Here is a 47,778-nt window from a genome sequence, read left to right as displayed (position 1 = left end):
GAAGACGATGTGTGCCGGCTGCGCCGGGACCGCAAACTCGGCCCGGCCCGCATCGCCTCGATCCTGGGCATGGCGCCCTCCACCGTGCACCGCGTCCTGACCCCTCACGGGCTGGCGCGGCTGGCCTGGCTCGACCGCCCCACCGGCCAGACCATCCGCCGCTACGAACGCGACCGGCCCGGCGAACTGCTGCACGTGGACGTCAAGAAACTCGGCCGCATCCCCGACGGCGGCGGCCACAAGGCCCTGGGCCGCCAAGCCGGACGAGCCACCCGCGCCAACATGGGGTTCGACTACATCCACTCGGCCGTCGACGACCACACCCGCATCGCCTACAGCGAGATCCACCCCGACGAGAAGGCCGCCACCTGCGCGGCCTTCCTGCGCCGCGCAGCGGCCTTCTTCACCGAGCTGGGCATCACCCGCATCGAACGGGTACTGACCGACAACGCCTGGGCCTACCGCAAATCCACCCCCTGGCACCAAGCACTGGACGAACTGGGCGCCGCCGGCCGCCACACCCGCCCCTACCGGCCGCAGACCAACGGCAAGGTCGAACGCTTCAACCGCACCCTGCTGGAGGAATGGGCCTACATCCGCCCCTACACCAGCAACACCCAACGCACCGCAGCCCTGACCGACTTCCTACACACCTACAACCACCACCGCGACCACACACCGCACTGAACGCCCAACCACCCATCACCCGCGTCAACAACCCCACGGGATACAACAACTAGGGCGTGTCTCAAAGGCAGGTCAGCCAATCGTTGATGACGGCGATGTGGAGGACGGCCTCGTAGCGGACGGCGACCTTGTCATACCGCGTGGCCACGGCACGGTGGCGTTTTAGCCGGTTGATGGCGCATTCGACGGCGTGCCGCTGCCGGTAGTCCAGCTTGCAGAACACCGGTGGGCGTCCACCACGGCTGCCTCGCTTGGTGCGGTTTTGGGCCTGGTCGGCCTTGACCGGGATGGTGCACTTGATGCCGCGTCTGCGCAGGTAGGCGCGGTTGGCCCGGGAACTGTAGGCCTTATCGGCACGGACCCGGTCGGGCCGGCTGCGAGGACGTCCCGGCCCGAGGCGGGGCACACCGATGTGCTCCAGGACAGCCCGGAACTGCGGGGAGTCACCACGCTGACCGGCGGTGACCAGCAGCGACAGCACCTTCTGGCCCTGCTCACACGACAGGTGGACCTTGGTGGTCAGGCCGCCACGCGAACGCCCCAGCGCGTGGTCGGCGGGCTCACCACCGCCGAGGGCGGGAGGTTCGGCCTGCTCATCGGGACGGGTACGGGCACCGGCCGCATGCTGGTGGGCCCTGGCGATGGTGGAGTCCACACTCACCTGCCAGCAGATCAGCCCGGCCGCGTCCGCCCGCCCTTGCAGGCCGGCGACGATCCGCGCCCACACTCCCGCCCGCTGCCACCGGCGGAACAACGCATACACCGCCTGCCAAGAGCCATAACATTCCGGGACGTCCCGCCAAGGTGCTCCGACCCGCACCCGCCAGCGGATCCCGTCGATGAGCTGCCTTTTCGTCCATTGCGACGGCCGACCCGGACCCTTGGGGACCGGCAGCAGCGGCTCCAGCACCGCCCACTGCCCGTCGGTCAGGTTGAACCGCCGCGTCACCGCTAGGGTGGCCACGAGGTCTCCGGTATTACAGGTTCTTCTTCGTCGATGAACCCATCTACCGGAGACCTCACTACTTACAGATCACGACACACCGTCACACACCCGACTTCGAGACACGGCCTAGAGGGGCGGGGTGGCCCGGTGGTCAGCTGTCGGGTGTTCGGACGGCGATCATGGCGATGTCGTCGGTGCCGGTGGTGGGCAGGTCGTCCAGCAGGCCGTCGCATAGGTCCTCCACGGGCTGGTGGGCGAGTGCGGAGGCGTGGTGACGCAGCCGGTTCAGGCCGGTGTCCAGGTGCTCGCCGGGGTGCTCGATCAAGCCGTCGGTGTACAGCAGCAGGGTGGAGCCGGGCGGGAGCGGTTCGGTCGAGCTGCGGTAGGTCTGGTGGAAGGGGAAGCCCAGCAGGGGATTGGCGGCTTCTTGCAGGAACCGGCCGTCGCCTGCGGGGGTGACCAGGAGCGGCGGCGGGTGCCCGGCCACGGCGTAGTTGAACTGCCACTGGCCGGGGGCTGGTTGCTCGACGCGAGCCAGGACGCAGGTCGCCGTCGCCTCGGGCGCCACCGTTTCCATCGCGTTGTTCAGGCGGCGCAGGATCTCGCCGGGCGGGGCGAGCCGATCGGCCGTGAGGACCCGCAGCATGTTGCGGAGCTGGCTCATTTCGACGGCGGCGGCCAGATCGTGGCCGGCGACGTCGCCGATGGCCACCACGGTCGCGCCGTCGGGAAGCACGAAGGAGTCGTGCCAGTCGCCTCCCACCTCGGCGGCCGTGGGGCTGGCCATGTATCGGGCGACGATCTGCAGTTCGGTGTGCTCGGGGGGTTCGGCGAGCAGGCCGTGCTGCAGGGCCAGCGCGACCTGCTGTGTGCGGTGAAGCCGCACAGCGCCGCTGAGCGCGTCGTGGGTGTGCTCGAAGACCTGCCGCAACAGGGCGATGTCGTCGCGGCTCATCGGTCCGCGGCCACGGCGCCGGGCGGCGGTGACCGCGGCGGCCACGGCGCCATCGACGACGACCGGCATCAGCACGACGCTGGTCGCGCCGGTCTGGGTCAGCCATTCGGTGGTGCTGCTGGGCAGCAGGTCGGCCGGTGGCCGGCCCGGTGGAAAGGTGCGCTGCAGCGGGCGGCGGCGCTCCAGCGCACGCGCGAACCCGCTGCCCGCGGCGAACCGCTCTTCGCCGCCGGGCGGTCGCCGCGGCATACCGCTGCTCGCGGCGGTGGCGACACGCTGGACGACGATCGGGGCGCCGGCGGGCCGGTCGCCGAGGTCGGGGAGCAGGTGCACGCCGCAGCCGTCGGCGAGCGCGGGAACCAGCACCTCGGCGAGCGCGGCGAACATCTCGGTCAGCGCGGGCCGCTCCGCGGCGGCCGCGGCAGCGCGGTCGAGCAGTTCGCGGCGCTGCCGCGCCTGCCACTCCAGCTCGATGTCGAAGCAGGTGCCGATCCATTCGACCACGGTGCCGTCCTCGACCACCGGCGCGGCCCGGACGTCGAAGTGCCGGTACTCGCCGTCGCGGGTGCGGACTCGGTAGACATGGCGCCACGGGCGGACCGCCCGGCGCGTCCGGTCCCATGACCGCAGCGTCGGCTCGCGGTCGTCGGGGTGCAGCGCCTGCGTCCAGCCGTCGCCGAGGAACTCCTGTCGGCTCTGCCCGGTGATCCGCTCCCAGCCCCCGCTCGATTCGATCACCTTCCCGGCGGTATCGGTCACCCACACGACCTGCGCGTTGATCCAGACCATGCTCTCGAACCGGCGGCGCGAGCGCCTGTGCTCCTCGGTCGCCCGATCCGCCCGCCGGACCGCCGCGACCTGCTCGGTCACGTCGGCGGCCACAACCAGGACACCGGGCCGCTCGTGAGTGAACCGCGAGAGAGTGAAGGAGAAGTACCGCTCGGCATCGCCGGCGTCCGCATCGGCGGGCTTCACCGGCGCCTCGACCAGGCTGACCGGTTCACCGGTGGCCAGCACACGATCGAAGAGCTCGCCGTAGTCCTGCTTGGCCGCGGCACCGAACGCCCGTCCGATCGGCTCGCCGAGCCGACGGTCCCCGACGAACGCCCGAAACGCCAGGTTGGTGTACACCAGACGGTGGTCCGGCCCGATCGTCAACGCGACCGCGACCGGCGCCGGATCGAAGGCCTCCAGCGCCAGCCACCCCATACCGCGCTCGCCCGCACCACCCATTCCCAGGCCCCCAGCCGCCCAACGATCCCGCCGCCCCCACCCCCGGGGAGTCCGCCGACCCGCCGAACACCATTTCACGCCCGCGCCGCATACTCCCTGTTCAGCCGCCGATCATCACCCGAAGTTGGCGCACCGTTTGAGGGGCCATCAGCCACCCCGAGGCCGAGCCTGACCGACGAGATGCTGGACGCGCTCACCACGCGGGCCCCGGACGCCTGGCACGTCACCGACACCGCGATGTCGACGACATCGTCCTGATGGTCGACGTGACCGCCACGAAGCCCGCGGCCCGCACGGCACCGTCTACCGGAATGCGCCGGTCACCGCCGACGCCGCAACGGCCCCCGCGAGGGAGCCCGCTCCTCCACCGCGCCGCTGACCGTCCCGCCCGCCGCGGAGGGCGAACCGGGCGGGACCGCGGCGGACGCCGGGGAGGGAGAGGGGCGGCGCAGGACGTGCCGGGCCAGCACCAGCGCGGCCAGCGCCGCCACCAGGCCGCACACCCCCGCCCATCCGAACCGCTCGTAGGCGCGCACCCCCAGCCACGACCCCGCGCTGCCGCCCAGGAACGAGCACGTCATGTAGGCGGTGTTGAGGCGCGCGCGGGCCTCCGGCCGCAGCGCGAAGATCCGCGACTGGTTGGCGACCTGCCCCGACTGCACCGCCGCGTCCAGCAGCAGCATCCCCGCCACCAGCGCGGCCATCCCCGCGGCGCCGCCCGCCGATCCGCCCGCCAGCACCGCCGCTGCGGCGAGCGCCGCCAGCGCGCACACCGGGGTGACCGCGTCGGGCCCCGCCCGATCCACCCGGCGCCCCACCACCGGTGTGCAGACCATGCTCGCCGCGCCCACCAGCGCCACCAGCCCCACCGCCTGCGCGCCCAGCCCATAGCGGGGGCCGCTGATCAGCAGCGCCACCGCCGTCCACGCCGCGCTGAACCCGCCGAACATCGCCGCCTGGTACAGGCAGGACCGCCGCAGATCAGGCTCCTCACGCAGCAGCCGCACCGCCTCGCCGAGCAGCCGTGGATACCGCTCCCGCGATGCCGGCGCCGTCACCGGCAGAACGACCGCCAGCACCGGCGCCAGCAGCAGCGCCACGACCGCCGCGATCAGGTAGGGGGCGCGCCACCCCAGCTGCGCGCCGGCCACCCCGCCGAACGCGCGCGCCAGCAGGATCCCGCCGATCAGCCCGCTCAGCAGCGTGCCGGTCACCGCGCCGCGCCGCCGCTCACCGGCCAACCCCGCCGCCATCGGCAGGATGATCTGCGGGACCGACGTCGTCGCGCCGACCAGCGCGCCCGCCGCGATCAGGACCGGCGCGTCCGGTGCCAGTCCCGCCGCCAGCAGCCCCGCACCGGTCAGCGCCGTCAGCGTCGCGATCAGCCGCCGGTGCGGCATCCGGTCCCCGAGCGGCACCAGCAGGAACATCCCTGCCGCGTACCCCAACTGCGCGGACGTCGCCGCCAGCGCCGCCGTGCTCTCGGACACGCGCAGGCTCGCGGCGATCAGCGGGATCAGCGCCTGGGGGAAGTAGATGTTGGCGACCGTCACCCCGCACGTCAGCGCGAGGAACCAGGTCAGCCGCGGCCCGAGGACCGCCTCATCGGACGCGGCGGAGGGACCGGACGGCGGGTCGGGGGAGAGGCCGCCGGGGGGAGTCGGGGGCACGGATGCACCTCACTGGAGAACCGGTTATAACGGTTCAGGACCGTACCAGTTAAACCGGTTCGCGGCTATCCTCGACGCCATGACCGCCTCCGCCCCGCCCGCCCCGTTCCGCCAGGGCGCCGGACGGCTCTGCCTGGACTTCATCCGCACCCTGCGCCACCGCGGCACGCCCGGCGCGGTCGAGGAACTCGACGACCCCGCCGCCCTGGACGCCTGGATCCGCCAGTTCGGTCCCTACGACACGCCCTCCGACGGGACGGCTCGCGGCGCCGGCCGGGACGGCGGGCGCGCCGACGCGGCCGACCTGCTCGCCGCCCGCGCCCTGCGCGAGGCGATCCACCGGCTCGTCACCGCCGCCCTCGACGGCGGCCCCGCCGCCTGCGACCCCGCGTCCCGCGACCTGGTCAACGCCGCCGCCGCCCGGCCCGTCCCCGTCCCCGCGCTCGACCCCGCCGGACGGCTGCGCCACCACGCCGCCGACCCCGCCGCCGCGATGCTCGCCGTCCTGGCCCGCGACGCCCTCGACCTGGTCACCTCAGCCGCCCTCGACCGCGTCCGCGCCTGTGCCGGCGAACGCTGCGGCGCCCTGTTCCTGGACACCTCCCGCCCCGGGACGCGCCGCTGGTGCTCCATGAACACATGCGGCAACCGCGCCAAGAAGGACGCCCTGCACGCCCGCGGCCACGCCCCCGCCTGACCCACCGCCCGGCCAGCCGCCTCGGTCAGGCATGGAGGGAGCGGTCCACCACCCAGACGTCCTCCTCGTCACCGGACGGTGCCCGAGGCGGCCGATCCAGATACCACTCGACGTGCCTCAGCGGACGCGGCGGTCACCGCGGCCCGTGCGAGCGCGGGTCGGGCAGCTCGCCCTCCCCAGCGCGTCATCGCAGTCGTCCGCCCGCGCTTGGGCAGGGCGCGCCAGGGTTTCGTGCCAGCGCTGGCCGAACCCGACGGCACCCACCTCCGCCAGCGACCCCGAGACCTGCGCCCCCACCCACCCGCCGACCGCTACCTGGTGTTGTGGGACGTGCTGGTACACGAGGAACCGCACGCCCCCCACACCCGCTGGACTCCCTCCCCTGGCAGGCCGACCGGCGCGCCCGCCACCACGATCGACGCGGCCTCGCGCTGGAGGAGTCGCGGATCAAGGCGGCAGAGATCTGCCGCCGCCCCGCCGAGCGGTCCTGGCTGCACGCCGCCGCGAGCGGCCTCGTCCTCGCCGACTTCTTCACCCCCACCTGCACCTCAACACTCGCTCTCCGCGCAGCGCCGCTCCAACCCATGCATCGGGTACGCCTGCCACCAGCGGCGGCCCACCAGCCGGTCATAGTCCGGTCGGGACTGATGCCGGTGCGGCTGTGGTGTCGAGGCCAGGCATGGCGACTCGGGCGGCGCTGGAGCGGAGTCATCGACACCCGCCCCGATCAACCCGCACGGACCCCGCCACCTGGCACACGTGACGTCTCCGGCGCGACGGGTGTTCGCGCCCAGCACCACCCCCCTGCGCGGACCCACCGCCATCACCGGCAACCGCCCCCAGCAACCGGCCGAGCAGGCTGTCGCCCGCCGTCTAGCCCGACAACTACGCACCGCCGCGCCATCGCGACCGCATCACCACGGTGACCACTTCGGTCACCGCACCCGGCGCCTCAGCATGCAGGCGCCCTGGCCGCCGACGTCCAACGCGCGCCGGGAGGACCACCCTCACCGCCCAACACCGCCCTGAACAAGGCGGGCCCTGTTCAGGTCTGTCCAGGCAGGTACACGCGCGGCTGAAAGCCGCACTTGCTGCGCACCGCGCCGATCAGAAGCCAAAGCCGCCCGCAACAGCGGTCGGGAGCGAAGCTGGGGGGTGTGGTGTCACCAGTCGCGGGTGGCGATCAGTTCCTCGATGTCGGCCTTGTCGAAGCCGTAGGCGGTGGCCACGAACCAGAAATCTTCGCCGATCGCGTCGCGTGCGACCGTCTCGATCTCGCTGCCGGCCGCCTCGAACTCCGTCTGCAGGGCGTTGAACTCCTCGGTCGCGGCGTGCGTCAGTGTGTAGAGCGCGGCCAGGTCGGCGGGCTGGTCGGCCTCGATCCGCTCGCACAGACTCAGCAAGATCGCTTTGCCCTTGTCGACGAGGTGATCGGGGTAGTACCCGTCGTCGTACATCTCGGTGAGGAGTTCGTGTTCGAGCACCTTCTGGTTCGTCACAGCCACCGCGATCGCTCCTTTGTCCACCATGCCGGTCCCGGCACATACTTCACCGCGCCTCTGACAACGCCGGTCCAACTGGCCGACGGATCGAAGCCGGGTCGGTAACCGCGATGACAGGTGAGCGCGGGCTTACGGTCAGCGGCTCCTGCGGACTCAAGACCACAGCGGCGAACATGTACGACGAGGCTGGTCTCGAGATCGTCGGGTCCGCCGCCGCTGGTCGGTGCAGCGGGTATGGGTGCTTCAGCGAGTTCGGATGTTCCGGCGCTGGCCGGGTCACCGTTCGCGTCACCAATCCTTCGGGTCCACAACGGACGGGTTATGGCTGACGATCGCCTCGTAGATCTTGTCGCGGGGCATGCCCGGCCCATCAAGCCGACACAGCACCTTCCCTTCCTGAGGTTCCCCGGCGCCGCCTCCGCTCCACACCGTGAGGAAAAAGCCGGTTCGATCGGGCGGATTCTTGGCAGTGAGCCGCTGGATCGAATCCCAGGGATAGATCTCGACCGTGTCCTCCCGCCCTCTCCTATGCAGCACCGTCTCAATGCCGTCCGAGGTGATGACGAGTTCCATTCGGGCGGCCCAGATCAGTACAACGAAGGCGAGAAGGCAGAAAAAGCCGGTGAGTAGAAAGGTGAAGAAGCCGGCCGGGGGACCCCATAAGTACCAGGTGATCAGCGGCGGGACGATAGTCGCCGCCGCGCCGATGGTGACTTCTTTGGGGTAGTTCGTGGGCGGTGGCTGGAAGGAGACGGCCGGCGGCATTCGAGCCGTCGGCGACCCGGAAGTCTTCCGAGTCGAAGCGACCTCGCTCTGCGCGCGCGAGCGGAGAGGGGCGGTGTCTTTCGATGGGGCGGCTCGGCCCGGCCCGTTTGATCGGGTCGTGGTGTCCAGGAGGTCGAGCAGTGCGCCGAGGGTCGGGCGTTCGGCGGGGTCCTTGGCCAGACACTGCTGGATGAGTGCCAGGAGGGGGGTGGGGACGTGCGCCAAGTCGGGGTCTTCGTGGATGATGCGGTAAAGGATCGCGGCGTGCGGCCCGGTTCCGAAAGGCGGGTGACCGGTCGCGGCGAAGGCGAGAACCGATCCGAGAGAGAAGATGTCGCTGGGTGCCTCGACGACGTGGCCCATTGCCTGTTCGGGTGACATGAAGGCGGGGGTGCCGATGATCGCGCCCTTTTCCGTCAGCGTCGTGCCCTCCAGCGCCCGGGCGATGCCGAAGTCGATGATGCGCGGCCCGTCATCGGCGAGCAGGATGTTGGCCGGTTTGAGGTCGCGGTGCACCAGGTTCTCCCGATGCACCGCGGCCAGTCCTTCGGCGAGCCCGGCTCCGAGGGTGAGGACCGCCTCGACGGGCAATGGCCCCTTCTCCTCGACCGCCGCTCCCAGCGACGGCCCCGCGATGTAGGCGGTGACGACCCAGGGCGGGTCCGCGTCCGGGTCGGCGTCCACCACATGGGCGGTGAAGAATCCGCCGACGCGGCGAGTGGCTTCGACCTCCGCTGCGAACCGTCGCCGGAAGCCCGGATCGGCGGCCAGATCGGAGCGGATGAGTTTCACGGCGACCGGCCGTCCTCCCCGCGAGTGGGCGTAATAGACCTGGCCCATGCCGCCGGCGCCGAGACGAGCCTTGAGCTGATAGGTGCCGATGCTGCGCGGATCGTCGGGCTTCAGCGGCTCCATGCACCGACCTTTCCTGGGAGGCTTCCAGTAGGTTCTACCGCGTGACCGAGCAGAGCGGGAGACGCTGCGCAAGGCGCACAGGTTCATGCAGGTCCTCGTGGCAGATCGTGACCGCGATGGCAGAGCGGCCTGAGGCGTCGCGACGCCGAGTACGAGTGGGAAGTGGCCGCACTGCTGCGCCACAACCTGTCGGGGATCGCCCTACCGTGTCCCCTTGTCCAGCAGGTGCCGTCCGGACGGCCATGAGCGGGCCCTGGCACACCACAGGTTCTGACGGGCACGCATGGACGCTGTGGCATATCGAGCAGGACGGGGGAAGCAGGACGCCTCCACCGCCCTTCCCAGGGCTCAGAGGCGGTCAATGAATAGGAGACGGTAAGTGCTCGGGGAGCGCCAGGCGGCTACCGGATCTGGGACACCAAGGCCCGTCGATGGTTGGGAGAACTCTACGAGCTGCGCCCGATGGCCTGTTGACCGAACTGAACGGCCCGCAGACTACGAGTAGACCACGCGGCGGGTTTTTAACTTCTCGTCTTCTGTCACTTCCCCGGGCATCATCGAAGCATGGGATTGGCACGCACACTGGCACTCCAGGCCCATCGGCCACTGGGGCGACTGGCCCTGCCATTCCTGCGCCCGGCGTCCGCCGCACCACCGCCCTGGGACACCGGGGCCGACCCGGGCGCGCTGCTCGCCGTGGCGTTCTCCGCACGCGACCCCGGAGCCAGGCGGAGAGCGGCGGCGCGGATCGAGGCGCTCTGGGACGGCGAGCCCGAGCGCCGGAAGGTCATCTGGTGGCTGCTCCGGGAGCGAATCACCGCCCCATTCGGGCCTCACGGCACCGACCGCCACCTCTCTGAATGGACGAAGGTGGCAGACGGCTCCGCGGGCGTATCGCGAGTCTCGGGAACCGGCGTCAGGCGGTCAGATTCCCGAGCCGGGGACCGGATACACCTTCCCGAGACAGCCGAGCGTTTCCTCTTCGGCCCCGACCCCGACTGCCCCCGCGTCCCGCGGATCCGGCTGGTCACCGGCCTGGGCCTCGGCACGGCAGCAGAGGCCGAACTGCTGCTCGACCTGGCCCTCCGCGCGGACGACCCCGCCCTTCGCGACCGGTGCGCCGCCATCGTGGCCGAGACCGACGAACCACACGTCCTGGACGCGCTGGAGAACGTCTTCTCCCGGGCGTTCGACTTCTGGGTGAACTCCAGGACCTTCCGCGGCGAACTGATCCTCGGGCAGCGACCAGAATTGTGGAGCGACGACGGCACACCGACGCCGCTGCTGTCCCTGCTGCTCAGCAATCCACATGTCCCTCGGCCACCCGGCGCCGAGTCGGGCGGCGGGACCTCCTACTCAGCGGTGCTCGCGGCGTTGCACGGCCGCTTCGACCTCCTCGCCTACTTCCCGCCGGGCTGGCTGATCCACCAGATGCTGACGGTGACGGAGGAACGGCCCGGCACACCCGCCGACGCGGCCTGCCGCCGGGCCCTGCGAGCCCTCGACGAGGGCCCGGCACGGGAGATCCTTTGTGAGGCCGCGATGGAGGACGCCGACAACGACGCCGTCGCGGCCGTGACCGACGCCGGCTATCTCCCCGCCGACCCGGACCTGGTGCCGCTGTTCCTGATGCTCACCCGGCAATGGGAGCGACTCGCGGCCGCCGATCCGGACGGACACCGCCTGCGGGACTACATCGCCCGGGGGGACAGTGACCCGGGCTTCGACGGGCTTGTCCGGATGCTGGAGCAGGACGCACATCCGCACCCCGCCACCGCACACGACCCCATCCCCCACGACGCCCGCGAGCACGCTCTCGCCGCCCTCCGCGCGATCGGCCCCGGCGCCGCCGGCAACCGACTCTGCGCGATGGCTGTGGACGGCGTAGACGTCGCCGTTCGGGTCGTCGCCGAGAGCGGCCTGGTGCCTGTGCCCAACGATCACCGCGACCTGGCACTCTTCCTGTACCGAACCGGCCAGTGGGATCGGTACGACGCCGCCGACCCCGACGGACGGCACCTCCGCGGCCACGTCGCGGGGCTCAGCCCGTACGACGACGAGCGCACGAGGCTTCGGGACGCCGCCAAGCGTGGCGGGCGGCCGATGCCGTGCAGCCCGCCGTCCGAGCCGGCGCGTCCCGACCCGTACTGGCCGGGCGGAACCGGCGTGGCCGGAACAGGCGGCTTCATTGGCGGCTTCACCACTCACTAGCGTGCTGTGGAGACCCGCAGCACGCTCTCCGCTGAGTTCCCTCGGCTCGGCGGATGAGAAACATCGAGCACTGAGAGTCCCTGGGACCGCCGCGGCTTCCTCCTGGCCTCGGCCGCCGCCGGGATCGCCGCGGCCGTCCCGCTCACGGCCGTCCGCGCCGCGACCGGCCCGGCATCCGCGAGCAGCCCCTTCCGGACGGCTCTGTCGGTCAGCTCCTTCACCGAGAAGGTGCTCGGCAGCGTCTCCCTCACCGACGGCGTACGGACCGCGAGCACCGTCACCGACGTCCAGCGCCTCTTCGAAGCACACGGCGCCACCGAGGTCTACGCCCGCATCGCGACCCGCCGGCAGGCGCAGTCGGGCGACGCGCAGCATGGCTTCGACCAGGACATCCCTGACCATCGACCAGATGGTTCCGGTCCTCCGGCGCTACGGAGCCCTGGTCGCCGCGCAGATCCTGCCGACCGGAGCCCAGGTCAACACGTGGGACCTCGGGAACGAGGTCGAGTTCGGGGTGGCCGGCGTCGCGATCCGGAGCCTGGTCACCCAGTCCGGCGGCTGGACCTACAGCCCGCCGGACGCGGTCGACCCGGCCATCGGCGAGATGGACTTCTACAGCCTCATCTCCATGGCGGAGGACGACCGCATCGCCTGGCTACGGACCCACCTGTGGCCCCACGTCGGCCTCCTGCTCGCCGCCACCACCTCGCTGCGGAGCAGCTTCGGCAAGAAGGTGTTCGTGGCCGAGCTCTCGGCTACCCGTCCGCCAATATGTCCGATCCCCATGCCTGGAACAGCGCGCTGCTCGGCTACCCGATCTCGCCGCAGGGCGCGCACGGCTTCGTCCGCAACCTCGTGGCGTGGGGCGGCGGCGCCGGCGGCCCCCTGTCCGGCGTGCGTCCCTGGGCCCCCGACTACTGCACGGCGGGCTGGCAGCCGATGAGCCACTTCGCCGTGACCGGGACGACCGCGACGGCCGAACCCGTCCTCGACGCGATCGCCCAAGGTCTCCAGCAGGCTGCTGGAAGCTGACCGCACGGACTCATAGGTGCGAACGCGGTTCCGTACCGGCGCGCATCCTGATGCTGGGGCTCGCGCATGTGCAGTGACGCGGCGCCACGGGCCTCCAAGGATGCCGTCTCGTTGTGGCCCGGCTGCCAATCACCGCGCGCGTCTTCGTCTTCGACTTCATGTCGGGCGCGGCATCGGGCCTGGCAAGGTGCACCAGCTTCTTGTCCACCCCCTGCCTCGGGAGGCGCCGATGCGATACCGCTCCATGCTCACCGCCGCGTCACTGGGAGCCGCACTGGCGGCCCCCGTGATCGCGAGCCAGCCGGCCTCGGCCGCACCGTTCGCCTGTCTCTCCTCTGACAACGACATCTACGCCGCGGACGGCAACGTCCAAGGCGATCCGGGGGACCTGCTCGGCTGCCGCCAGGTCCAGCTCCCGGGCGTCTCCAACCCGCCCGGCTACAAGGCCTGGAAGATCCGCTACGTCTCGACCGACGCCAAGGGCGCCAAGGTGGCGGTGACCGGGACGGTGGCGGTGCCCACCGACGCGTGGTCCCAGGGCGGCTCGCGGCCCACCGTCGCGTTCAACCCCGGGACGCTCGGGTCGGGGCCGCAGTGCGCCTTCTCCAAGCAGCTCACCGGCCAGTACCAGGACATGTACGAGGGCGACAACATCGCCACGTTCCTCAAGGCGGGCGACGCCGTCGCCGCCACCGACGGTCTCGGCTACATCGCGGGGAAGGTCCACCCCTACGTCAACGGCGCCGACGCGGGCCACGCCCTCCTCGACGTCGTGCGCGCGTCCCGCCAGATCCCCGGCGGCAGCCTGAAGGACGACGGCAAGGTCGGCATCTCCGGTTACTCCGAGGGCGGCGCCGCCTCTCTCTGGGGCGCGCAGCTGGCCAAGTCCTACGCTCCCGAGTTGAACGTCGTCGGGGCGGCGGCGGGCGGCGTCCCCGGCGACCTGAGAGTCACGGCCAAGGCGCTGAACGGGAGCCTGTTCGCCGGCTTCCTGGCCGACGCCCTAGTCGGGCTGAACGCCCAGTATCCCGAGATGCCCTTCGACGAGCTGATGAACGACCAGGGCCGCCAGGCCGTCAAGACGGCCGAGAGCAACTGCCTGATGGGCACGCTGGCCTCGTTCCTGGGCGCCAAGGTCGAGAACTTCACCACCGGCAAGCTCTCCCTCGAACAACTCTACGCGCTGAAGGGGCCGGACGGCACGACCTGGGGCGACATCGTCGACCGGCAGAAGCTCGGCGTCGGCATCGGCCCGGCGGGGTCGGGCGCCAAGTACGAGATCGGCTTCCCCGTCTTCCAGTACCGCGGAGCGCTCGAGGAGATCATCCCGCAGGAGACCGAGAACGACACGCGCGCGGCCTACTGCAAGGCCGGCATCAACACCACCTGGAACGCCGGCTACGCCGCCGAGCACCTGTCCACCGACTGGAACGCCGCCCAGGACGTGACCAAGTTCCTTAACGACCGCTTCACCGGCAAGGCAGTGCAGGGCAACTGCTGACCCGCAGGTGATCCGGTACGGCGAATGGCAGGGCCCGGACGCCAAGCCCGTCCGGGCCCTGCCATCTACCTGCCAGCCCTCATTCCGCATGGTCGTGTCGGACGGCCGCCCGGCGCAGGCCTACGTTCGAAATCTACAATGTAAAGGGAGTGGCCTGTTGCCCAGCCCACAAGAGTGCTCGTGGCCACCACCAGATTGGCGGCGATCACCTCGATTCGAGAGCCCGGACCCATCTCGGGTGCAGGCCGTAGGTGACCTGACGCGGCGGTCGGGCCGGCATGCCTGATCGCTGTTTCGGGACTGGTTCCAGGCCGGGGAGGTCAGAATGGCGGTGTCTGGAGTCGTGGAGACGGGCGGGGTGCGGTGCTGGTCGGCGACGAGGCTGCGGGGCGGTATCGGCTGGTCGGCGTGCTGGGGCGCGGCGGGTTCGGAGAGGTTTGGCGGGCCACCGACCTGCTGAGAGACCAGGACGTGGCGATCAAGTTCCTGGGGCGGGACGTGGCCGAGGCCGGGTCGGTGTGGCTCACCAAGTTCAAGCAGGAGGCCAGGATCGCCGTGCGGCTGACGCATCCGGGGATCACCAGGGTCGATGATTTCGGGGAGTACGGCGGGCAGTGGTACCTGGTGATGGAGTTGCTGCACGGGGAGAGCGTGGCGGCGGAGTTGGCCCGATCCGCCGGGGGATTGCCTGTGGAGCGGGTTCGGTCGGTGACCGCGCAGGTGGTCGAGGCGCTGGCGGCGGCGCACGGAGCCGGGGTGGTGCACCGCGACCTCAAGCCTGCCAACCTGATGGCGCTGGCCGGGGGCCGGGTGAAGATCTGTGACTTCGGAATCGCGCGATGGCACGACGCTCCGACGTCGCAGACGCTGCATGGACGGCTGGTCGGCACCCCGCTGTACATGTCGCCGGAGCAGTGGCGGAGCGGCGACATCGACCAGCGCGCCGACCTCTACAGTTTGGGCTGTGTGCTGTACGCGCTGCTCACAGGGTGCCCGCCTTTCATCGGTGAGTCGCCTGCGGTGCTGATGGCGCGGCATCTGAACGCCGACCCGCCTCCGCTTCGTCAGCTACGCCCGGATGTCCCGGCCGACCTGGAGCAGATCGCACAGGAGTTGCTGGCCAAGGACCCGGCCGCCCGCCCCGCCAGCGCGGAGGCCGTCGCGGCCCGCCTGATCCCGCGGGCCGTCGGCCAGCGCGTGGTGCCCCGATCCATTACCAGAGGCGAGCACGACCGTGACGGCAACGGGGGCGAGGGGACCACACGGTCGAGCAGAGGGGAGCGGGCGGCGCGGCGGCTGTTGAGCGGGGCCGAGGACAGAGCGCGGTATCTGGATGCGAGTGAGCACGCACCGCCGGAACTGCCCCGTCTGGCCGCCGTCTGGTGGCGAATCGATCCCGGGCGCGCCGACCGGCTGCTCATGGAGGCCGAAAAGCGCGCCGCGAAGGCCAGGGTGGCGGGACGGCGGGCGTGCGCGCTGGCCGAGATCGCGCGGGCGTACACGACGAGGGACCGCCGCGATGCAGAACGCCTGCTGAACGAGGCCGTGGCAGTCGTCCGCCACCACCGCAGCCTGTTCGAGGAGGACCTCGGTCCCTCACCCTTCGATGGACCCGACGGGCAGCGTGCGGCGTTGGCGACCATCGCCGGGGTGATGGCGGTACTCGATCCCGAACACGCCGAGCGGCTCGCGCACGACATCGACCTGCCTCGGGCGCAGGCTGAGGCGCTGCTGAACGTGGCCGGGGCGTGCCCGGACCGGGCCGAGCGGCTGCTGGAGCAGGCCGAGACCGTGACGTCCGGCCAGGTCGACGGCAAGCATCAGGGGCCGCTGCTGGTGCGGATCGCCGTGCTGTGGGCCGCGATCGCCCCCGAGCGTGCCGAGCGGCTGGCTCGTGGCGTCGTCCGCGCTCCAGGCCACCGGATCGCCCTGGCCAGAGTCGCCGCCGGGTGCGCCGAGTCGGACCGCGGGCGCGCAGTGCGGCTGCTGGAAGAGACCGAGGGGCTGGCGCGGGCGCTGGGACGCTGGCAGCGGCGTTGGCCACTGGCGGAGGTCGCGGCCGGGTGGGCGCTCATCGACCCTGAACGGGCCGAACGGGTCGCCGACTCGATCTCCGGCAAGGGGCACCGCCGCATGGCACTGGCAGAGATCGCGGCAGCCTACGCCCGCACCGAACCCGAGCACGCCGAACGCCTCATGGGCGCGATCCCCGGCCACTGGAGCGCCGAGCAGACGGCCAAGGTCGCGACCGCGTTCCTGACCGGGCATCGGCCCTGACCTCCCTGAGATGATGCGGCCCTCCAACAGGCCAGCGGTCGGCATCAGCGGGAGCGAGAGCTCAGCGACCCTCACGGACCCGGTCGGGATCGTCCCGGCATGATGTGCGGCTGCACCAGCACCTGACCCTCGCTCTTTACGCTGCTACGGAAACGCCTGGAACGCCCCGCCGCCCACTCTCGGGCCCGAGGACCGATGCCGAGTGCACCGTTTCTCGACTCGGCTCCGTGCCGGCCCGGGCGGATCGAGATGGACGAGCGCTGCCGGAGGCACGGCCGATAGTGGCCTGGCGGCGGTGGGTGGGGGTCGTTACGGTACGGGCGTGGATCGACGCGTGTTCGGCATCTGGACCGCGGTCGTGTCGCTGCTCGCGCTGGTGGACGCGCTGGGGTGGTGGAAGGACTACGCGGACGGGGCGCACAGCGTCGGGCTGGGTCTCGCGCAGACCATGGCGTCCTCGCTGACGTGGCTCCCGGTGAACATCAGCGTGTACCTGCTCACCATGTGGTTCCCGGTCAGGCGTCCCCACATGGTGCGCGCGGTCCTGGTCCATCTGGCTGGCTACCTGGTCGCGCTCTGCTGGCTCAGTGGACGGATGTTCCTGTTCGATCCGGTGCTGCACTGGCTGCCTCCCGCGCAGGGCTTCGGCGATGAGTACCTTCGCAATCTCGGGGCTTATCTGGCGATGTACTTCGAGTGGGTCGGAGTGGCCCACGGGGTCTACTACTTCGTCCAGCACCGGCGGCGGCGCGAGCAGCTGGCGCGGGCACGCGAGCAGTTGACCCGGTCCGAGCTGCAGGCGCTGCGGGCGCAGGTGCGGCCGCACTTCCTGTTCAACGCGATGAACACCATCGCCTCGTTCGTCCATGACGACCCGCAGCGCGCGGAGGAGATGGTCGTGCGTCTGAGTGCCCTGCTGCGGCGTTCGCTGGAGCACGACGGTTCGCTGGAGGTGACGTTGCGCGAGGATCTGGAGGTCCTGTCCGCCTACGTGGACATCGAGCAGGCCCGGTTCGAGGACCGGCTCGCGGTGGACTGGCGGCTCCACCCCGGAGCGCTGGACGCGCTGGTCCCGCCGCTGCTGCTCCAGCCGCTGGTGGAGAACGCCGTCCGGCACGGGATCTCCCCGCGCGACGCGCCGGGCACGGTGACCATCACGGCCCGGCCGGAGGGATCCTGGCTGCGGCTGGTCGTCGCGGACGACGGTGTCGGGCTGCCGCCCGGCCGGCCGCGCACAGGGATCGGGCTGGCCAACGCCCGCGCCCGGCTCGTCCAGATGTACGGCGCGGAGCACAGGTTCAGCGTCGAGCCGCAGCCGGGCGGTGGTGTCGCCGCGACCGTCCGGCTGCCGCTGCGGACGGCGCGGACATGATCAAAACTCTGATCGTCGACGACGAGCCCCCGGCTCGGCGGCGGCTCCAGCGCATGCTGGCAGCCCACGAGGACGTCCACCTGCTCGCCGGGTGCGGCTCGCCCGCCACGGCGATCGCCGCCCTCCAGCGGCACCGGCCCGACCTCGTCTTCCTCGACATCCAGCTCCCCGAGGGCGACGGGTTCGGCATCCTCGACGCCATCTGGGGCCGGCACGACCCGGCCGTCGTGTTCGTGACGGCCTTCAGCCACCACGCCGTCCGCGCCTTCGAGGTCGACGCGGTCGACTACCTGCTCAAGCCGTACGGCCGAGACCGGCTCGACCTGGCGCTCGACCGCGTCCGCGACCGGCTGGCCCGGCGGACCGCCGCCCCGGCGCTGAACCGGCTGCCCGTCGAGATGGGCGGGCGGATCCGGCTGCTGGACCTGGACTCGATCGACTACGTACGGGCCGAGGACGGGTACCTGCGCATCCACGCCGGCACTCGCTCGCACCTGGTCCGCAGCACCCTGGCCAAGCTGCACGAGCGGCTCGGCCCCGCGGAGTTCCTCCGGATCCACCGCTCGGTCATCGTCCGGATCGACCGGATACGCGAGCTGGAGATCCTCGGCCATGGGGAGATCCGGCTGACCCTGTGCTCCGGCAACACCCTCATCTCCGGCCGCGCCTACCGGGACCAGGTGCGGGCCGCGCTCGGCCTGCCGACCTGACCGCCGCTCCCGTTCACCCCGCCCCCGCTCCCGTTCGCCGCGCGGACCCGGCCGCCGTCCCGCGACCGCTCCTAGGGTGGGCGCGTTCCGTCACCCGGCAGAGCAGTGGCCGGCATCCTTCCTCGGGGGCATGGGTGCCGGTCCTTCCCCTCGCGTGGGAGTTCGCGATGAGAAATGTCCGCCGTACCCTCGCCGCCCTTGCCTGCGGCCTCGCCGTCGCGGCAGTGGCGCCCGGCGCGCACGCCGCCGTCCGAGGGCTCCACGCCTCGTCCGCCGCCGTCCGAGGGCTTCACGCCCCGCACCCGTGCCGCGACGACGACGGCGCCGTGCAACCCGGCTTCACCTGCTGGACGCTGACCGTCCCGCTCGACCATTCCGGCCGCACGCCCGGCACCCTCGATCTCCAGGTCGGCGCCGCCGACGGCCCGGCCAAGCCCAAGGGCACGCTGCTGTTCCTCACCGGTGGCCCCGGCCAGGAGGGCGTCGCCCTCCTCCGGCGCATCGCCGGGCGGATGCCCGAGGTGTTCGCGCAGTACCGCCTCGTCATGCTCGACCAGCGCGGCACCGGCCCGCTCGGCGCCATCGACTGCCCGAAGATGCAGGCCCAGGTCAGCGGCTCCGACAGCGCCCCGGCCACCCCCGACGCGGTGGACGAGTGCAGCCGCCTGCTCGGCGACCGGGCGCGCTTCTACGGCACCGACCAGAGCGTCGGCGACTTCGAGGACGTCCGGCGTGCGCTCGGCGTGGACACCATGGCCGTGGACGGCGTGTCGTACGGCTCCTTCACCGCCGCCCGGTACGCCATCGCCCATCCCCGGCACGTGTCCCGGCTGGTCATGGACTCGGTCGTCCCGCACCACTGGACGGTCGCCGGAGACCTGAACCTGGTCGGGCTCACCGCCCAGCCCCGGGTGCTCCGGGACGCCTGCAAGGCCGCGCCCGCCTGCGGTTTCGACCCGGCGCAGGACCTCGCCACGCTCGTCCGGCGGCGCACCCCTGCCGGCGGGCTGGCCCTGTTCGGCGACGTCGTGGGCTACGAGTTCCTCGACCCGACCTACCGCGACCCGGACCCGATCCCCGGCAGCGGCCTGCCGGGCGACATCATCGGCGCGATGCACCAGGCCGTCGCCGGCGACACCCGCCGGCTGGACGCCATCGAGGCCGTGCTCACCCCGGCCGACGGCACGCCCGCGAGCCAGCTGAGCGCGGGCCTGCACGCGGCCACGCTCTGCCAGGACCTGCGCTTCCCGTGGGGCACCTCGGCCACCCCGCCTCGGCTGCGCCGCCCGTTCCTCGACCGCACCGCGCGCACCCTGCCCGCATCGGCGACCTGGCCGTACACCCCGGCGGTCGCGCTCGCGCAGAGCAGCGTCCAGACCTGCCTGCGCTGGCCGGCCGAGCCCCCGACCTCCGACCCCGCCGGCCGGCTGCCCGACCTGCCCACGCTGATCCTCACCGGCGACCACGACCTCAGCACCCCGCTGGAATGGGCCGAACAGGAACGCGCCGTCAGCCCCGCAGGCACCCGCTTCGTGAGCGTCAAGGGCGCCGCCCACTCCATCCAGAACCGCGAACCCGGCCACACCGGCCGCGACGCCCTGACCACGTTCCTGCTTAGCTGACCGGGCGACCCCACAGCACCGCTAACGGATCCCGCGAACCGCCGGTGTGCCCGAACGGGCACACCGGCGATCACGCTCAGCGCGCCTGCTCGCACATCCGCACGAATCCCGGCACAAGCCGACATCGATCCAAGAAGGGACCGCCGCCACCACCCCACCCGGCATGGACGTTCCCCGGTCGGCGGGTAAGGTGCCGTCGCCACTGTGGAGGCGGCGATGGGCCTGCGGTGTTCGAGTTCTTGGCGGAAGACGATCTCATAGCGGGCGTTCATCTCGCCTGGCGGCACTCGCAGCTTCGTGAACGTTCTGTCCGTCCGGTCCCTCCAGCGGCTGGGTCGGGATGCCGTGCCCCGGCGCCTCCCCGCGCGGCGTGTGGCCGACGTCGGTCTGCCCCTGGCTAACACGTATGCGGGAGTCTCGCTCTGTTTGTCGGTTAAAGGTAGGTATTTCCCTGGATATCCCGATTCACGGTGATGGTCGATGGTGGGGCGATCACACTCGTCGTGGAGGACATCCCATGGGAACCGTGGAACTGACCGCTGCACCGCAGGACCTGCCCGGGGCGACCAGCTATCGGGGGCAGCACATGATCGACCTGCCGGTCGACGACGCCGCCTGGCTGCGCTACAAGGGGATCAGCTACTGGCTGTCCCCGACCGTCGACCACAATGCCGAGGTGGTCTGCTGGGTCTACCTCCTGTCCGACCCGGATCTGGAGCTGACCTGCGACATCTACGACGAGACCGGGCAGCGGCTGCAGCTCGGGCGCGCCAACGACGGGGACCTGCAGCCGTGGGTCATCAGTCTGAAGCAGGAGGTCTCCAGCAACGGCGCCGTGTCGTGGCAGGACACGGTGCCGGGCACGTCGCTGACGTTCCGGCTGAACTACCGCGGCAGCGTCGCGGTCAAGGACGTGGTGGTACCGGTCGACTTCGGGCAGCCGGTGGCCCAGGCGCTCGGCGGGCGCAAGCTCTACTTCAGGCTGAGCGATCAGCCGCTGGCGTTCACGTGGCTGACGGAGCAGGACCGGCAGCGGCCGGAGAACAAGACCCCGCTGATCTACCTGCACGGATACGAGGACCCCGACACCGGCCTGGAGACGATCGGCACCCGGCTGCCGCCGATCGCGCTGACGCGGCAGCGGATCTCCGAGGCGTGGCGGACGGCGAAGGCCACCGGGTACTTCGATCCCGCGGTGTTCCCGAACGTCCCGGCCGCGTCCGATGAGGCGACCCGGGCCGGGATGGCGCTCGCGGTGGCGGGACTGGACGAGACGACCGTCGTCCAGGAGCTCACCGCTGGCGGCCGGCTGGTGGTGCTGCGCGACATGGCCGGCGCCTTCACCTACCGGTTCGTCCCCGCCCCGGCGCACTGCCGGCCGGGCCTGGTGCTGGTGGAGCACTACCGGCTGACCTCGCTGCCCGCCCGCTACGGGGGCGGACGCACGATCAAGACGTTCTCGCTGCTGCCGGGGGAGCGGACGAGCATCCGTATCAGCACGTACAAGCGCTCCACCGAGAGCCTGCAGAAGACCTCCTCCATCCTGGACTCGGTCACCGACGAGACCGAGAGCGAGTTCGGCCGGACGGTCAGCTCCGAGCAGTCCAACCAGGCCAACGCCGGCAAGACCTTCGAGTACCGGGCCGAGGCGGAGGCGCAGGGCCAGGCCAACTGGGGCTGGGGCAGCGCCAGCGCCAAGGTGTCGGGCGGGGTGTCGGGCAGTTCCAACAGCGCCCGCGAGGAGCTGACCAAGAACATCAGCAACGCGGTGAGCCAGAACACCGCCCGCGCCTCGGCCAAACGGGACGTGCAGATCGACACCAGCCTGGACGTCAAGCTGGAGCAGGGCGAGGAGCAGGCGGTCGATCGGACGCTGGAGAACGTCAACACGAGCCGCACCCTCAACTTCGTGTTCCGGCAGATGAACCAGGAGTACGTCACGCTGCTGCACCTGGTGGACGTGCGGGTGGCGTTCTTCAACGGGCACGCCGAGTCCCGCGACGAGGTGGCGCTGACCGATCTGGACCGGCTGCTGGCGGACTGCGTCGAGCCCGGGTCCGTTCCCGCCGTCCGCAAGCAGGTCCTGGACGCGCTGCGCGGCATCACCGACCACGAGGGCAGGGCGCGGCCCGAGATCGTCCGGCCGGCGGGCGCGGACGAGAACGGCCCGTTCCAGATCGACACCACGCTGACCTCCGCCTACACGACGCCGGACGGCCGCGAGCACACCGTTTCCGGCATCATCGTCGGCGTCGGCCAGCAAGTGCTGCGCACTGACGGTGTCGTGGTCGACTCGTTCCTGGGCGAGGGCGACGCGCTGGACGCCTACTCCATGGGGCTGCAGGAGCAGGCGGTGCGCGCCCGCCAGCTGGACAACGACCGGCAGGAGGCCGAGAACGAGAGGCTGCGGCTGGCCCTGCAGCTCGTCCAGAAGGGGGACGCCGCCGCCGTCGGCCTCTACCAGCGGCTCTTCCCGATCCCCCAGGTCGTCAACCAGATCGACCACGCCGCCGTCAGCACCACGCCGCTTCCCCTGCCCTCGGACGAACCGACGCCCGGCGGCACGTCCAACGGAGCCGCCGCCGCACCGGCCCTCTGACCGCCCCCGGCAGCGAGGGAGGTCTCCATGGCCGTGCCGAACATAGATCCGCTCTGGCAGGCGTTCCACTTCATCGTCACCACGGAGTTGTCCGAAGACAAGGTCGCGAAGCTGGTCCTGCGGGGCGAGAGCACGCGCGCCTCGAAACTCACGTCGCGATGGACGGGTCTGAAGGACAAGCTCAAGGCCGTCGTCTCCGGCTGTGTCGAGCAGCTGAAACTCCAGGTCACGGCCGTGTGCGACGAGGCGCTCGCCGAGACGGAGGGCATCGAGATCGGCCTCGGAACGGACGACTACCGAGAGCTGCTGAACAGCGCCCCGGCCCGAGAGGGCTTCGCCGGAACCGGACCCGGGCAGACGTACGCTTATCTGCTCGACCAATTCATATCGCAGTCGGGGACCTGGCAGGAGTTCGGCCAGGCCTACCAGAAGACGGCAGCCCAATGCGTCCTGTTGCTCCAGAACTGCGAGGAGGTGGATGCCTATATCGGCCAGCTGCGCGGGCAGCAGGAAAAGGAGTACCTGAAGTGCGCTGATCTGATCATTCTGGTCCAGAAGCGGATCGCCGAGCTGCCATCGGAACCCGAAGTCGGAGGCATACTGCAGCCGCTCGTCCACGGTTGCGGAAAGCTGCTCGGCGACACCCGGAGCGTGATCGATCTGTGCACAGGCGACATGCTCGAAGTGCGCTGCAGACGGCTGCCGTTCGGCTTCACCGACTTCGCTGCGGACAAGGACCTCATCACCTCGGAGATGTGGCCGCTCATCGCGTTCTGCCAGGAGGGCTACATCACGGTCAAAGAACTCTGGGACAGCCTGCAGCCGCCGGTGTTCGCGGAGTTGCGCTCCAAGGTGACGGTCAAATACCTCGCCATGCTGCTGAATGACCTCGGTTGGCCCGGCTTTCGCGCACTGCTCGCTCTCAACGCCGCCGACCAGGTCAAACTGGTGGCCCGGTGGCCCGATCTGCGAACCCACTTTCTCAGCAAGTGCCCGTCCGGAAGCCCGGCCGAGGAGGTGCTCCAATGGGACCGTCTCGCCGTCATGGGTGAGGTGGTCGACGGCTGGGCAGCGATCGCCAAGGGGACCAGCCTGGAGATCAAACTTCCGCACCAGTGCACCGCGTACGGCTGGGTGACGATCAACGGCACGAGGATGCCTCGTGCGTTCTCGACGCCGTCGTTCGCGACCGACCTGGCGTGCATGAAGCACTGCAAGCAGGAACTGGGCGCCAAACCGACTCCGCAGAAGATGGAGGCGTATTTCGCCGAGCTCTTCGGGGCGTGCGCACAGGCCGTCGTGGCCTGGAACAACAATGACAGGCCGGACATGTACCCGGTGATCGTCCAAGGTGCCGTCGCCCGGTGGAGAATCGTGGTGGGATCCAACGGCAGCAGGACCGTCCACCACATCGACAGCGGTTACGACAAATCGCCGTGGATCGGGCACTGAACGCCGAAGCAACGCCGGAGCGGCGGCGGCCGACCGCCGCCGCGCCGGCCCACGGCGCCGTGCAACTAACGGCCCTGTCCTTCGGGTGAAGAAGATGATGCTCGGAGCCGGGGTGTCAGGGGGTGGTGATTCGGGGGCGGAGGTGCTGGGTGAGGAAGAGGGCGGCGCGATCCAGGGCCTCGTCGGCCTCGTCCAGGGCACCGGTGTACGCCTGGAACACGTGGGGCACGTCGGCGGTGACGTCGAGGATGACGTCGACCCCGGCGGCCCTGGCGCGGGCGGCGAGGCGGGTGGAGTCGTCCAGCAGCACTTCGTTGGTGCCGACCTGCAGGAGCATCGGGGGGAAGCCGGTCAGGTCGGCGAGGGTGGCGGGGCTGAGGAGCGGGTGGTTCGGGTCGCGTCCCGCCAGGTACATGGAGCCGGTGTGCTCCAGTGACTCGCGGGTGAAGAACGGGTCGGCGGACTCCTTGGCGGCCACGCTCTCGCCGGTCCGGGTCATGTCGAGACCGGGGGAGAACGCGACGATCGCGGCGGGCACGGGCAGGCCCGCGTCGCGGGCGGCGAGGCAGGCGGTGACGGTGAGGCCGCCGCCCGCGGAGTCCCCGGCGAACGCGATGGCGGCGGGGTCGGCGCCGCCGTCGAGCAGGGCGCGGTAGGCGGTCACCGCGTCGTCGATCGCCGCGGGGAACGGGTGCTCGGGGGCGAGCCGGTAGTCCAGGGAGAAGGCCCGGAACCCGGTGCGGACGACGAGGTTCGCGGTCAGCGGCATCGCGGTTTCGGGCGAGCCGAACACGAACCCGCCGCCGTGGAAGTACAGGATCGTGGCCCCCGGCTCCGCGCCCCCGGCGGGCTCGACGAGCACTGCGGGACGGTCTCCGAGCGGCGCCGGCCGGGTGCGGATCCCGTCCGGGACGATCAGCTGCGCCATCATCGCGCGGAATCCGGCGCGGATCGCCTCCACTGTCCGCGGGCCCTCCGGGCGGGGCCGCCGCAGCACCGCGTCGAGTTCCGCCCGCTGTTGCCTGCTCATGTCGCCTCCCATGACGAGTAGATGCCGCTACAGTATATGCCGTGGCATCTAAGTCAAAGGGCGCCGCCGACCTGCCGGGGTTCTTCTCCGACCTCGTCCGGTGCGAGACGCGCCTCTACAACGCCCTGAACGACCGGCTCCGCGACCGGCACGGCATCGTCACCTCGCAGTACGAGGCCCTGCGCTTCCTGCGCGACCGCCCGGCGGCCCGGGTGGCGGACGTCGCGGCGGAGTTCGCCATCGGCATCGGGGCGAGCAGCAAGATCATCGACCGCCTGGAGAGGCGGGGATGGGTCGCCCGGCGGCCGAACCCCGCGGACCGCCGGTCGTCGCTGGTGGAGCTGACCGGCGACGGCGCGCGGCTCGCCGACGCGGCGGAGGCGACCTTCACCGAAGGGCTGGCCGAACTGCTCGCGGGGGCGCTCGATGGTGAGGCGGGGGCGACGGTCGCGCGGGTCATGGCCGACCTGCGCGCCGCGCTCGAACGCGACCAGGTGGGCCTTCCCACGGGTTGAGCGGCGTCCGGCTCAGGTGGGGAGAAGGTCGGCGAAGCGGGCGGCGTTGCGTTGGGAATGGTCGGCGCAGCAGTTGTTGAAGACGACGTAGGTCGTTTCGACGTCGTCGGCCAGGTCGCGAATCCGGGGGACCCATGAGCGCATCTCGGCTTCGCTGTAGAGCTAGCCGAAACGTTCGCGCACGTCGGAGGAGTCCCAGCGTTCGCTGTGGCCGTGGAAACGGACGACGGCCGCGTCTCCGGTCGCCGCGAGGATCGGCGGCATCGAGGACCGGTGGCCCTGCGGCATGTCCACGCCCACATAGGGGATGCGGTGCTCGGACATGAAGGCGAGCGTCGCGTCGCGGTGCTCGTCGTCCATCCAGGCGGCGTTGCGGAACTCGACGCAGATCGGCATGGGCGCGCAGCGGTCCCGGGCGCGGAGGATGTGCTTGCGGTTGCGTTCGCCCGGCGGGAACCAGACCGGGAACTGGAAGAGGAGCAGGCCGAGTTTGCCCGTCTCGTGGAGCGGTTCGAGGGCGCTGAGGAAACGGTCCCAGACCTCGTTCTCCACCTCTTCCGGAACGTCCTTCAGATAGACGTTGCGTTTGTTCGGGACTTTGTCGCGGAGGTTCTTGTAGAGGGAGCCGGGACGGGTCGGATGACCGGTGAGAAGCGAGAACGCCTTGACGTTGAAGACGAAACCGGGCGGCGTGCGCTCGGCCCAGAGGCGGACGGTCCGCTCCGCCGGGGGCGCGTAGTAGGTGGCGTCCACTTCGACCAGCGGGAATTGGGAGGCGTAGTAGCGCAGCCGGTCCTCGGCGGTCTTGGCCTCCGGCGGGTACCAGCCGGAGGAGAGCAGCGTCTTGTCCGTCCACGAGGCGGTGCCGACCAGGATTCTCCCCATGCCGGGAGGCTACGGGTGATCGAGTTGGTTCGTCCGGGCTTCTGGGGGGATGACCGGCGGCGTCGGAGGGGACGCTCGGCCACGCAGGCCGGCATCCTGGGGTCTGGTGTGGATTTCGCGATCCGCACCGGACCCCGGAGGCCCTCCCTCATTCCGAGATCATCTGACTGTGCCCGGTATGTTCAGCGCGTCCGTGCCACAGGGCGTCTATGCCTTGCCCTTCCGGCAGACCCACTTGCCGTTGCTCCAGCCGCAGGTCTTCTCTTAGCCCGAGCGGAAGGAGCCCAGCCAGCTGATGGTCTGGCTCGCCGACGGACGGCGCTGCGCCGTGTAGCTCGGCGCCTGATCGACCGGTCCCCCCGTGGTGTCGACCGAGTCCGTTGAACTTGTCCGGCCCCTCGCCGCCGCTGCAGTGGGCCACGCCCGGCAGCATGAACAGCCGGGCGAACCCCTGGGTGCGGGCCGCCCCGCCCATGCGCTCGGTGACCGCCTGGTAGTACGCGATGGTGCCGACCCGGCGGCACCGCCGGGTCGGCCTCACCATGCCAGATGATCAGCTTGCCGCCGTGCTGCCGGAACGCGCTCAGGTCCGGGTCGGTCGAGTCGTAGATTCCCGAAACGCGGCCCATGATCTCCCGGAAGTTCGCCTCGGTGAACTGGACGTCCTTCAGCGTCATCGACGGCCTTGCATCGGGATAGGCGAGCCAGCGCAACGTGTTGACGGCGAAGCCCTCCTGGTTCGACGGCACGCCCTGAGCGAAGGGAACGAGCCGGCCCGCCCAGTTGCCCTCCGAACCGCGGGGCTGGGCACCCGGGTACATCAGCCGGTTCTTGCCGTCCCGCGCCCCACCGTAGATCTTGCGTACCGACTCGAGCTGAGCGGGGTTGAGGCAGAAGCCGGACGAGCCGCTGCCGCCCGCCGGGCAGGCGATGCTCTTCGGATCGAACGAGCAGTCCAGCGAGTCGCTGATCAGCCCGTCTCGGGTGCCGTCCTGGGCGTCACAAGCGCTGACCACGGCCGCATGCAGCGACTTGAGGTCGTTCTGGGTGAGGGTCGAGTCGCCGTTGGCGTCCAGCATGGCCTTGGCGTTCCGGCCCTGGTCCCAGACGGCGAGCGCGGTCATGTTCGACGCGGGGGCGCCGGCGACGATGCCGTCGAAGTCCTCGGGGTAGCGCTGTGCCTCGGTCATGGCCTGGTCACCGCCCTCCGAACAGCCCGTGAAGTACGAGTGCGACGCGGGCCGGCCGTAGAACCGTCTGACGATCTCCTTGGCCACGATGGACGTCAGGTGCTGGGATCGGTAGCCGAAGTCGACCCGCAGTTGCGGGTCGGCACCGAAGAGCCCGTCGGTCATGCTGGTTCCATAGTGGCCCTCGTTGTCCCAGGCCACCGCGAACGTTCCGTTGGTGAGCGGGGTGCAGCCGTAAGTCGCCTGGGCATCCAAGCGGGAGTTGCCGCAGAAGCCGCCGCAGCCGGTCTGCAGGTAGCGCCCTGCCCACGTCTGGGTGGGCAGCAGCAGATCGAACTGGATCTGCGGCGCGATGACCCCCTTGACCTCGCAGGCCTCCCACTTGCCGAGGGGGTTGTCGGCGGCGGCGACGATGGTCGCCGAGGCGATGTTCGCCGGTGCGCCCTGAACACCGGTCAGATCCAGCCGCGCGGCTTGCGCGCATGACATCGCCGGGAGCGTGGCAGCCGCCTTGGAGGGGACGTTCAGGGGGCGCGGCGAAGCCTGCGCCGTGGAGGCGGCGACAACGACCACCGCGAGCATGAGCACGTTGACGGCGGCGGCGAGGGTTCGCCGCCTGCGGGTCCGCTCACCGAACCGGTTGTCGCACGGCCCCCGGCGGTGGAACCCGATCAGCAGGGCGTTCCGCCGGGGAAGACCGCGTAACCGGCCAGGGAAGCGCGACTTCAGGGGACCAGCGGCCCGGCCAGCACACGCGCCCCGGCCTCACGGTCCCCGTCCCAGGTCACCGATCCGGTATCCCGAGGCTTGCGCCCCCACAGCATCAGCAGCAGGTCCTCGGCGGTTCCCGAGACCTCCGCGACCGGCTCGCCCTTCCCGTAGGTCCAGCAGCGGCCGGAGTCGGTGGCGGTGATCCGTACGGCCTGCTCGGGATGGGTGGCGGCCCCCCTGGAGATCATGCGGGGCGCCATCGTGTCGAAGACCTCGGCGACCCCGTCGGCGGCGAGCAGCGCGTCCATCGGCTTCGTCGAACCGAGCGCGTGCTCGGCGTCCCACCGGTGCATCAGCGTCTCCTGGCTGCGGCGCCGGCGCCAGAACCCCACCGTGTGCGGCGGAAAGAACGTCCACGCCTCGGTCGATGGATCGACCGACAGCGCCTGCACGAGAGCGTCCGCCGTCGCGGCGTACCAAGCCTTGAGACCAGCCCGGTCACGGGGCGCGGCGCCTTCGTCATAGCCGTCGCCGTGCCCGTCCCGCACGGCCGCGACGACCCAGAGGTTCCCTGCTCCCATGTGCACGGCCAGATCCGCCAACCTCCAACCGCCGCAGTGCTCGACCGGAGCCGACAGATCACCATCCAGCGCCGCACCGAAGGCATCCAGCTCACGCCGGAGTTCAACCAGGTAATCCACGGCGCCAAGATACTGCCCGCCGGCCATGCGAGATCCGCCGCACGGCACGGGGAGCCGCAGTGCATGGGTGTGCGCATCGCCGCGCTGCCGGAGCGCACGCGGACCAGCCGGGTCAGCATCAGGGCGATCAACACCCCTCGATCCGTTCGGGACCCGTGACGGCGCCGGCTCGTACGACCACCGGCCTTCGCCGATTCCGGCTCACTCCGGCGGCGGAGCGGCGGCCAGGTCGAGGGGCGGTTGTGGGACCGGCCATGCGACTTCGCGGCGGAGCCTGAGAACCGCGTGCCAGGCCAGGTGCGGATGGTTCGCGAGAAGCCCTCTGATCTCGGCGAGCCGATCGAGCGGATGCTGGTCCCGCGGGTGCTCGGCGAGGTCGCGCAGCCACTCCGCCGTCTCCTTCGGGTGCTCGACGAACAGCCGGACGAGGATCGCGGTGATCGCCAGGTACGTCCTCGTCTGCACGGCGAAGGTCCGCGCGGCGAAGCTCAGCTCGCCCGCCGGCATCGCGGCGATGCCCGTCTCGATGCCGTCCGCGGTGATGGGGAGGTCGGCACAGGCGGCCAGCCATTCCAGCAGGGCGACCGTTCCCTCGGCGTCAGCGGCCGCCCCGCGCAGCTGCGCCTCCATGACCGCCGCGACGTCCTCGGCGATCATCCGGCGGGCCAGGTGCTCCAGTTCCTGCCGGGACTCGCCCGTACGCCCGTCCGGTGACGGCTCCTCGCGCCACTCGGCCGACACGGCGGCGAGCCCGCGCACCGACCGGACGAGGTCGCGGGCCAGCCCCGCGGTCATGACATGGCAGAGCCACACGTACGGCACCGGGAGCGGGACGCCGCGCCGGCTCAGCAGGTCCAGAGCCTCCCGTCCCCGCAGCGGCGGGATCTCCACGACCGTGTCGAAGGCGCTGTCGAAGGTGTCGCGGACCGACAGGCTGCGCCGTCCGAACGCGGCCAAGGCGTCCTCCGAGACGGTCACCAGGAAGTAGCAGCCGGGCACCCCGAAGATCACCTTGAGGTCGTTGAGGAACTGCTCCGCCTCGCCCGCCGTGGCGATCTTGTCGAGCTCGTCCACCCCGATGACGACCTTGTTGCGGCCGGCGCGGCGCTCGGTGCCGACCATCGTGAGCAGCTCCTGGAACCCGGCGACCAGGCCGGGCAGGCTCTGGGCCTGCTCGGTCTGCTGCACCGCGAGCTGCCCGCCGATCTTCCCGCCTCCCGGGATCGCCGCCTCGCCGACCGCCGTCCGCGTCACGGCCTGCTGGTAGCGCAGCCGCCGCAGGTGGGCGTGCGCGACGACCTGCGCCCGCGTCATGCTCCGCAACCGCGGCCGGCGGTTCACGAGCAGCGCGACCGCCAGGCCCGCCAGGATCAGCAGGCCGCCGCCTGCGAGCACATAGGCCCGCGCACCGTCCGGCAGACGGTCCGCCAGCGCGCGGATCCGTCCTCGGTAGAGCGTCCCGACGATCAGCACGAGTCCCGCGCCGGCGCAGACCCAGGGGAGCACACGCATCGCGAGCATCCGGAGCCGCCGGACAGGTGCGGGCCGAGGACCCTGGCTCCCGACGACCCGCTCGCATACGCGGATGAACAGGTGCGTCAGGAACTCGCGGGAGTCGTAGGCGGTCGGAGCGTGGACGAGGAGCCGCAGGTCGTTGTCCGGATGCCGCTCCGGGTCGCACAGGTGCCGCAGGACCGTGCTCTTGCCCGCGCCGCGAGCGCCGCTCAGGCCGATGCTGGCGCTGCTCAGCTCCTCGATGAGCAGGGAGACGCGGCGGCTGGCGTCGGTTTCGACGAAATGGTCGTCGCGGTCGTCGGTTCCGCTGAGCGGTTCGAGTTCCAGGCCGTGCAGCTCGGTCGTGTACGCCGGCGGCTCCTCGCCGAGCCGGTCGGTCAGCATCGGCAGCAGGCCGTCCCGGGCCATGGCCCGGATCCAGTCCCTGTAGGTGCGGTCCAGCACGAGCCTCAGGTGCGGCAGCTCGTCCAACTGGAGCCATTCGGCCGGATCGCGCGACCGCAGCGCCCGGCGCTGCGCCGCGTTCCTGCGGAACGACAGCCATAGGAACACGGAGAGAAGCAGCGCCACGGACGCGGCGAAGGTCGCGTCGGGTGCCCAAGGCCACCACTGCTGGGCCACGAACAACCCGGCCAACGCGGTGCCCGCCGCCCCCGCGGTGATGATGTAGGCGGTGACGAACCGGCTGAGGAACGGCAGGGCCGCCGCCTTCTCGAAGGCATCGAGCGCCTCGTCGAACCGCTGCCCGCGATCGCGGGCGGGTGCCTCCACGGCGAGCGGGTCGTGGTCGAGCAGCGACGCGGCCAGTGTCCGCAGCCTCGCCCGGGAGGCGACCGGGTCGCGCTGGTCGACACGGCGCAGCATCTCCGGCAGGACGAGCACCTCACGCAGGACGGCCTCGCGCGCGAACACGTCGAGGCGCTCGCGCCGGGACACCGGACGGTCACCGTCCCGGGGCGGTGGTGGAACCGGCGGCGTCCCGGTCTCGTCGGCCCGGTGGCCGGGACGTTCCCCTACGCGCGGGGCCTCTTGCGCCGGCCCGGCCGAAGGCTGTTGCGTTAAGTCGGGAACCGGGCGGTCAGGCGTTCCCGTAGCCGGTCCCGACTGTCCCGGCGGCGCACCCGGATGCTCCCTGGCCGCGGGGGCGGGGCCTTCCGGCCGTGTCGCGGTGGCCCCGGCTCGGGCGGACCCGTCCGAGGGGGCCGTGGTTTCGTCCGGCGGGCCCTCGAACCCCGTATCCCTGCGCTGCTCGGGCGCGGTCGCGGCGAAAAGGTCCTGAACCTGTCGCCGCCGGAACCGGTAGGCGCCGCCGACCGCATGCATCACATCCAGACGCCGAGCCCTTTCCAGAACCGCCAGTGGCCACCACGGCAGGTCCGCTCCGCCGGCGAGGATCACGACGCTCACCCCGTAGATCCCGACGGACGATGCCAGCATCACGAAGAAGGCCGTCACGACCCCCAGGAACACACCCCCTCGGACGCCGGCGTCCGGCCCCCACAATCCGGTCCCGAGTCCGACGGCGACGCCGATGACGACTGCGGCGGCGCCTCGAACCCGAACCTCGCGGCGCAGCTGCGCGAGCGGCTCGGTGGTCTCCGGCGCGGCACCTCTGACGTCGGCGAACTCGTCCCAGAAGCCCGCGGCGACCAGCAGGGCCAGCCACTCCAGCGACGCCACGCCCGAGACGAGATCGCCGGTCGCGGCCTTCGTGCCGAAGCAGGCCGCCAGCGAAACGCCGTAGAAGAACAGATGGAGGACGCCTACCGACACGACCAGTGCCCAACGCGGCACGAGCTGGTAGAGGCGCCACCAGACGAACCCGCCCTGCCATTCCCGGGCGACCGTGCTCAGCCACGACCGCCCCCGCCCCGAGCGCGGGTACAGCCGGTCGATCCAGTCGGAGAGCAACCGCTCGATGATCTCCTGCTCGGTCAGGGAGCCGAGGTCGGGCAGCGGACGCCGAGCGTCCAGGTACGCCCGGCGGACGAGGTCGACGTTCCCCGGCCGGCTCAGCGCCCGCTCGAGCGCGCCGCCGGGCTCGCCGAGAAGCCGCTCGCGCCACCGGTCCCAGCCGGGGTAGTGCTCCTGCGGGAGGACACCCTCCAGATAGCGGACGAGCCGCGCAGAGCCGACCGGCTCCAGCCGGAGGACGGTGGCGTGCTGGAGGACCTCGCCCTGCCTGCTGCGGGCGGCCCGGTCCAGAGCGTCCTCCCGCGCGGTGATGACCAGCGGGTCGTCCCCGTGCAGCCCCGCGTTCATCCGGCGCAGGGCCTGGCCGGCCTTCTGCGCGGGCAACTCGTCGAACCCGTCCAGGATCGGGATGACCTTCCGCCTGCCGACGAGCTCGCGGGCGGCTTCGGGGGAGAGGGCGTACGTGCGGGAGATCTGCTCGGCCAGCCAGTCCTCGAACGGCCGTCGAGCGGGGTCCCAGGCCGCCATGGAGACCAGCACCGGGACCGGCCCGGACCGCTCGCGGCGCTCCAGGAGATCGAGCAGCAACAGGGCCGCGGCCGTCGTCTTGCCGGATCCCGCCGGCCCGGTGATGACGAGACGCGGCGGCACCCGGCGTTGGAAGATCTGACCGATATCCGAGAGGTCGCCGAGTGCCGCGGGGTCGGCCTCCCGCAGGGTCTCCTCATGAGAACCGCGCACCAGCAGCGGGACGGCCAGCGGCTCCCTGACGTCTCGCCTGGACCTCGCCAGCTCCGCCGTCCACTGCTCGCGGACCAGGCTCGCCAGCATGTCGAGCACCTCGGCCGGATCCCTTTGCCCTCGTCGCGGGAGTCTCAGCGACGCCAAGGTCACGGCGAGCGACACCACGCCCGCCGCCGCGCCCATGGCGCTGGACACCTTGTCCGCGTCGCCGAGGGAGAAACCGCTCGTCAGCAGGTACGCGGTGCTGGCAACGATCAGGGCCCCGCCCGTCACCGCGAGGAGCCACAACGACCGATTCATTCCCACATGCTGACAGGAATCCGCCGCGCCCAGGGCAATCTTCCGCAACTGGCCAGCCGCCGCCCGTCAGAGACGTGACGTTGCTATCAGCGCACCATTGCTGTTCGACTCAAAGGAGACAGAGCCTGCCATTGTTTCCGGCGATGCAGACGACTCACTGGGGTGCGGTCCGGACTGCCGCAATGGGTGATCTGGAGCGCCAATTTCACCCAGCACCTCGTCAATGCCGAGATCTTGCTGTCCACCGTCGACGCACGATTCAGCTAAACGGCCTCTCTGCAGCGCCCTCTGGATCGATCACGGTCAACGCCCTTCGCGACGAGGCTATGCATGCTTATGCATACATTCGTTTTCGTGGATTCCACGGCTATTTTCTACCAGTTCGAATAGTGATGGCTGCGGTGAAGCCGAAGGCTGCCGCTCTGGAGCGGCTGTTTTGGCATCTGTTGTGGCAACCGGCACCTATGTCGGTGGCTAGACTTTTGCGCCGTCTCGTACATGGCGGCCGGAGGTGCTGTGGTCGACGTTCCTGACGCATTACTGGAGGAGTTGGCCGGGCCAGTGGCGGCCGCGATTCCGCTGGTCATCGCCCGCATTCCGAAGGTGCCGGCTGCTGAACTGGGTCGCCTGCGGGCAACCGCGGACGGCATGTGGCCGATCCGTGGATCCAGCATCGGGCATCTGCGCGCCCGCCGGTCCCAACTCGCCGGCGGCGAGCACCGGTGGATCTGGCTCGCCCTACACCGCCCGACCAATCCCGAGCCGCTCGCCGCGGCCACTGAGACCCTCGAGGCAGCCCGCTACGCCGTTGGCCCGCACGCAGCGAAACTGATCGCCGAAGCCCAGAGCAGAATCACCGCACCAGAGCCGCCATAACGGCCCCGGTCAGCACCAAACCGACGCCAGCCACGGACGATAAGAGCCGACGAAACGACAGGCACCGCCGCATGAGCAGAGGCGGCTGACTGCGGCCGCGATCCGGCTCTGCTCATGCTGGATCTGCGCCGGGCTAATCGGCTGCGGCGTCCAGGTCGCCGACGAGCGTGTCCGGCGCACGCATGCGCCAGGCGTCGGTGATGAGCTCTTCCAGACGGTCGGGGTCCACTTCCTCCAGCCGCAGCATGACCAGGGGCATCCCGTCGTAGGCGGGTGTGGTGAAGAAGCGTTCCGGCTCACCGAGCAGCAGCGCCTGCTTCTCTGCCTCGTCGCCGACGTACAGGACGGCGATGTCGGTCCGGATGACGCGCGGCTTACCCGGTCTGCGCTCGGGATAGGACCAGACGAACCCTTTGCCGCCGACCCGGAAATCGAAGCCGTCGCTGTCGATCTCGACCACGTGAGGTAGCGCGAGTGCCAGCCGGCGAACGTCTTCGGCGTCAGCCATCCTGGTCGCTCCCAGACACCGGTTTCTGCACACGTGCAGGCTATCGGCCCACAAAGCCCGAGGCGGCCCGAGGCGCCCCGAACTGCCGCAGCCGGGTGCTCCAAGGTGCTCGTAGGTGCGATCCGGCTCTCGTCTCGCACGGCCCGGGGGCCGGCGTCCTGCACTGGCTCCACATCCTCCGCCCGCCCGGACACCCCGAGTACGGCCGCCTCGTCCTGACCGCGATCGGGCACCTGGATCTGCGCGACGCGATCGGGGTTCGGGTACTTCACCGACGTCCTCAAGGGCGGTGTGACCTGGGCGGGACGGGAATGTGTATCCCGCCGGCCCGAGTTGCACCCGGCCGGCACCCCTTACGAGACCGACCGGACCTGGAAACCACGGAGAAGAGCCTTGGACACGAGCCAGACCACGATGCCCGCCGTCGCGTACCGCAAGAGTCTGCCGCTGGATGACGACGAGAGTCTGCTGGACGTCGAGCTACCCGTCCCGCAGCCCGGGCCGCACGACCTGCTGGTGCGGGTCGAGGCCGTCGCCGTCAACCCGGTCGATCACAAGGTGCGCCGCAACACCGACCCGGGCGGGGAGCCGAAGGTGCTCGGCTGGGACGCGGCGGGCACCGTCGTCGCGGTCGGCGACCGGGTCGAGCTCTTCGAGGTCGGCGACGAGGTGTACTACGCCGGGGCGATCGACCGCCCGGGCGCGAACGCCCGCTACCACGCCGTCGACGAGCGGATCGCCGCCCGCAAGCCGGCCTCGCTGTCCTTCGGCGAGGCGGCCGCGCTGCCGCTGACCTCGCTGACCGCATGGGAGGGCCTGTTCGAGCAGATGGGACTGCGCCACCGTCCGTTCGAGCGGACCGGAACCATCCTGGTCACCGCCGCCGCGGGCGGCGTCGGCGCCATGGTGACCCAGCTCGTCCGCACCCTGACCGGCCTGACGGTGATCGGCACCGCGTCCCGGCCGGAGACCGTCGAGTTCGCCCGGCGGATGGGCGCCGACCACGTCGTCGACCACCACAGGCCGCTGGAGCAGCAGCTCGCCGGCCCCGCCCCGCAGGGTCTGGACTACGTCTTCAGCACCGCCGGCACCGACCGCAACCTGCCCGCCTACGCCGACCTGGTGAACCCGTTCGGGCACATCGTCGCCATCGACGACCACGACACGCTGCCGATCGGCGTCCTGAAGGCCAAGAGCATCTCCTTCCACTGGGAGTTCATGTTCACCCGCTCCCTCTTCGAGACGCCCGACCGGATCGCCCAGCACCGCATCCTCACCCAGATCGCCCGGCTCGTGGACCAAGGCGTTCTGGTCACCACCGCCACCCGCGACCTTGGCCCCCTCAACGCCGCCAACCTCCGCGAGGCGCACCGCATTCTGGAGTCGGGCAAGGCCATCGGCAAGATCACCCTCACCGGTTGCTGAGGGGACCCGCCGCAAGCCATGCCGTGCGCGGATCGCCTGCTCGCCGGGCTCGGCCCGGTTCCAGGCCGCCCTTGAGCGCCCCGACACGCGGGCCTTGTGTCACTCGGCCTGCGCATTCTGTTGGGACTTCTTAGCCTGCGCCTCAGCCGGAAGAGGCCCAGTGTTTGAGCGCGTCCCGGGTCTTGAATTTCGCGACGTTCTTGTCCAGAGGTTTCGAGGTGTACTGGTGGAAGAGCCAGTCGTGGACGAGCGGGTCGCCGGCCTTGCGGTAGTCGGCGATCCAGAGCCCGTCGGCGTTGTAGTGGCCGGTGCTCTTGCGGGTCCACAGGTCGCGGTTGGCGTACAGGACGAGGCGGTGGCCGGGCCGCCGCTTCTTCACCTCGTGCAGGAAGTGATCCTTCTGCCCGCTGGTGGCGAGCCGCCCTTTCGGGTCGGTCTCCCAGTCCAGGGCCAGGATGTCGCCGTCCTCGGCGCCGCAGTGCTCGAGGAAGTACCGGGCCTGGGCGGCGATGCGCGCCGGGCGCAGTCCCCGGCGGCCGTGCAGGAAGTGGTAGAAGCCGACCACGCAGCCGGCGTGGCGGGCCCGCGCGGCCTGGTCGGCCCGGCGCGGGTTGATGTAGGAACGGCCCTCGGTCGCCTTGACGAAGACGAAGTCCAGGCCCCGCGCGGCATATCAAGATCGATATACCTTCCCGGACAAATGCTATTAGTGCGTTATGCCCGGTCCACCTAGGGTTTCGGCCACAGCGCCGAGGGCTGTCAACCGGAAGGACGCGCGTGGGCACCGACACCAGACCACGGAACCGGGCGGTCGCGGCGAGCTTCGCCGGCACCGCCATCGAGTGGTACGACTTCTTCATCTACAGCACCGCGGCCGCGCTGGTGTTCAACAAGCAGTTCTTCCCGGACTTCGCCCCCGCGGTCGGCACGCTGCTGGCGTTCTCGACGTTCGTGGTCGGCTTCGTGGCGCGGCCGATCGGCGGCGTGCTGTTCGGGCACCTCGGCGACCGCAGGGGGGCGCAAGTCCGTGCTCGTCGTCACGCTGACGATGATGGGCGCCTGCACGTTCGTGATCGGGCTCCTGCCGACCTACGCCCAGGTCGGCATCTGGGCGCCGATCCTGCTGGTGGCGGTCCGGTTCGCGCAGGGCATCGCGCTCGGCGGCGAGTACGGTGGGGCCGTGCTGATGGCCGTCGAGCATTCCGACCCCGCCCGCCGCGGGTTCTTCGGGAGCTGGGTCCAGGTCGGCGTCCCGGTGGGGCTCGCCCTGTCGAACCTGGTGTTCCTGCTGACCCAACTGCTGCCCGCGGACGCCATGGAGCAGTGGGGCTGGCGGCTGCCGTTCCTGCTCAGCGCGCTGCTGGTCGCGGTCGGCTTCCTCATCCGGCTCCGGGTCGAGGAGAGCCCGGAGTTCCGCGAGGTGAAGCACGAACGCGGCACGACTCGGCGGCCGGCGGTCGAGGCCGCCAAGCGGTCGTGGGCACCGATCCTGCTGTGCGCCGCCGCCGGGTTCGCGCCCGGCACGATGTTCTACGCCACCATGGTCTTCGGGCTCAGCTACGGCACCGACCACGTCGGGGTGAGCCGCGGGACCATGCTGAGCCTCACGCTGGTCTCGATGGCCGTCGTGCTGCCCTGCCTGCTCTACTTCGGGGCGCTGTCGGACCGGATCGGCCGCAAGCCGGTCTTCGCCGGCGGGGTGGTCGGCATGGCGCTGACCGCGTTCCCGTGGCTGCTGCTGGTCGACACCGGCTCGCCCGGCCCCATGCTGGCCGGCTACCTGCTGGTCTCGATCCCGTTCAGCGCCGCGTACGGGACGCTGGCGACGCTGCTGGCCGAGCTCTTCCCGGCGGACGTGCGGTACTCGGCGGTCAACATCTCCTACGCGATCTCCAACGTCTTCGGAGCCGGGATGGCGCCGATCATCGCCGGCTCCCTGCTGATCCGCACCGACTCCGGACTGTCGATCGCCGGGTACATCGTGCTGGTGTGCGTGGTCTCCTTCGCCTGCCTGGCGGCGCTGCGGGAGACCGCCGGGGCGCGCCGAGGCCGGACCCCGGTCCCCGCGACGGCGGACGCCGCGGTCGGCGACGGTGCGGTGCGGTGAGCGCGGCGGCGCCCCCGCCGAGCCTGGACCTCGGCGGGATCACGATCACCTGGTTGGCGGACATCCCGAGCATGCGGTTCGCGCCCGACGACCTGCTGGTCCCCGGCACCGGCGACCAGGGCCCAGGCCAGAGCCTCGATCTGACGTTCGGCGGCTACCTGATCACCACCGACGCCGAGACCGTGCTGGTCGACGCGGGCGTGGGCGACGGGAAGGCCCGGTCTCGCCCCGGCTGGAACCGGCGGTCGGACGGTGCGCTGCCCGCCGCGCTGGCGCGAACCGACCGCGCCGTGACCGACGTCGGCACCGTCCATCTCACCCACCTGCACGCCGACCACGTCGGCTGGAACACCGTCTGGGACGGCGGGTCATGGATCCCGGCCTTCCCCGAGGCGAGGTACCTGGCCTTGGAGGACGAGCTGGACTGGGCGCGCGAAGGCCATGGCCGCGACCCCGGCTTCCTGTACGGCTCGTACGCCGACAGCGTCCTGCCCCTGATCGAGCGCGGGCGCCTGGACGCGGTCGCGGACGGCTTCCGGATCGGGGACCGGATCGAGGTCCGTGCCGTGCCGGGCCACACCCCCGGCTCCTCGGCCGTGATCGTACGGGGGAGCCGGGAGACCGCCGTGCTGTCCGGAGACCTGATCCACCATCCGCACCAGTTCGCACATCCCCTGACCTGCTCGCGGTTCTGCGTGGACCGCGCGGCATCGGCCACGGCAAGGCACGGGCTCTTGGACTGGACCGCGCGGCACGGGGCGATCCTCATGCCGGCGCACTTCGGCTGGGGACGGGTCGAAGCGGCCGACGGCCGGTTCCGGTTCCGGCCGATCCCACGGCGAGAGCAGGGATGAGGTCCAGGCATCCCTGGCAGCCGATCCCTCCTTCACCGCCGGGATCGCCGACACCGATGCCCGCGCAGCGCAGGCCGATCGCGGAGTGGCGATGCGGGGGCGGTGGAGGTGGGAGAACGCCAGGTGAGGAGAGTTTTACCTGCGGGTTTCCTGCGACCCTTGCTCCGCGTTCGAAGTGTATGCAAAAGTGTGGGCACCTTCGGGTAGGGAGGTCGCCGCGGTGGCCGCCGGTCCCTCGGGCGCCGACGCGCTCCCGGGCGCCGACCGGCCGCCCGCCGACCGGGCGTGTCCTTTGGGGCTCCATATGTGCATACAAAACTGAATGTACTTCTGTATGCATATGTGGCGGCTCGTCGAGAAGTGAGAGGAACTGCTGTGGGTTCGCTGGAAGGGCAGGTCGTGGTCCTCACCGGGGCCGGTTCCGGGATCGGCCGGGCCGTCGTCACCCGGTACGCCGCCGAAGGGGCGCGCGTCGTCGCCGTGGACGTGTCGGAGAAGGTCACCGAGCTCAAGGCCGAGCTGGGAGACCGCGTGGTTCCGCTCGTCGCCGACGTCCGGTCCTGGGCCGGCAACGTCCAGGCGGTCCGGACCGCGCTGGACACCTGGGGCCGGCTCGACGTCTTCGTCGGCAACGCCGGGATCACCGACGCCGCGCGCCCGCTGGAGGACATCCCGGGCGACCGGCTCCAGGCCGGCTTCGAGGAACTGTTCGGCGTGAACGTCCTGGCGCCCATCCTGGGCGTCCGGGCGGCGCTGGACGCGCTGGTGGAGTCGCGTGGCTCGGTCATCCTCACCGGATCGTTCGCCGGATCCAACGCCGCCGGCGGCGGCGTCCTCTACACGGCGTCCAAGCACGCCGTCGAGGGCCTCGTCCGGCAACTGGCGTACGAGCTCGCTCCGGACGTGCGGGTGAACGGCGTCGCGCCCGGCGTCGCGCCCACCCGCCTGCGGGGGGCGGCCTCACTCGGGCAGGCGGCGACGGACTCCGTCCTCGACGGCACCAAGGAGGCGCTTCCGCTGCAGGAGATCCCCGGCATCGACGCCTACAGCGGCATCTTCACCCTGCTGGCGTCCCGCTCCGAGTCGGCCGTGATGACCGGCACGATGGTGACCGCGGACAGCGGCCTCGGCATCCGGGGCATCGCGCGCCCCGGAGGACGCGTACGGGCCGCCGGATGACCGGGCGGCTGGACGGCCGGGTGGCGGTCGTCACCGGCGCCGGCCGCGGCATCGGCGCCGCGATCGCCGGCGCGCTCGTCGCCGAGGGCGCCGCGGTCGTCCTCGGCGGCCGGGACCGCGACCGCCTCGCGGCGCAGGCCGCGAGCCTGAGCGCGAAGGGCACCGCCACCGCCTGCGCGGGCGACCTGACGACCCCGTCCGGCCGCGACGCGCTCATCGACGCGGCGGGCCGCGTCGACATCCTCGTGAACAACGCGGGCGGCTTCGTCGACGCCACGACCACCGCGGACACCTCGCGCGAGCACTGGGACCGGCAGATCGAGCTGAACCTCACCGTGCCGTTCCTGATGTGCCAGGCGGTACTGGACGGGATGGTGCGGCGGGGCTGGGGGCGCATCCTCAACATCGGCTCCGTCGTCGCCGCCGCCCCGCAGGCGGGCAACGCGATCGGCTACGTGGCGGCCAAGGCGGGCCTGGCCGGCTTCACCCGCCAGCTCGCCGTGGAGACGGCGGGGACCGGGGTGACCGCGAACGTGCTGAACCCCGGGACGGTCCGCACCGAGCACCTGCTCGACTACGCCGCCGCCTCCGGGCTCACCGAACAGGACCTGGCCGCGCGGATCCCCGTCGGCCGGCTCGGCGCGCCCGAGGAGATCGCCGCACTCGTCCCGGCCCTGGTGGGGGAGGGCAGCGGGTTCCTGACCGGAGCCGTCATCGATGTCAACGGAGGAGCTGTACATGCCTAGTCGTCACGTACCCGGCTGCCAGAGCGGCGGGCCGGCGCTCGCGGGCAAGGTCGCCCTCGTCACCGGCGGTGCCGCCGGAATCGGGCGCGCGGTGGTGGAAGCCTACGTCGAGGCGGGAGCGAAGGTCGCGATCCTGGACCGCGACGCCGAAGGCGCCACGGCGACCGCCGAGGAGTTCGGAGACGCCGTGCACGCCACGGTCGGGCTGGCGGAGAGCCTGGCCGACAACCAGCGGGCCGTCCGGGACGCGGTGGACGCCTTCGGCCGCCTCGACGTGTTCGTCGGCAACGCCGGCGTCGGGGCGGGCAACCTCCCGCTGGCCGGCATCCCGCTGGACCGGCTGGAGGCGGCGATCGACGAGATCTACGCCATCAACGTCAAGGGGTATCTGCTCGGCGCGCGCGCGGCGCTGCCCGCGCTGCTGGAGACCGGCGGGAACATGATCTTCTCCTGCTCCATCGCCAGCTACCGCGCGGTCGACGACGGTGTCCTGTACGTCTCGACCAAGCACGCGGACCTCGGCATCGTCCGCCAGCTCGCCTGGGAGTTCGCGCCGCGGATCAGGGTGAACGGCGTGGCCGTCGGGGTGGCCAGGACCCGCATGCAGGGACTGGCCGCCCTGGGCCAGGACCCCATCGACGCCGTCCTGCCCGGCGCGGAGCAGGTCATCCCGCAGGGGTTCATCCCCGAACCGGCCGATCACGCGGGGGCCTTCGTCTACCTCGCCTCCGACGCGGCCCCGCTGACGACCGGCGAGTGCGTGTGGACCGACAGCGGGTTCGGTGTCCGCGGCATCGGCCGCCCCGCCGGCGGCACCGACCTGGATTCGGCTGCACTGAGGTCCTGACCAGCGAAAACGTAAGGCGGCTGCGACGGGGGCCACGGCCGCACATGCATTACCCGGCACGCATTCATCCGGCACGCATCCATCCGGCCGATGGCCGGAACCACTCACCCCCTCATGCCCTTGGAGCGACCATGTCGCTGGCCCCGGAGAACACCCTCCCGCCGCTGCGGACGAGCACCACCGACGACCCCGACGTCGTCGCCGAGCAGCGCGCGGACGACTACACCAGCCACGCCGTCCCGCCCACCGCCAGAGTCGGGCGCTGGCAGCTCACCATGTCCTTCTGGTCGCTGCTGAGCGCCATGGTCTGGCTGTTCTACGGCGCCCTGGCCGCCGGCCTCTACGGCACCTCCGCCGCGCTGACCGCCATCGGCGTCTCGGTGGCGGTCTACAGCCTGATCAACATGCTGCTCGCCGGGTGGGCCCGGCGCAGCGGCCTCAACAGCACGCTGCTGTCGCGGCGGATGTTCGGCGTCGTGGGCGCCTCGCTCACCGCCCTCCTGGTCGCGGCCAACACCACCTACTACGCGGTGTTCGAGAGCAGCACCCTGGCCGTCGCGTTCGAGCACTACACCCCGGGCTGGGACGTCCGGGTCTGGTACGCGATCGTCGCCCTGGTCATGCTCCCGCTGATGCTCGGCGGCGTGCAGACGTGGATGGCCCGCCTCAACGGCGTCCTGCTGCCCCTCTACCTCGTGGGCATCGTCGTCGCCGTGATCGTCGCCGCGGTCAGGTTCGACGGCGGCGGCTGGCTCTCCTTCCAGGGCCTCGTGCCGCCGGAGGCCCGTCCCATGCCGGGCTGGCTGCTGAGCGTCATCCTCTACATGGGCATCTACCTCACGATGCCCACCACGGTGGACTTCGCCCGCTTCGCCAAGCCCGAGGACGACCGCTTCCACAAGCACGTCACCTTCGGCTGGGTCTTCTACGTCCTGCTGTTCGCGGCCAACGGAGCGGCGGGCATCTTCCTCGTCCGCGCCGCCATCCCCGACCGGCCGGCGGCCGAGACGGGGGTCGTCGAGGCGATCATCGCCACCCTCGGTGCCGCCGGGCTCGTCCTCATCGTCGTGTCGCAGGCCAGGATCAACAGCCTGAACTACTACCAGGCGTCCTCGAACTGGGAACGCCTCATCGCCGGCCTGACCGGGCGGCGGCTCGGACGCATCCCCCTGGTCCTCGCCACCACGGCCGTGGTCTTCCTGCTGATGCTCACCGACGTCTTCAGCTACCTGAACAGGGCCCTCACCTGGCAGGGCGTGTTCCTCGTCAGCTGGGTCGGCATCGCCGTCACCCACTACGCGCTCGTGCCGGGGGACCGCGCTTCCGGGCCGGAGTTCCGTGCGCTGCGGCTGCCCCGCGTCACCTGGGGGCTGGCCGTCTGGCTGGTCGCGGCCGGGACCGGCATCTACTGCGCGGAGGGCCCCGGCGTGCCCGCACTGCTCGCCGAGGGCGCACCCGTCGTCGCGCTGGTGCTGAGCGTCGTCCTCTACGCGTTGGCGGTCAAGGCGCGCCCGCTCGCGGTCTCCGCCAGGCCGGATCCGCGCCTGGAGGTCGAGGACGCCGCGGCGACGCGGGCCGAGTGCCACCGCTGCGCGAAGTCCTACGTCGTCCTCGAGATGGACCGCGAGCCCGCGGCCGGCGACGCCCCCGTCTGCGACGGCTGCGCGACCGCCACGCTGGCCCGGCGCCGCTGACCCACCGGACCGCCGCCGACTTACCGGACACACCCAGGAAAGCGAGCACCGATGGCATTCGACAGCCTCTTCCAGCCCGTGACGATCGGCACCCTGAAGGTGCGCAACCGCATCGTCAAGTCGCCCAACACGACCGGCACCTGCAACCCCGACGGGACCGTCACCCAGCGCACGATCGACCACTACCGGACGCTCGGCGAGGGCGGAGCCGGCCTCGTCATGGTCGAGTACACCTACGTCGACGACGACGCGGCCAAGTCCATCCACGGGCAGCCCGGCGCCTCCAACCAGAACCATGTCGCGGGCCTCGGCTGGCTCGCCGACGAGATCCGGGCCGGCGGCGCCCGCGCCGGCCTGCAGCTCGTGCACAGCGGCCGCCAGCGCTTCCTCGGCACCGCTCCCATGAAGTCGGCGTCGGACTCCTCCTGGGACGTCGCCGAGATGCCGTTCGGCATCCGGCCCACACCCATGACGATCGAGGAGATCGGGGGAGTGGTGCGCAGCTTCGGCGAGGCGGCGGCGCGAGCCCACGCGGCGCGCTTCGACCTCGTGGAGATCCACGCCGGGCACGGCTACCTGATCACCAACTTCCTGTCCCCGCACACCAACAAGCGGACCGACGAGTACGGCGGCGGCGCGGAGAACCGCCGCCGCATCCTGCTGGAGATCGTCGACAGCGTCCGCGCCCGCGTGCCGCGCGACTTCCCGCTGAGCGTCCGGCTCTCGGTCACCGACTACGAGCCCGACGGCATCACGATCGAGGAGACCGTCGAGCTGTGCCGGCTGCTGGAAGAGCACGGCGTCGACGTCGTCCACGCCTCCGGCGGCCACCACGCCCTGCAGCACTACGAGGCCAGCTCCTGGTTCATGCCGCGCCAGCTCCACCGCTGGGGCTGGGAGAAGATCAAGCCCGTCGTGTCGATCCCGGTCATCGCCTCGGGCTCGCTCGTCTCCCCGGAGGTGGCGGACGAGATCATCGCCTCGGGCAGCGCCGACCTCGTCTCGGTCGGACGCGCCATGCTCGCCGACCCCCAGTGGCCCGAGAAGGCCCGCACGGGACGGCACCTGGAGATCGTCCCGTGCATCCGCTGCAACGACGGCTGCCTGGTGCGGGGCCTGGAGGCCCAGCGCAGCGTGGGCTGCACGGTCAACCCGACCGTCGTGGAGGAGGGGCGCTTCCCGATCGGGACGGCGCCCGCCGCCAAGCGCGTCGCCGTCGCGGGCGGCGGGCCGGCCGGGCTGCGGGCCGCCGCGATCCTGCACGATCGGGGCCACCGGGTCGTGCTGTTCGAGCCGCGGGAGCTCGGCGGCGACCTCAACCACGCCGTCGGCTCGACGTTCAAGATCGACATCGCCGAGCTGCGCCGGCACCTGGTGCACGAGGTGGAACGGCGCGGCATCGAGATCAGGAGGGCCGCGGCCGACGCGGCCGCCCTCGCCGACGGATTCGACGAGGTCGTCCTCGCCACCGGCGCCCCGCAGCGGCCGTTCCCCGGCCCGGTCTCCGACACGGCGCTGGTCATCGGCCCGAACGACGTCACCGCGCACGCGGAGGCGCTGGCGGGACGATCGGTCGCCGTCGTCGGCGGCGGCTTCCAGGGGGTCGAGACCGCGATGCGCGTCGCCGAACTGGAGGGCACCCGCGTGACCGTGCTGGAGAGGGGCGACTCGCTCATCCGCGGCGACGAGGTCCACTACGACGCCGAGGAACTGCCCAAACTCCTCGTCAAGGCCGGTGCCGAAGTGAGGCTCGGCCACGAGGCCACCGCGATCGAGGACAAGGGCGTGCGGGTCCGGTCGGACGGCGCCGAGAGCCTGGTGGAGGCCGACGCCGTGGTCGTCGCGCTGGGCAGGGAACCCTCGAGGAGCACCCTGCAGGCCGAGCTGGACGCGGCCGGCGTCCCGGCGCGGACCATCGGTTCCGCCGACAGGCCCGGCCGCGTGTTCGACGCGATCCACGCCGCCTTCTGGACGTCCCGCCTCATCTGAACCTCCGGACGCGGCGGCGGGCTTCGGCCGACCGCACCAAGGACCAGAGGACGGCGCACCGGACCACCGCCCGCCCGGGATGAGCCTCGCGCAGGCACCGGGCGGGCGGGGATCTCCATAGCCGGTCCGCGCGATCTGCGGGTCGGTGGATATCGCGCACTGATTGGTTGGGGTGTCCGTTCTCGTGGCTTGAGGGTCGTCACATGGTGATGGCCACGGTGCCTGCCACGTTGCCGCCGGTGCGGGCTTGGAGTGCCTGGGCTATGCGGGTGAAGGGGTAGGCGGTGGTGTTCAGGGTCAGGCGCTGCTCGGTCAGGTCGGTGAGCAGACGGTGGAAGACCTCGTCGGGGACGGGTCGGCGGACCATGTTCAAGGGGAGCAGCCTGATGTCCTGGGCCAAGAGGGAAGGCAGGTCGAGGGTGAGGGTCTTGCCGGCGACGTAGCCGATGAGAACGGCCCGTCCGCCCGGGCGCATGGCCGGCAGGAGGGCGGGCAGGGTGTCGCCGCCGATGGTGTCGAGAAGCAGGTCGACGCCCCCGTCGGCAGCCGCCGAGGTCAGAGCCTCGGGGCCGCGGCCGATGAGGACCTCATGGGCGGCCGGGGGTACGGAGGCGGCCTTGTTCTCGTCGCGTACCAGGGCTATCACGTGGGCGCCGGCCCGGGCGGCGAGTTGGACGGCCAGCGAGCCGACGCCGCCGGAGGCGCCGGTGACCAGGACGCGTTCCCCCTCGGCGACGTGGCCGACCGGGTCGACGGCGGCCCAGGCCGTGGTCATGGGGGAGTAGCAGGTGGCGGCGAGCGCGGCGTCGGCGTCGGCGGGGATGGTCCGTACCGCGGTGAGCGGGGCGGTCACCTGCTCGGCCCAGGTACCGGGCCGTTCCAGGCCGATACCGCCGCCCCGGACCAGGACCCGGCGTCCGAGCAGCGAGTCGTCGCCCGCGCTGACGGTGCCGATGCCCGCTGCGCCGGGAATGAACGGCAGTTCGGGGCGGTAGGCGAAGGTCCCGGACATCAGGGTGAGGTCCAGGTGCGTGACGGCGGCGGCCTCGATGTCGACGGTCACCTCCTGGTCCCCTGGGTACGGTGGCGCGACTTCCTCGACGGCCGGGGCGGTGTTCCACCCGTGCAGGCGGGCAGCGAGCATGACGGACTCCAGCGCGCTACGGACCCTGTGACGTGAGGAGCAGGGTCCGGGGTCGATGAGCTCGTTCGATTGATGCAATGAGGTTCACAGGCAGCGAAGCGGTGTGCGGATCGGCCGCCGCGTGACCCTGTTTCAGCAGGCTAAGTGGTGAGTTCATGCTGCTCGGCGCCGGGGCCGGGGGCAGCCGCCGTCGATGACTCAGGGGTTTCGGTCAGGAACTTCTGGGCCCGTATAACGGTGGGCCTCGGTCCCGCTGGCACAGATCCATAGCCGCTTGACCGGCCCCCGGCCACCCCGGCGCGGGCTTTTGGCGTGGCCGTTTGTGGGCGTGTGTGTCCAAGGACGCGTCCTGACCGGACGGCAAGGGTGATGATGCCGCCATGAGCGGACGCGTGCTGGCGTGGGCGGGCGTGGCGGTCGCGGTGGTGGCCGCGGTGGTGCTGGCGGTGTTCTGGCTGGTGCAGGGGCTGGAGCAGGCCGGATGGCTGGCCGGCGTGCTCAGCGCGTTCGCGGCGCTGGCCGCGTCCGTGATGGCCCTGCCCCTTCGGCCCCATCCTTCTGCCGCCGCTACGAGCAACACCTTCAGCGGCGGAACCAACGTAGGCCCGCTCGTGATGGGCCGCGACATCAGCGGTCCGGTCACCTCCGGCTCGCCGGCCTCCACGCCGCCGACTGCCCCTGCCCCGCCGCCCCGCGCCGAGTCCGAGTCCGGGTCCGCGGGCAGCCCTGAGTCGGAGGACGAGTCAGCGGACGGGACG

The 47,778-nt window shown here is 71.2% G+C and carries 36 protein-coding genes and 2 pseudogenes (1 of these 38 running past the window's edge); 23 read left to right on the top strand and 15 right to left on the bottom strand.

The window, feature by feature from the left end:
• Nucleotides 1-740 (top strand): annotated as a pseudogene (locus tag amrb99_RS27580) (IS481 family transposase); the annotation flags it as partial.
• Between the two features lie 8 nt (nt 741-748).
• Here amrb99_RS27580 and amrb99_RS27575 read toward each other — a convergent pair.
• The 3 genes from amrb99_RS27575 to amrb99_RS27565 all read right to left on the bottom strand — a co-directional run bounded on the left by amrb99_RS27575 (nt 749) and on the right by amrb99_RS27565 (nt 5,491).
• Nucleotides 749-1,651, bottom strand: coding sequence for an IS5 family transposase (locus amrb99_RS27575; RefSeq protein ID WP_190861318.1), 903 nt, complete (start codon nt 1,649-1,651; stop codon nt 749-751).
• A 133-nt stretch (nt 1,652-1,784) separates the two neighbouring features.
• On the bottom strand, nt 1,785-3,797 hold the full coding sequence (locus amrb99_RS27570) for a SpoIIE family protein phosphatase (protein ID WP_241755977.1): 2,013 nt from the start codon (nt 3,795-3,797) through the stop codon (nt 1,785-1,787).
• Between the two features lie 344 nt (nt 3,798-4,141).
• The gene (locus tag amrb99_RS27565) at nt 4,142-5,491 is read right to left on the bottom strand and encodes an MFS transporter (protein ID WP_347256885.1); all 1,350 of its coding nucleotides are present in this window, start codon (nt 5,489-5,491) and stop codon (nt 4,142-4,144) included.
• Nucleotides 5,492-5,570: 79 nt separating this feature from the next.
• On the opposite strand from amrb99_RS27565, the gene amrb99_RS27560 reads away from it, so the two are divergent.
• A complete protein-coding gene (locus amrb99_RS27560) occupies nt 5,571-6,188 on the top strand; it encodes an ABATE domain-containing protein (RefSeq protein WP_190861314.1) in 618 nt (205 codons plus the stop codon).
• Nucleotides 6,189-7,351: 1,163 nt separating this feature from the next.
• On the opposite strand, the gene amrb99_RS27555 is transcribed toward amrb99_RS27560, so the two are convergent.
• Both amrb99_RS27555 and amrb99_RS27550 read right to left on the bottom strand, forming a co-directional pair.
• A complete protein-coding gene (locus amrb99_RS27555) occupies nt 7,352-7,717 on the bottom strand; it encodes a DUF5713 family protein (protein WP_194737227.1) in 366 nt (121 codons plus the stop codon).
• A gap of 261 nt (nt 7,718-7,978) precedes the next feature.
• The gene (locus amrb99_RS27550; protein WP_190861305.1) at nt 7,979-9,370 is read right to left on the bottom strand and encodes a serine/threonine-protein kinase; all 1,392 of its coding nucleotides are present in this window, start codon (nt 9,368-9,370) and stop codon (nt 7,979-7,981) included.
• Between the two features lie 564 nt (nt 9,371-9,934).
• On the opposite strand from amrb99_RS27550, the gene amrb99_RS27545 reads away from it, so the two are divergent.
• A complete protein-coding gene (locus tag amrb99_RS27545; protein ID WP_190861303.1) occupies nt 9,935-11,581 on the top strand; it encodes a hypothetical protein in 1,647 nt (548 codons plus the stop codon).
• Here amrb99_RS27545 and amrb99_RS27540 read toward each other — a convergent pair.
• Nucleotides 11,578-11,862: a hypothetical protein gene (locus amrb99_RS27540; RefSeq protein ID WP_190861301.1), complete on the bottom strand. Its 285-nt coding sequence runs from the start codon at nt 11,860-11,862 to the stop codon at nt 11,578-11,580. The genes amrb99_RS27545 and amrb99_RS27540 overlap by 4 nt on opposite strands.
• A 490-nt stretch (nt 11,863-12,352) precedes the next feature.
• On the opposite strand from amrb99_RS27540, the gene amrb99_RS27535 reads away from it, so the two are divergent.
• The 8 genes from amrb99_RS27535 to amrb99_RS27500 all read left to right on the top strand — a co-directional run bounded on the left by amrb99_RS27535 (nt 12,353) and on the right by amrb99_RS27500 (nt 24,146).
• A complete protein-coding gene (locus tag amrb99_RS27535) occupies nt 12,353-12,613 on the top strand; it encodes a hypothetical protein (protein ID WP_190861299.1) in 261 nt (86 codons plus the stop codon).
• Between the two features lie 229 nt (nt 12,614-12,842).
• Entirely contained in the window at nt 12,843-14,114 is a 1,272-nt protein-coding gene (locus amrb99_RS27530; RefSeq protein WP_190861297.1) for a lipase family protein, read from the top strand.
• Nucleotides 14,115-14,477: 363 nt separating this feature from the next.
• Entirely contained in the window at nt 14,478-16,391 is a 1,914-nt protein-coding gene (locus tag amrb99_RS27525; RefSeq protein ID WP_190861295.1) for a serine/threonine-protein kinase, read from the top strand.
• Between the two features lie 322 nt (nt 16,392-16,713).
• Complete coding sequence (locus amrb99_RS51485) at nt 16,714-17,763, top strand: histidine kinase (RefSeq protein ID WP_190861293.1); 1,050 nt, start codon at nt 16,714-16,716, stop codon at nt 17,761-17,763.
• Entirely contained in the window at nt 17,760-18,473 is a 714-nt protein-coding gene (locus tag amrb99_RS27515) for a LytTR family DNA-binding domain-containing protein (protein ID WP_190861290.1), read from the top strand. Before amrb99_RS51485 ends, amrb99_RS27515 begins: the two co-directional genes overlap by 4 nt.
• Before the next feature lie 167 nt (nt 18,474-18,640).
• Nucleotides 18,641-20,095: an alpha/beta fold hydrolase gene (locus amrb99_RS27510; protein ID WP_190861288.1), complete on the top strand. Its 1,455-nt coding sequence runs from the start codon at nt 18,641-18,643 to the stop codon at nt 20,093-20,095.
• Nucleotides 20,096-20,612: 517 nt separating this feature from the next.
• Nucleotides 20,613-22,694 (top strand): hypothetical protein, encoded by a 2,082-nt coding sequence (locus amrb99_RS27505; protein ID WP_190861286.1) that lies wholly within the window; start codon nt 20,613-20,615, stop codon nt 22,692-22,694.
• Between the two features lie 27 nt (nt 22,695-22,721).
• Nucleotides 22,722-24,146 carry a hypothetical protein gene (locus amrb99_RS27500; protein WP_190861284.1) on the top strand — a complete coding sequence of 475 codons (1,425 nt, stop codon included), beginning with the start codon at nt 22,722-22,724 and terminating at the stop codon, nt 24,144-24,146.
• Nucleotides 24,147-24,261: 115 nt separating this feature from the next.
• Here amrb99_RS27500 and amrb99_RS27495 read toward each other — a convergent pair whose 3' ends face one another.
• Complete coding sequence (locus amrb99_RS27495) at nt 24,262-25,176, bottom strand: alpha/beta hydrolase (RefSeq protein ID WP_190861281.1); 915 nt, start codon at nt 25,174-25,176, stop codon at nt 24,262-24,264.
• Nucleotides 25,177-25,217: 41 nt separating this feature from the next.
• Here amrb99_RS27495 and amrb99_RS27490 point away from each other — a divergent pair, with 41 nt between their 5' ends.
• On the top strand, nt 25,218-25,691 hold the full coding sequence (locus amrb99_RS27490; protein WP_190861279.1) for a MarR family transcriptional regulator: 474 nt from the start codon (nt 25,218-25,220) through the stop codon (nt 25,689-25,691).
• Nucleotides 25,692-25,703: 12 nt separating this feature from the next.
• Here amrb99_RS27490 and amrb99_RS27485 read toward each other — a convergent pair.
• From amrb99_RS27485 to amrb99_RS27475, 3 genes and pseudogenes are all read right to left on the bottom strand, one after another.
• Nucleotides 25,704-26,576: pseudogene (locus amrb99_RS27485) on the bottom strand (DUF72 domain-containing protein).
• A gap of 182 nt (nt 26,577-26,758) precedes the next feature.
• Nucleotides 26,759-28,348: a tannase/feruloyl esterase family alpha/beta hydrolase gene (locus tag amrb99_RS27480; protein ID WP_206700131.1), complete on the bottom strand. Its 1,590-nt coding sequence runs from the start codon at nt 28,346-28,348 to the stop codon at nt 26,759-26,761.
• Between the two features lie 143 nt (nt 28,349-28,491).
• The gene (locus tag amrb99_RS27475) at nt 28,492-29,178 is read right to left on the bottom strand and encodes a maleylpyruvate isomerase family mycothiol-dependent enzyme (RefSeq protein ID WP_190861338.1); all 687 of its coding nucleotides are present in this window, start codon (nt 29,176-29,178) and stop codon (nt 28,492-28,494) included.
• Here amrb99_RS27475 and amrb99_RS53330 point away from each other — a divergent pair.
• Nucleotides 29,059-29,337, top strand: a complete 279-nt coding sequence (locus tag amrb99_RS53330) for a hypothetical protein (RefSeq protein WP_190861342.1) — start codon at nt 29,059-29,061, stop codon at nt 29,335-29,337. The two genes, amrb99_RS27475 and amrb99_RS53330, sit on opposite strands and share 120 nt — an antisense overlap.
• Before the next feature lie 42 nt (nt 29,338-29,379).
• Here the strand turns inward: amrb99_RS53330 and amrb99_RS27465 are convergent, their stop codons facing one another.
• Nucleotides 29,380-33,651 (bottom strand): NACHT domain-containing protein, encoded by a 4,272-nt coding sequence (locus tag amrb99_RS27465; RefSeq protein WP_190861277.1) that lies wholly within the window; start codon nt 33,649-33,651, stop codon nt 29,380-29,382.
• A 516-nt stretch (nt 33,652-34,167) separates the two neighbouring features.
• Between amrb99_RS27465 and amrb99_RS27460 the strand changes: the two genes are divergently transcribed.
• Complete coding sequence (locus amrb99_RS27460) at nt 34,168-34,527, top strand: hypothetical protein (protein ID WP_190861275.1); 360 nt, start codon at nt 34,168-34,170, stop codon at nt 34,525-34,527.
• 133 nt (nt 34,528-34,660) lie between these two features.
• Here amrb99_RS27460 and amrb99_RS27455 read toward each other — a convergent pair whose 3' ends face one another.
• Nucleotides 34,661-35,035 carry an MmcQ/YjbR family DNA-binding protein gene (locus tag amrb99_RS27455; RefSeq protein WP_190861273.1) on the bottom strand — a complete coding sequence of 125 codons (375 nt, stop codon included), beginning with the start codon at nt 35,033-35,035 and terminating at the stop codon, nt 34,661-34,663.
• Nucleotides 35,036-35,428: 393 nt separating this feature from the next.
• Between amrb99_RS27455 and amrb99_RS27450 the strand changes: the two genes are divergently transcribed.
• On the top strand, nt 35,429-36,460 hold the full coding sequence (locus tag amrb99_RS27450) for a zinc-binding alcohol dehydrogenase family protein (protein ID WP_206700130.1): 1,032 nt from the start codon (nt 35,429-35,431) through the stop codon (nt 36,458-36,460).
• Nucleotides 36,461-36,602: 142 nt separating this feature from the next.
• Here the strand turns inward: amrb99_RS27450 and amrb99_RS27445 are convergent, their stop codons facing one another.
• A complete protein-coding gene (locus tag amrb99_RS27445; protein ID WP_190861334.1) occupies nt 36,603-37,118 on the bottom strand; it encodes a GH25 family lysozyme in 516 nt (171 codons plus the stop codon).
• Between the two features lie 101 nt (nt 37,119-37,219).
• The gene (locus amrb99_RS50210) at nt 37,220-37,501 is read right to left on the bottom strand and encodes a hypothetical protein (protein ID WP_206700129.1); all 282 of its coding nucleotides are present in this window, start codon (nt 37,499-37,501) and stop codon (nt 37,220-37,222) included.
• Here amrb99_RS50210 and amrb99_RS27440 point away from each other — a divergent pair.
• The 7 genes from amrb99_RS27440 (at nt 37,488) to amrb99_RS27410 (ending at nt 45,876) form a co-directional block, all read left to right on the top strand.
• Nucleotides 37,488-38,567 carry an MFS transporter gene (locus amrb99_RS27440; protein ID WP_347256884.1) on the top strand — a complete coding sequence of 360 codons (1,080 nt, stop codon included), beginning with the start codon at nt 37,488-37,490 and terminating at the stop codon, nt 38,565-38,567. The two genes, amrb99_RS50210 and amrb99_RS27440, sit on opposite strands and share 14 nt — an antisense overlap.
• The gene (locus tag amrb99_RS27435) at nt 38,564-39,421 is read left to right on the top strand and encodes an MBL fold metallo-hydrolase (RefSeq protein WP_190861271.1); all 858 of its coding nucleotides are present in this window, start codon (nt 38,564-38,566) and stop codon (nt 39,419-39,421) included. Before amrb99_RS27440 ends, amrb99_RS27435 begins: the two co-directional genes overlap by 4 nt.
• A gap of 375 nt (nt 39,422-39,796) precedes the next feature.
• Complete coding sequence (locus amrb99_RS27430) at nt 39,797-40,600, top strand: SDR family NAD(P)-dependent oxidoreductase (RefSeq protein ID WP_190861269.1); 804 nt, start codon at nt 39,797-39,799, stop codon at nt 40,598-40,600.
• On the top strand, nt 40,597-41,346 hold the full coding sequence (locus tag amrb99_RS27425) for an SDR family NAD(P)-dependent oxidoreductase (protein WP_190861266.1): 750 nt from the start codon (nt 40,597-40,599) through the stop codon (nt 41,344-41,346). The genes amrb99_RS27430 and amrb99_RS27425 overlap by 4 nt, the downstream gene beginning before the upstream one ends.
• A complete protein-coding gene (locus amrb99_RS27420; protein ID WP_190861264.1) occupies nt 41,339-42,193 on the top strand; it encodes an SDR family oxidoreductase in 855 nt (284 codons plus the stop codon). Before amrb99_RS27425 ends, amrb99_RS27420 begins: the two co-directional genes overlap by 8 nt.
• A 131-nt stretch (nt 42,194-42,324) precedes the next feature.
• Nucleotides 42,325-43,887 carry a cytosine permease gene (locus tag amrb99_RS27415; RefSeq protein ID WP_190861262.1) on the top strand — a complete coding sequence of 521 codons (1,563 nt, stop codon included), beginning with the start codon at nt 42,325-42,327 and terminating at the stop codon, nt 43,885-43,887.
• Between the two features lie 51 nt (nt 43,888-43,938).
• Nucleotides 43,939-45,876, top strand: coding sequence for an FAD-dependent oxidoreductase (locus amrb99_RS27410; protein WP_190861260.1), 1,938 nt, complete (start codon nt 43,939-43,941; stop codon nt 45,874-45,876).
• A gap of 199 nt (nt 45,877-46,075) precedes the next feature.
• On the opposite strand, the gene amrb99_RS27405 is transcribed toward amrb99_RS27410, so the two are convergent.
• Nucleotides 46,076-47,020 carry a zinc-binding alcohol dehydrogenase family protein gene (locus amrb99_RS27405; protein ID WP_190861258.1) on the bottom strand — a complete coding sequence of 315 codons (945 nt, stop codon included), beginning with the start codon at nt 47,018-47,020 and terminating at the stop codon, nt 46,076-46,078.
• Nucleotides 47,021-47,400: 380 nt separating this feature from the next.
• Here amrb99_RS27405 and amrb99_RS27400 point away from each other — a divergent pair, with 380 nt between their 5' ends.
• Nucleotides 47,401-47,778: the 5' portion of a hypothetical protein gene (locus amrb99_RS27400; protein ID WP_190861257.1), read on the top strand. Its footprint extends 207 nt past the window's final position; 378 of the gene's 585 nt are visible here — the first part of the coding sequence; it begins with the start codon at nt 47,401-47,403; its stop codon lies beyond the right edge, outside the window.

The sequence above is a fragment of the Actinomadura sp. RB99 genome (assembly GCF_014706005.1).
Taxonomy (GTDB): domain Bacteria; phylum Actinomycetota; class Actinomycetes; order Streptosporangiales; family Streptosporangiaceae; genus Spirillospora.
The sequence above is the reverse complement of the archived record's forward strand: the minus strand, read 5'-3'. Positions and strand labels throughout refer to the sequence as shown.

Coding starts and splice junctions, on each gene's coding strand:
- amrb99_RS27570 (WP_241755977.1), bottom strand. CDS start 3,797: ATGGGGTGGCTGGCGCTGGAGGCCTTCGATCCGGCGCCGGTCGCGGTC.
- amrb99_RS27560 (WP_190861314.1), top strand. CDS start 5,571: ATGACCGCCTCCGCCCCGCCCGCCCCGTTCCGCCAGGGCGCCGGACGG.
- amrb99_RS27555 (WP_194737227.1), bottom strand. CDS start 7,717: ATGGTGGACAAAGGAGCGATCGCGGTGGCTGTGACGAACCAGAAGGTG.
- amrb99_RS27550 (WP_190861305.1), bottom strand. CDS start 9,370: ATGGAGCCGCTGAAGCCCGACGATCCGCGCAGCATCGGCACCTATCAG.
- amrb99_RS27545 (WP_190861303.1), top strand. CDS start 9,935: ATGGGATTGGCACGCACACTGGCACTCCAGGCCCATCGGCCACTGGGG.
- amrb99_RS27535 (WP_190861299.1), top strand. CDS start 12,353: ATGTCCGATCCCCATGCCTGGAACAGCGCGCTGCTCGGCTACCCGATC.
- amrb99_RS27530 (WP_190861297.1), top strand. CDS start 12,843: ATGCGATACCGCTCCATGCTCACCGCCGCGTCACTGGGAGCCGCACTG.
- amrb99_RS27515 (WP_190861290.1), top strand. CDS start 17,760: ATGATCAAAACTCTGATCGTCGACGACGAGCCCCCGGCTCGGCGGCGG.
- amrb99_RS27510 (WP_190861288.1), top strand. CDS start 18,641: ATGAGAAATGTCCGCCGTACCCTCGCCGCCCTTGCCTGCGGCCTCGCC.
- amrb99_RS27505 (WP_190861286.1), top strand. CDS start 20,613: ATGGGAACCGTGGAACTGACCGCTGCACCGCAGGACCTGCCCGGGGCG.
- amrb99_RS27500 (WP_190861284.1), top strand. CDS start 22,722: ATGGCCGTGCCGAACATAGATCCGCTCTGGCAGGCGTTCCACTTCATC.
- amrb99_RS27495 (WP_190861281.1), bottom strand. CDS start 25,176: ATGAGCAGGCAACAGCGGGCGGAACTCGACGCGGTGCTGCGGCGGCCC.
- amrb99_RS27480 (WP_206700131.1), bottom strand. CDS start 28,348: ATGCTCGCGGTGGTCGTTGTCGCCGCCTCCACGGCGCAGGCTTCGCCG.
- amrb99_RS27465 (WP_190861277.1), bottom strand. CDS start 33,651: ATGAATCGGTCGTTGTGGCTCCTCGCGGTGACGGGCGGGGCCCTGATC.
- amrb99_RS27455 (WP_190861273.1), bottom strand. CDS start 35,035: ATGGCTGACGCCGAAGACGTTCGCCGGCTGGCACTCGCGCTACCTCAC.
- amrb99_RS27425 (WP_190861266.1), top strand. CDS start 40,597: ATGACCGGGCGGCTGGACGGCCGGGTGGCGGTCGTCACCGGCGCCGGC.
- amrb99_RS27420 (WP_190861264.1), top strand. CDS start 41,339: ATGCCTAGTCGTCACGTACCCGGCTGCCAGAGCGGCGGGCCGGCGCTC.
- amrb99_RS27415 (WP_190861262.1), top strand. CDS start 42,325: ATGTCGCTGGCCCCGGAGAACACCCTCCCGCCGCTGCGGACGAGCACC.
- amrb99_RS27410 (WP_190861260.1), top strand. CDS start 43,939: ATGGCATTCGACAGCCTCTTCCAGCCCGTGACGATCGGCACCCTGAAG.
- amrb99_RS27405 (WP_190861258.1), bottom strand. CDS start 47,020: ATGCTCGCTGCCCGCCTGCACGGGTGGAACACCGCCCCGGCCGTCGAG.